General features: G+C 66.6%; 55 protein-coding genes (2 of these 55 only partly in view). 25 read left to right on the top strand and 30 right to left on the bottom strand.

The features are described from left to right. From pcaH to GGC47_RS23715, 8 genes are all read right to left on the bottom strand, one after another. Nucleotides 1–535: the 5' portion of a protocatechuate 3,4-dioxygenase subunit beta gene (gene pcaH, locus GGC47_RS23750; RefSeq protein WP_038365669.1), read on the bottom strand. It extends 209 nt beyond the left edge of the window; only the first 535 of its 744 coding nucleotides appear in the window; its start codon is at nt 533–535; the stop codon falls past the left edge of the window. Between the two features lie 150 nt (nt 536–685). Beyond that, nucleotides 686–1,081, bottom strand: coding sequence for a 4-carboxymuconolactone decarboxylase (gene pcaC, locus GGC47_RS23745; RefSeq protein WP_133563694.1), 396 nt, complete (start codon nt 1,079–1,081; stop codon nt 686–688). Continuing rightward, the gene (gene pcaD / locus GGC47_RS23740; protein ID WP_429069175.1) at nt 1,074–1,868 is read right to left on the bottom strand and encodes a 3-oxoadipate enol-lactonase; all 795 of its coding nucleotides are present in this window, start codon (nt 1,866–1,868) and stop codon (nt 1,074–1,076) included. The genes pcaC and pcaD overlap by 8 nt, the downstream gene beginning before the upstream one ends. Before the next feature lie 96 nt (nt 1,869–1,964). Beyond that, the gene (locus GGC47_RS23735; protein WP_429069173.1) at nt 1,965–2,774 is read right to left on the bottom strand and encodes an SDR family NAD(P)-dependent oxidoreductase; all 810 of its coding nucleotides are present in this window, start codon (nt 2,772–2,774) and stop codon (nt 1,965–1,967) included. A gap of 11 nt (nt 2,775–2,785) precedes the next feature. Continuing rightward, complete coding sequence (locus GGC47_RS23730; RefSeq protein ID WP_429069170.1) at nt 2,786–3,877, bottom strand: ABC transporter permease; 1,092 nt, start codon at nt 3,875–3,877, stop codon at nt 2,786–2,788. Further along, complete coding sequence (locus GGC47_RS23725; protein ID WP_429069167.1) at nt 3,874–4,683, bottom strand: ABC transporter ATP-binding protein; 810 nt, start codon at nt 4,681–4,683, stop codon at nt 3,874–3,876. Before GGC47_RS23725 ends, GGC47_RS23730 begins: the two co-directional genes overlap by 4 nt. An 88-nt stretch (nt 4,684–4,771) precedes the next feature. After that, on the bottom strand, nt 4,772–5,821 hold the full coding sequence (locus GGC47_RS23720; protein ID WP_038365661.1) for an ABC transporter substrate-binding protein: 1,050 nt from the start codon (nt 5,819–5,821) through the stop codon (nt 4,772–4,774). Between the two features lie 120 nt (nt 5,822–5,941). Continuing rightward, on the bottom strand, nt 5,942–7,366 hold the full coding sequence (locus GGC47_RS23715; RefSeq protein WP_429069163.1) for an FAD-dependent oxidoreductase: 1,425 nt from the start codon (nt 7,364–7,366) through the stop codon (nt 5,942–5,944). Between the two features lie 164 nt (nt 7,367–7,530). Between GGC47_RS23715 and GGC47_RS23710 the strand changes: the two genes are divergently transcribed. Continuing rightward, nucleotides 7,531–8,499, top strand: coding sequence for a LysR family transcriptional regulator (locus tag GGC47_RS23710; RefSeq protein ID WP_142022701.1), 969 nt, complete (start codon nt 7,531–7,533; stop codon nt 8,497–8,499). On the opposite strand, the gene GGC47_RS23705 is transcribed toward GGC47_RS23710, so the two are convergent. The 3 genes from GGC47_RS23705 to GGC47_RS23695 all read right to left on the bottom strand — a co-directional run bounded on the left by GGC47_RS23705 (nt 8,439) and on the right by GGC47_RS23695 (nt 10,729). Beyond that, entirely contained in the window at nt 8,439–9,137 is a 699-nt protein-coding gene (locus GGC47_RS23705; RefSeq protein WP_142022700.1) for a hypothetical protein, read from the bottom strand. The two genes, GGC47_RS23710 and GGC47_RS23705, sit on opposite strands and share 61 nt — an antisense overlap. 40 nt (nt 9,138–9,177) lie before the next feature. Next, on the bottom strand, nt 9,178–10,047 hold the full coding sequence (locus GGC47_RS23700) for an intradiol ring-cleavage dioxygenase (RefSeq protein WP_429069159.1): 870 nt from the start codon (nt 10,045–10,047) through the stop codon (nt 9,178–9,180). Nucleotides 10,048–10,108: 61 nt separating this feature from the next. Continuing rightward, nucleotides 10,109–10,729 (bottom strand): nuclear transport factor 2 family protein, encoded by a 621-nt coding sequence (locus GGC47_RS23695; RefSeq protein ID WP_113254097.1) that lies wholly within the window; start codon nt 10,727–10,729, stop codon nt 10,109–10,111. Between the two features lie 184 nt (nt 10,730–10,913). Between GGC47_RS23695 and GGC47_RS23690 the strand changes: the two genes are divergently transcribed. Continuing rightward, a complete protein-coding gene (locus tag GGC47_RS23690) occupies nt 10,914–11,684 on the top strand; it encodes an IclR family transcriptional regulator (protein ID WP_370955849.1) in 771 nt (256 codons plus the stop codon). Between the two features lie 27 nt (nt 11,685–11,711). Here GGC47_RS23690 and GGC47_RS23685 read toward each other — a convergent pair whose 3' ends face one another. Continuing rightward, complete coding sequence (locus GGC47_RS23685) at nt 11,712–12,536, bottom strand: shikimate dehydrogenase family protein (protein ID WP_370955847.1); 825 nt, start codon at nt 12,534–12,536, stop codon at nt 11,712–11,714. 108 nt (nt 12,537–12,644) lie between these two features. On the opposite strand from GGC47_RS23685, the gene GGC47_RS23680 reads away from it, so the two are divergent. Beyond that, the gene (locus GGC47_RS23680; protein ID WP_370955845.1) at nt 12,645–13,445 is read left to right on the top strand and encodes a sugar phosphate isomerase/epimerase family protein; all 801 of its coding nucleotides are present in this window, start codon (nt 12,645–12,647) and stop codon (nt 13,443–13,445) included. Nucleotides 13,446–13,456: 11 nt separating this feature from the next. On the opposite strand, the gene GGC47_RS23675 is transcribed toward GGC47_RS23680, so the two are convergent. Genes GGC47_RS23675 through GGC47_RS23655 form a run of 5 tightly spaced genes read right to left on the bottom strand, consistent with a single transcriptional unit; the run spans nt 13,457 to nt 18,455 of the window. Continuing rightward, entirely contained in the window at nt 13,457–14,329 is an 873-nt protein-coding gene (locus GGC47_RS23675; RefSeq protein WP_429069154.1) for a sugar phosphate isomerase/epimerase family protein, read from the bottom strand. Continuing rightward, nucleotides 14,326–16,053 carry an FAD-dependent oxidoreductase gene (locus GGC47_RS23670; protein WP_370955840.1) on the bottom strand — a complete coding sequence of 576 codons (1,728 nt, stop codon included), beginning with the start codon at nt 16,051–16,053 and terminating at the stop codon, nt 14,326–14,328. Before GGC47_RS23670 ends, GGC47_RS23675 begins: the two co-directional genes overlap by 4 nt. 41 nt (nt 16,054–16,094) lie before the next feature. Then, nucleotides 16,095–16,925, bottom strand: coding sequence for a sugar phosphate isomerase/epimerase family protein (locus GGC47_RS23665; protein WP_142022694.1), 831 nt, complete (start codon nt 16,923–16,925; stop codon nt 16,095–16,097). Next, entirely contained in the window at nt 16,922–17,827 is a 906-nt protein-coding gene (locus tag GGC47_RS23660; RefSeq protein WP_142022693.1) for an NAD-dependent epimerase/dehydratase family protein, read from the bottom strand. The genes GGC47_RS23665 and GGC47_RS23660 overlap by 4 nt, the downstream gene beginning before the upstream one ends. A 13-nt stretch (nt 17,828–17,840) precedes the next feature. Then, the gene (locus tag GGC47_RS23655; RefSeq protein WP_142022692.1) at nt 17,841–18,455 is read right to left on the bottom strand and encodes an NIPSNAP family protein; all 615 of its coding nucleotides are present in this window, start codon (nt 18,453–18,455) and stop codon (nt 17,841–17,843) included. A gap of 204 nt (nt 18,456–18,659) precedes the next feature. On the opposite strand from GGC47_RS23655, the gene GGC47_RS23650 reads away from it, so the two are divergent. Further along, nucleotides 18,660–20,375, top strand: coding sequence for an FAD-dependent oxidoreductase (locus tag GGC47_RS23650; RefSeq protein WP_142022691.1), 1,716 nt, complete (start codon nt 18,660–18,662; stop codon nt 20,373–20,375). A gap of 36 nt (nt 20,376–20,411) precedes the next feature. Then, a complete protein-coding gene (locus GGC47_RS23645; protein ID WP_142022690.1) occupies nt 20,412–21,212 on the top strand; it encodes a shikimate dehydrogenase family protein in 801 nt (266 codons plus the stop codon). A gap of 43 nt (nt 21,213–21,255) precedes the next feature. Here GGC47_RS23645 and GGC47_RS23640 read toward each other — a convergent pair whose 3' ends face one another. Beyond that, entirely contained in the window at nt 21,256–22,098 is an 843-nt protein-coding gene (locus GGC47_RS23640) for an IclR family transcriptional regulator (RefSeq protein WP_112763267.1), read from the bottom strand. Nucleotides 22,099–22,350: 252 nt separating this feature from the next. On the opposite strand from GGC47_RS23640, the gene GGC47_RS23635 reads away from it, so the two are divergent. From GGC47_RS23635 to GGC47_RS23615, 5 genes are all read left to right on the top strand, one after another. Further along, nucleotides 22,351–23,625 (top strand): ABC transporter substrate-binding protein, encoded by a 1,275-nt coding sequence (locus GGC47_RS23635; RefSeq protein ID WP_038365635.1) that lies wholly within the window; start codon nt 22,351–22,353, stop codon nt 23,623–23,625. A 217-nt stretch (nt 23,626–23,842) separates the two neighbouring features. Beyond that, nucleotides 23,843–24,712 (top strand): branched-chain amino acid ABC transporter permease, encoded by an 870-nt coding sequence (locus GGC47_RS23630; protein WP_038365633.1) that lies wholly within the window; start codon nt 23,843–23,845, stop codon nt 24,710–24,712. Further along, nucleotides 24,709–27,228 carry a branched-chain amino acid ABC transporter ATP-binding protein/permease gene (locus tag GGC47_RS23625; protein ID WP_142022689.1) on the top strand — a complete coding sequence of 840 codons (2,520 nt, stop codon included), beginning with the start codon at nt 24,709–24,711 and terminating at the stop codon, nt 27,226–27,228. The genes GGC47_RS23630 and GGC47_RS23625 overlap by 4 nt, the downstream gene beginning before the upstream one ends. 50 nt (nt 27,229–27,278) lie before the next feature. Further along, a complete protein-coding gene (locus GGC47_RS23620) occupies nt 27,279–27,893 on the top strand; it encodes an EthD domain-containing protein (protein WP_142022688.1) in 615 nt (204 codons plus the stop codon). Between the two features lie 99 nt (nt 27,894–27,992). Next, nucleotides 27,993–29,060 carry a Gfo/Idh/MocA family protein gene (locus tag GGC47_RS23615; RefSeq protein ID WP_142022687.1) on the top strand — a complete coding sequence of 356 codons (1,068 nt, stop codon included), beginning with the start codon at nt 27,993–27,995 and terminating at the stop codon, nt 29,058–29,060. 60 nt (nt 29,061–29,120) lie between these two features. Here GGC47_RS23615 and GGC47_RS23610 read toward each other — a convergent pair whose 3' ends face one another. From GGC47_RS23610 to GGC47_RS23580, 7 genes are read right to left on the bottom strand one after another with little or no spacing between them, the layout of a single operon-like run. Continuing rightward, nucleotides 29,121–29,951 (bottom strand): shikimate dehydrogenase family protein, encoded by an 831-nt coding sequence (locus GGC47_RS23610; protein WP_142022686.1) that lies wholly within the window; start codon nt 29,949–29,951, stop codon nt 29,121–29,123. Further along, nucleotides 29,948–31,003: a Gfo/Idh/MocA family protein gene (locus GGC47_RS23605; protein ID WP_142022685.1), complete on the bottom strand. Its 1,056-nt coding sequence runs from the start codon at nt 31,001–31,003 to the stop codon at nt 29,948–29,950. Before GGC47_RS23605 ends, GGC47_RS23610 begins: the two co-directional genes overlap by 4 nt. A gap of 34 nt (nt 31,004–31,037) precedes the next feature. Further along, complete coding sequence (gene aroQ / locus GGC47_RS23600; RefSeq protein WP_038365623.1) at nt 31,038–31,487, bottom strand: type II 3-dehydroquinate dehydratase; 450 nt, start codon at nt 31,485–31,487, stop codon at nt 31,038–31,040. A gap of 31 nt (nt 31,488–31,518) precedes the next feature. Beyond that, complete coding sequence (locus GGC47_RS23595) at nt 31,519–32,292, bottom strand: amino acid ABC transporter ATP-binding protein (protein ID WP_370955836.1); 774 nt, start codon at nt 32,290–32,292, stop codon at nt 31,519–31,521. Nucleotides 32,293–32,317: 25 nt separating this feature from the next. Further along, nucleotides 32,318–33,145 (bottom strand): transporter substrate-binding domain-containing protein, encoded by an 828-nt coding sequence (locus GGC47_RS23590; protein WP_038365619.1) that lies wholly within the window; start codon nt 33,143–33,145, stop codon nt 32,318–32,320. Nucleotides 33,146–33,201: 56 nt separating this feature from the next. Then, entirely contained in the window at nt 33,202–33,843 is a 642-nt protein-coding gene (locus GGC47_RS23585; RefSeq protein ID WP_038365618.1) for an amino acid ABC transporter permease, read from the bottom strand. Nucleotides 33,844–33,850: 7 nt separating this feature from the next. Next, the gene (locus GGC47_RS23580) at nt 33,851–34,519 is read right to left on the bottom strand and encodes an amino acid ABC transporter permease (protein ID WP_142022684.1); all 669 of its coding nucleotides are present in this window, start codon (nt 34,517–34,519) and stop codon (nt 33,851–33,853) included. 213 nt (nt 34,520–34,732) lie between these two features. On the opposite strand from GGC47_RS23580, the gene GGC47_RS23575 reads away from it, so the two are divergent. Next, entirely contained in the window at nt 34,733–35,395 is a 663-nt protein-coding gene (locus tag GGC47_RS23575) for a TetR/AcrR family transcriptional regulator (RefSeq protein WP_051988291.1), read from the top strand. A gap of 31 nt (nt 35,396–35,426) precedes the next feature. Here the strand turns inward: GGC47_RS23575 and GGC47_RS23570 are convergent, their stop codons facing one another. After that, nucleotides 35,427–35,870, bottom strand: a complete 444-nt coding sequence (locus GGC47_RS23570) for a type II 3-dehydroquinate dehydratase (RefSeq protein ID WP_142022683.1) — start codon at nt 35,868–35,870, stop codon at nt 35,427–35,429. 191 nt (nt 35,871–36,061) lie between these two features. Here GGC47_RS23570 and GGC47_RS23565 point away from each other — a divergent pair, with 191 nt between their 5' ends. From GGC47_RS23565 to GGC47_RS23500, 14 genes are all read left to right on the top strand, one after another. Further along, complete coding sequence (locus tag GGC47_RS23565) at nt 36,062–37,216, top strand: ABC transporter substrate-binding protein (protein ID WP_038365612.1); 1,155 nt, start codon at nt 36,062–36,064, stop codon at nt 37,214–37,216. A 174-nt stretch (nt 37,217–37,390) separates the two neighbouring features. Continuing rightward, nucleotides 37,391–38,266 carry a branched-chain amino acid ABC transporter permease gene (locus GGC47_RS23560; protein ID WP_038365609.1) on the top strand — a complete coding sequence of 292 codons (876 nt, stop codon included), beginning with the start codon at nt 37,391–37,393 and terminating at the stop codon, nt 38,264–38,266. After that, nucleotides 38,263–40,044, top strand: a complete 1,782-nt coding sequence (locus GGC47_RS23555; RefSeq protein WP_142022682.1) for a branched-chain amino acid ABC transporter ATP-binding protein/permease — start codon at nt 38,263–38,265, stop codon at nt 40,042–40,044. The genes GGC47_RS23560 and GGC47_RS23555 overlap by 4 nt, the downstream gene beginning before the upstream one ends. Beyond that, nucleotides 40,031–40,762 (top strand): ABC transporter ATP-binding protein, encoded by a 732-nt coding sequence (locus GGC47_RS23550; protein WP_038365605.1) that lies wholly within the window; start codon nt 40,031–40,033, stop codon nt 40,760–40,762. Before GGC47_RS23555 ends, GGC47_RS23550 begins: the two co-directional genes overlap by 14 nt. Nucleotides 40,763–41,324: 562 nt before the next feature. Then, nucleotides 41,325–42,251, top strand: coding sequence for a dihydrodipicolinate synthase family protein (locus GGC47_RS23545; RefSeq protein ID WP_142022681.1), 927 nt, complete (start codon nt 41,325–41,327; stop codon nt 42,249–42,251). A gap of 4 nt (nt 42,252–42,255) precedes the next feature. After that, nucleotides 42,256–43,425: a mandelate racemase/muconate lactonizing enzyme family protein gene (locus GGC47_RS23540; protein ID WP_038365603.1), complete on the top strand. Its 1,170-nt coding sequence runs from the start codon at nt 42,256–42,258 to the stop codon at nt 43,423–43,425. A gap of 53 nt (nt 43,426–43,478) precedes the next feature. Continuing rightward, entirely contained in the window at nt 43,479–44,747 is a 1,269-nt protein-coding gene (locus tag GGC47_RS23535; RefSeq protein ID WP_142022722.1) for an ABC transporter substrate-binding protein, read from the top strand. A 198-nt stretch (nt 44,748–44,945) separates the two neighbouring features. Further along, on the top strand, nt 44,946–45,851 hold the full coding sequence (locus tag GGC47_RS23530; protein ID WP_142022679.1) for a carbohydrate ABC transporter permease: 906 nt from the start codon (nt 44,946–44,948) through the stop codon (nt 45,849–45,851). Between the two features lie 10 nt (nt 45,852–45,861). After that, on the top strand, nt 45,862–46,692 hold the full coding sequence (locus GGC47_RS23525) for a carbohydrate ABC transporter permease (RefSeq protein ID WP_142022678.1): 831 nt from the start codon (nt 45,862–45,864) through the stop codon (nt 46,690–46,692). Between the two features lie 8 nt (nt 46,693–46,700). After that, nucleotides 46,701–47,810: an ABC transporter ATP-binding protein gene (locus tag GGC47_RS23520; RefSeq protein WP_142022677.1), complete on the top strand. Its 1,110-nt coding sequence runs from the start codon at nt 46,701–46,703 to the stop codon at nt 47,808–47,810. A gap of 13 nt (nt 47,811–47,823) precedes the next feature. Next, nucleotides 47,824–48,810: an NAD-dependent epimerase/dehydratase family protein gene (locus GGC47_RS23515; protein ID WP_038365593.1), complete on the top strand. Its 987-nt coding sequence runs from the start codon at nt 47,824–47,826 to the stop codon at nt 48,808–48,810. A 2-nt stretch (nt 48,811–48,812) separates the two neighbouring features. Next, nucleotides 48,813–50,525, top strand: a complete 1,713-nt coding sequence (locus GGC47_RS23510; RefSeq protein ID WP_142022676.1) for an SMP-30/gluconolactonase/LRE family protein — start codon at nt 48,813–48,815, stop codon at nt 50,523–50,525. Next, entirely contained in the window at nt 50,522–51,286 is a 765-nt protein-coding gene (locus GGC47_RS23505) for an SDR family NAD(P)-dependent oxidoreductase (protein ID WP_370955831.1), read from the top strand. Before GGC47_RS23510 ends, GGC47_RS23505 begins: the two co-directional genes overlap by 4 nt. Before the next feature lie 158 nt (nt 51,287–51,444). Beyond that, the gene (locus GGC47_RS23500) at nt 51,445–52,824 is read left to right on the top strand and encodes a M20/M25/M40 family metallo-hydrolase (protein ID WP_142022674.1); all 1,380 of its coding nucleotides are present in this window, start codon (nt 51,445–51,447) and stop codon (nt 52,822–52,824) included. A 149-nt stretch (nt 52,825–52,973) separates the two neighbouring features. On the opposite strand, the gene GGC47_RS23495 is transcribed toward GGC47_RS23500, so the two are convergent. The 4 genes in view from GGC47_RS23495 to cyoB are tightly spaced (at most 10 nt apart) and all read right to left on the bottom strand, a layout consistent with a single transcriptional unit that may run on beyond the window. Next, nucleotides 52,974–53,726, bottom strand: a complete 753-nt coding sequence (locus GGC47_RS23495; RefSeq protein ID WP_142022673.1) for an SURF1 family protein — start codon at nt 53,724–53,726, stop codon at nt 52,974–52,976. 10 nt (nt 53,727–53,736) lie between these two features. After that, entirely contained in the window at nt 53,737–54,132 is a 396-nt protein-coding gene (gene cyoD, locus GGC47_RS23490; protein WP_038365587.1) for a cytochrome o ubiquinol oxidase subunit IV, read from the bottom strand. Further along, nucleotides 54,129–54,764 carry a cytochrome o ubiquinol oxidase subunit III gene (gene cyoC / locus GGC47_RS23485; protein ID WP_142022672.1) on the bottom strand — a complete coding sequence of 212 codons (636 nt, stop codon included), beginning with the start codon at nt 54,762–54,764 and terminating at the stop codon, nt 54,129–54,131. Before cyoC ends, cyoD begins: the two co-directional genes overlap by 4 nt. A 9-nt stretch (nt 54,765–54,773) precedes the next feature. Then, nucleotides 54,774–54,854, bottom strand: the end of a protein-coding gene (gene cyoB, locus GGC47_RS23480; protein ID WP_142022671.1) for a cytochrome o ubiquinol oxidase subunit I. Its footprint extends 1,920 nt past the window's final position; 81 of the gene's 2,001 nt are visible here — the last part of the coding sequence; its start codon lies off the right edge, out of view; its stop codon occupies nt 54,774–54,776.

Genomic DNA, 54,854 nt, shown 5'->3' with positions numbered 1-54,854 from the left:
GCCGCTGCGCGAAGGCATGGCCGAAAACCGAGAAATGGATGTGCGCCGGGCGCCAGTCATTGACCCCGTTCGGCCAGGGATAGGGGCCGGGCTTGATGGTGCGGAACCAATAGCGGCCCTCGTCATCGGTGATGGTGCGCCCGCAGCCGCCGAAATTCGGGTCGATGGCGGCGAGATAGCTTTCCTTCTTGTGGCGGTAGCGGCCGCCGGCATTGGCCTGCCAGAACTCGACCAGCGCGCCGCGCACCGGCCTCGCATCCTCATCCAGCACCTGGCCGTGCACGATGATGCGCGGGCCGATCGGCTCACCGGTCTGGACGTAGTTGAGGATCAGGTCGTTATCGAGCGGCCCGAGCATGTTGTGGCCGAAGACCGGCCCGGTCATCTCGGAGAGCGTATTGCCGAGCGACAGCAGCGCGTTCTTCGGCGAGCGCAGCACGGAGGTCTTGTAATCGGGCGTAAAGGCCGGCGGATGCCAGCTTCGATCACGCTGGTAGAACGAACCGCCCTGATGGCTCGAATTCTCGTTGCGCATTTGCGGCGCCTCCCTCCGTCGGAGCCTGTCTCGTCAAGCTGAAAGCCAGATTGCGACGAGATCGGCCCACTGTTCTTGATCTTGCTCAATTCAAGGCTTTGCCACGCCCAAGCTGCTGCTCACCGAACGGCCGGCTCGCGACAGGTGGGCTCAGCCCGCCTTCTCGTTCTCCATCTCCGCATAGACCGCCTTGGCGATCTTGAAAGCGTGATTGGCCGCCGGCACGCCGGCATAGATCGCCACATGCAGCAGCGCTTCCTTGATGTCGTCCATGCTGGCGCCGGTATTGCGCGTGGCCCGGACATGCATCGCGACCTCGTCATGGTGGCCGAGCGCGGCGAGCAGAGCGATGGTTAGCATCGAGCGCTCGCGCTTGCTGATCCTGTCGCCCGACCAGACCGTACCCCAGGCGCTTTCCGTGATCAGCGTCTGGAAGTCTTCGGTGAAGGCATCGGTATTGGCGACGGCGGCGTCGACATAGCGCTCGCCGAGCACTTTGCGGCGGGTCGCCATGCCCTGTTTGAAACGATCCGATACGTCAGCCACGTCCGTGCTTCTCCAGATGTCCGGCCACCAGCGCGAGCAGCCGGGCGGGCTGCTCCACCGGGGGAATGTGTCCGCAGCCCTCGATCAGCGCGAAGCCCGCGCCCGGAATGCGCTGCGCCATCGCCCGAACCAGATCGGGCGGCGTCGAGAGGTCGCCATCGCCGGCCACGGCCAGCGTCGGCACCGTGATAGCGCCTATGGCGGCGGTCAGATCGGCCTGGCTCAGCGCCTGGCAGGTCGCGATATAGCCATCGGCAGGCTGGCGGAGCAGCGCATTGCGCCAGCCGGCGAGATCATCCGGCCGCTCGGCATGGAAGGCAGGAGTGAACCAGCGCTCCATGACGGGATCGGCGATGGCGGCAAGCCCGCCCTTGCGGACGGCATCGATACGCGCATTCCAGCTTTCGGCCGTGCCGACCTTCGGGGCGGTATCGGCGAGCACCAGTGCCGAAAGGCGCTCCGGCGCCCGCACCGCCAGATCCTGCCCGATCAGCCCGCCGATCGAGAGACCGGCCAGAGCGAAGCGCTCAAGCCCGATATGATCGGCAAGCCCGATCAGGTCATCGGTGAAGTCGGCAATCGCATAGGGGCCTGCCGGCACCTCGGAGAGGCCATGGCCGCGCTTGTCATAGACGATGACGCGCCAGTCGCGAGACAACGCCGCGACGACCTCGTCCCAGATGCGGAAATCCGTGCCGAGCGAATTGACCAGCACAACGGCCGGCGCCGCGCGCGAGCCGCTGTCGCGCCAGTGCACGAGCTTGCCGTCGATGCGAGTGAAAGCCATGGAAGACGTCTTACCCCGAATACGAGGCCATCATGAGCGATTTGGATGCTCATGTTAAATGGCATTATCGCCAGTCAACATAACCCTGCGGTTATTTTAACTGGCGATCAAATGCTCCTCCGACTCCGTCTGGTTATGACTGGCGTCGTCGGCGCCCGCCGAGGCAGGCTGCGGCGCGAGCTGCGTGCCGCCGCAGACATGGATGACGTCGCCCGTGATGAAATTCGCGCGCGGCGAGGCCAGAAAGGCGATCGCGCCGGCGACATCCTCGGCAGTCCCGAGCCGGCCAAGCGGCGACATCTTGCGGAAGGAAGCGGCCAGCCCCGTGTTCTCCTTCACGATCTTGTCGTTGAAGGGGGTGTTGAGGAAGCTCGGCGCCACCGCGTTGACGCGGATATTGTCGGGGCCGAGCTGCACGGCGAGCACGCGGGTGAGACCGATCAGCCCCGATTTGCTGGAGGTATAGGCGACGCCGGTGCCGGCGAGATAGACCCGCGAGGCGACATTGACGATGCTGCCGCCGCCGCTCCCCTTCATCAAGGGCTGCGCCGCCTGGGCGAGCAGCATCGGCACGGTCAGGTTGAGCGCGAGCACCGCGTTCCAGACCGACAGCTCGACGCTGCCGATGCGCGGAGCGCCGGTCATGCCGGCATTGTTGACGAGGCAGTCGAGCCGCCCGAAGCGCTCCGCCACGCTGTCGATCAGGCGTTGCGAAGCCCCCTCCTCCAGCAGATCCACAGGCTCGGCGACGGCTTCGCCGCCATTGCGGCAGATCTCGTCGCAGATCGCTTGCGTCCGTTCGAGGGCGCGATCCGCCAGCACGACGCGAAAACCGTCCTCGGCCAGCATCCGCGCGGCGGCGGCCCCGACGGCGCCAGCACCGCCGGTGACAAGAGCAACCTTCATCGCCGTACCTCTTATTTCTGCTGCCAGGGCATGAGCCGGCGCTGCAGCCATTGCAGCGCGTAGGTCAGCAGCACGCCGAGGATCATGACGACGACGAGGCCGGCATACATCTTCTCGGGGTTGAGGACCTCCCAGTAATAGAAGGTCATGTAGCCGACACCCTGCTTGGCGCGCACGAACTCGACCGAGATGATCACGATCATCGCCGTGCCCAGCGCGATGCGCAGGCCGGAGAAGATCACCGGCATGGCGCCGGGCAGGATGACGTGGCGCAGCATCGACCAGCCCTTGGCGCCATAGTTCTTGCCCGCCATCAGGTAGACCTTGTCGATGCCGCGCACCGCCGCCATCGTGTTGATCGCCATCAGGATGAAGACGGACAGCGCCACCACCAGGATCTTCGGCGCCTCGCCGAAGGGGTCGGCGAACATCAGCATCACGATCGGGAAGATCGCGATCTTGGGCAGCACATAGATCGCCGATAGCGTCGTATCGAGCATCAGCCTGACCGTCTGGTTCAGGCCCATGACCACACCGAGCAAAACGCCCGGAATGGCGCCGAGCACGAAGCCGACGAGGACGCGCGCCACCGTCGCGAAGACATGGCTCTCGGCCACCAGCTTCCAGACGCCGGCCCAGCCCTCGCTATTGAAGGCTTCCGGCATCAGCCAGGGCCGGCCGAGCAGGGTCGTGCCGGAGAAGCGATCGTAGCGGGTGCTCAGGTCCCAGAGCGCCGAACCGATCCGGCTCGGCGGCGGAAACCAGGTCGGGTTGATGAAGCCGCTATCGGCAGCGAGCTCCCAGAGCACGAGGACGAGGAGCGGAAAGCCCAGCGCCAGCGTGCGCTCATAGGCACCCCTGCCCTTCACCGGCACCAATCGGCCGATGCGCTCACAGGCCAGCACCAGCAGGACGAAGCTCGCCCCGATCGCCGGCCAGGCGAAATCGCTCCACAGCCCGGCGATCGCGAGCGCGGCATTGAGCGCCACGCCTGCGGCGAGCAGGAGAAGGATGGCGCGCGCATCGTTGTTGGCCGCCGGAGACCCCTTCACAGGCGTCCGGTCGTCACTCGCCGTGATGCCTTCGGTGGATGCGATCGTCATGGCCGTGCCTCCATGGCGCGCGTCACCTCGGCGCTGAGCTTCTCCCAGATCTCGGCCCGGTATTCGGCAAAGCGCGGCGCGTTCTGCATCGCGATGGTGCGCGGGCGCGGCAGGTCGATCTTGAAGGTGGCGAGGTGCCGGCCGGGCTGGGCACTCATCAGGATGACGCGGTCGCCGAGCAGCACGGCCTCGTCGAGGCTATGGGTGATGTAGAGCACGGTCTTCCGGGTCTCTTCCCAGATCCGCAGCAGCTCCTCCTGGATGACGACGCGAGTCTGGGCGTCGAGCGCGCCGAGCGGCTCGTCCATCAGCAGCACCTCGGGATCGTTGGCAAGCGCCCGGATGATGCTGACCCGCTGCTTCATGCCGCCCGAGATCTGGTGCGGGTAATAGTCGGAGAACTTGCCCAGGCCCACCCGGTCGAGCCAGTAGCGCGCGGTGTCGAGCCGTTCCTTGCGACCGATACCGCGCATCTGCAGGCCGAAGGCGACATTCTCGATCAAGGTCTTCCAGGGAAAGATCGCGTATTCCTGGAAGACGACGCTGTTGAGCGGCTTAGCCCTCTCACGGCCGGGACGGATGTCGATCGAGCCCAGCGAAATCGATTCCAGCCCCGCCACCATGCGCAGGAAGGTCGACTTGCCGCAGCCGGAGGGGCCGACGATGCAGACGAATTCGCCGTCGGCGACATCGAGGGAGAAATCCTCCAGCGCGACCATGGTGCCGTCGGCCGTGGGATAGTGCTTGCTGACATTGCGCGCGCCGATCTTCGGCGCGGCGATGGCCTGCATGGCGGCGGCATTCATCGGCCGACCCTCCGGGCTCGTTGTTGTTGCATCGATCCTGTCCGAGAACCGCGGTTCAAACGGGCCGGCACGAGCCGGCCCGGCCGCCTCACTTGGCCGGAGCGGCCTTGCCGAGAATCTCGACGGCCTTGGCGACGAAACGGCCATCGATCACCTTCGCCATGTCGAGCGGCTTGTCGTATTCGGTGCGACCGTTCTCACGGTGCACGCGCTCGATATCGGCGAGGCCGTCGGTGGGGATCGCCATGTTGGGATCGAAGATCACCGAGCCGCCGTTCTTGATCGCCTCGGGCGTCGAGGCGGTATATTTCAGATAGCCGTCCATATTGGGCTGGGCGAGGAAGTCGGCGCCCTGCATCAGCCGCGCGGCTTCCGTCATCGCCAGCACGAAGCGCTCGGCCACCTCCGGCCGGTCCTTGATGAACTTGCCCGAGGCGACGAAGGCGACCGTCATCAGGCCGGGCGTGATGTCCTGCATCAGGAGCTTGCCGGTACCGGCCTTGAGGATCTGGTCGGAATAGGGCGAGGAGGTCAGCACCGCATCGACGGACTTCGCTTCCATCGCCGCCGGCATGTCGGCATTGCCGACGTTCAGGAGCTGCGCGTCGCGCAAGGTCAGCTTGGCGCTCTCCAGCGCCTTGCTGACGAAATACTCGCCGCCGCTGCCCGGCCCGCCGGCCGCCGCGATGCGCTTGCCCTTGAGGTCGGCGACCGACTTCACCGCGCCGGAATCGAGCAGGTCCTTGCGGACGATCAGCTTGGTCGGGCCGTCGGTCATCGGATCGAGCCCGCCCGGCGCGATCACGCGGATATCGAGGCCGCGATTCCAGGCCGACCAGAGCGAGGCGACGATCGAGATGCCGCCGACATCGACGGAGCCCTTGTCCAGGAAGGCGATCGCCTCGGTGCCGGATTTGACGCTGTCGAGCTGGACGTTGAGCCCGTATTTCTTGAAGAGCCCGCGCGACTCCGCAACATAGGCGGTGGCGAACTTCATGATCGGGACATAGGCGACACGTACGGATTGGGGCGGGTCGAGCGGCTTCGGCGCGGGTGCCTGGGCCAAGGCCGGCGAGCCGGCGAAACCAAAGACCATGGCGACGCAGGCGCTACGCCAGCGAGCAAAACCTTCGAACATCCGTTCCTCCCTTTGGGGACGGCTGCCTGCCGCCTTCCCGTTCGTGTCACGTCTGCGGGCTTCTTCGGCCCGCTCATCCGCTTTCGTCAACCATCCTGAGCGGCGGAAGGCTGTCGTCTGCTAGCTTACAAGCTCCGGCACCGCGCTGAGATAGGCTCCCTGAGCTGTAAGGCCCGCCTGCAATTCCGCGATCGGCACCTGCGCCGGCGTCACGCCCCGGTCGGCGGCGATGGCGGCGGCGACGCCCGCAGCATGGCCGGTCAGCCAGCATTGCGGGATCTCGCGCATGAAAGAATGGCTGGTGGCATCGCAGGAGAGATGCCGGCCAGGCGCCAGCAGACCGTCGATCTCGCGCGGCACGATGGAACCGTAGGGAACCGAGATGTTCGCGAATTTCGGTGCGAGCGAGGGCGAGACGCCGATCTCGTCCGGCGCCGTGCTGCCATCCCAGTTCTCGCGGGTGAGCTTGCCCAGCCCCTTGAGGCGCCGCCCGTGCCGGACGCCGAGCTGCGGCGCCGAGAGCATGATGAAGGCGTCCGAAAAGCCCGGGGCATGAGCGCGGTAGAAGGCGAGATGCTCCAGCATCAGCTGGTGGCTCCTGATCTCGACCTCGGAAAGATCCTCGACCTTCAGCGCCGAATAGCCGGCGAGACGCGGCCCCATGAAGACGGCGATGTCGTCCCGCCACGACACCGAGGGCTTGTCGAAGAAGCGCATCGCCTCGCGACCGCGCGCCATGAATTGCGAGAACTGCTCCGGCGTCGACGCCCGGAAGCGCAGGAAGGCCTTCATGTCGACGCCCGCAAACAGCCAGGAGGTGTTCATGCAGCCATGGATGTCGCGGATATCGACCTCGGTGTCGAAGCCGGAGCCGGCGCCGGCATAGAGATCGCCATCGCCCGTCGCGTCGATCGTCACCCGGGCGAGGATCGCGCGCCGGCCCTCCTTGCTCTCGAAGGTGCAGCCGGCGACGCGCCGCCCTTCCATCAGCGGACTCGCACCCCAGGCGTGGAAGATCGGATGCACGCCGGCCTCCAGCACCATGGCCAGCGATTCCGCCTTGAGCCATTCCGGATCCAGCGTCGGCGCATGAGTGACGGTGTTGTTGAACGCCGCGTTGCGCTGCCCCCAATAGGCGACGCGCTCCGGGTCATGCGAGCCCCATTCCTGCGGCTCCGGCCCGGCGATCTTGTCGCGGGTCAGGCGTGACAGCAATTCCTCGGCGAAACCGCGAATGACATGCCGGCCCTGCCAGTCGCTCATCCGGTCGATCCAGATGACGAGGCCGCCGGTCGAAAGGCCGCCAAGATGGTTGTAGCGCTCCAGCAGCACCACATCGGCACCGCGCCGGGCGGCGGCAACGGCAGCCGCCGTGCCGGCAGGCCCGCCGCCGACGACCAGCACGTCGCATTCGGTATGAACAGGCAGTTCGCGCGCCGGCTCTGTGATCGTCTTGTTCGAGAGCCTGCGGCGCTCGAACTTCTCCGTATCGAAGGTCTCGGAGCGGAAGAACAGCCGTCCTCCCTCGCCTTCCATCGAACCCATGATGCGTTTCCTCGGGCTTCGAGGCCGGGCCTTTCCGCACCCGCTTGGGGCGTGAGGGAGGCTCGGCGGCAGTTTCTTGCAAGGAGGATAGTCAAGCCGAACAACGCTGTTCAAATGAATTTGGAAGGCCTATTCATGAGCAATATTGCTCAATCGGGAGCCACATGATGGACGTCGCCGGGCTCGAGGCTTTCATCCAGATTGCCGAATTCGGCAGCTTCCGGCGCGCCGCCGAAGCGATGCGCCTGTCGCAGACGGCACTCAGCCACCGCATCCGCAAGCTCGAGGAGGATGTCGGCGTCACGCTGTTCCAGCGCACGACGCGCAGCCTCGCCTTGACGCGAGCGGGACAGGCGTTCTTCCCGGAGGCGCGCGACGCGCTGCTGCGGCTCAGCAATCTCTACGACAATCTCAAGCGCGAGGGCCGGCAGTCGCAGGAGAAGGTCTCGGTCGGCTGCCTCGGCTCGCTCGGCGAGCATTTCCTGCCGGACGTCCTGCGCGAATTCCGCCAGCGTTACCCGCAGGTCTCGGTGACGGTCTTCGACGAGCCGGCGGCGGCTTTGCGCGAGCGCGTCTCCTCGGGCGAGGCCCAGTTCGCCCTGACCATCCTCGGCGCGCAGCTCTGGACCCAGAAGTCCCGCGCGTTGTTCGAGGAAGATTTCGTCGCGGCGGTGCCCGCCAGCCATCCGCTGGCGGAACGCGAGGCGCTGACCTGGGCCGATCTCGTCGGCTATCCGCTGGCCCGCGTCGCCACGACGACGAGCCACGGCTTCATGCTGAGCGAAAGCCTCGGCACCTTCGGCGAGAGGCTCGACTGGGCCTATGAGGTCCAGCGCGTCAACATGGCGGTCTGCTTCGTCGCCAACGGCATTGCCGTCACCGTGCTGCCGCGCCTGGCGATCCCGCCGAGCCCGAACCTGCGCATCCTGCCGATCACCGCGCCATCGATCCGGCGCACGGTCGGCATCATCGCGCGCGACGGCGTACCGCTGCCCCGCCCGGCGCAGCATCTGCAACGCATGCTGCTGCACGCGATCGCCCGCCATCCCAAGGGAATTCCCTCCGGTGAGGCTCAGGCCTCCGGTCGGGACAAGGCGACCACGCCGGGCAGTTCCTCCCTGTCGAGCAGATAGGCAAGGTCGTAGGCGGTCCAGCCCGCCCGCCCCGGCGCCAGCCCCTGCGCGTCGAGCACAGGCTCGAGCACGCCGGCGATATCCGCGAGCCGGTTCCGGTCGTAGCATTCGATCATGATCGCCCCGCCATCGGCATAAGCGGCAACGCCGGCCGCCGGCACCGTGAACGGCACGGGCGCGACCGCCGGGTCCTTCTGCAGGACATGGACCGCGCTCGCCGCCGTCTCGCGCAGGACATGGTCCGCGACCACGTCCCAAGCGCCCTCAGTGGCTGAGACATCCGCGAAGGTCGTCGCCATCAGCGCGCTGCCGACGCCGCCGCCGCGGCTCAGTACCGCAAGATGGCCCACACGGAAGAAACCGCGGAAGGACGGGCGCATGCTGCGCGACCACGGCGTCGGGGTCTCCAGCAGCTTCCGATAGGGCGCGCTCGCCAGCACCGCGTTGTCTTCGAGCTCGTAGAGCGTCAGGAATTCCGGCAACGGCCCCTCGCCGCGATGATAGCGGCGGGCGCGCAGCATGCCGGGGATCGCGAGCCGCTCGGGAACATGCTCGCGCGTATGCCAGAGATCGTATTCCGCGCGCCGGTCCGGATCGACCCCGTTCCAGAGCGAAAGCAGCCCGCGCCCTTTCAGCATCGTCCCGCCCCGCCTTTGTCAGCCCCGTCCGCGCCGATTCTCACGCCGGCTTCCTCTTCAGGCGGAAATCGTAGTGCAGGCTGTCATAGGGCCTGTCCATCATCCGACCGTCCGGAGCCGTGCCCGGCGAATGGGACGGGAATTCGCGGATCAGCGAATCCTTCACGCCGAACACCACGTCGGAATCGAGATAGCGATCTCCGGCGACGAAGACATGGGTGACGAGCGTGTCATGCCCGTCCGCATGGATCATGAAATGCACATGGGCCGGACGGTAGGGATGACGCGCCTGTGCCGCCAGCATCTCGCCGACCGGACCGTCATGGGGAATGGGATAGGCCGCGGGCCTGATCGTCCAGAAATGGAACCGCCCTTGCGCGTCGGCCAGCAGGCGAGCCCGCATCGCCAGCCCGCCCAGCTCGTCCATCTGCTGCACGTCGTAATAGCCGTCCGCATCGGAATGCCAGACATCGACCGCAGCGCCCGCCAACGGCGTCCCGTCGGCGGAAGCCACCGTGCCCGAGACGAAAAGCGGCTCACCCTTGATCCCGTCCGAGATGTTCGAGCCCAGCGGAAACACGGCCGGGTCCTGCACATAGAAGGGGCCTAGCACCGTGGTGTCGGTCACGCCGTCCGCGTCGCGGTGATTGATGGCATCGACCAGCATCGAGACGCCGAGCGTATCCGAGAGCAGGATGAATTCCTGGCGCGTGTCGTCGCACATCTGTCCGCTGCGGGTCAGGAAGCCGATCGCCGCCTCCCACTCCGCCATGCTCGGCTCGACCTCCTTCACCAGGGCATGGAGATGGCGCACCAGCGCCAGCCCGATCTGGCGCGTGCGCGGATCGGGCGCCTGCGCGACGCGGTCGAGCACCGCCTGGGTGATCGAGTTCTCGTCGAAATTGCGCATGGCTTCCTCCTGCCTGCGATGCCTGCCGGGGCTCGCCCCGCTTCGCCGGATGCGCTGCGCCTCAGGCCGCGCGCGGCGCCGATTCCAGCGGCTTGCCCGCGAGCCAGGCCCGGCCGCGCCGGTAGAGATCCTCGACGACCGGCCCGGTCAGTCCCGGCATGTCGGGCTTGACCTTGAAGCCCAATCCCGACTGCAGATAGGCGAGATGGCGATAACCGACGGGGAAACTCTCGAGCCTCGCCCGGTCCAGTTTGGGAGCCTGCGAAGGATCGACCGGATCGAGGCGATCCTTCTCGTAGATCGGCTGGCGCAGCACCAGCCCCCAGCTTCCGTCGCGCTTTTCCAGGAAATCGTAGAACCGGCCGGTGCAGACCACGTCGCAAATGACGCCGTCCACGCTGGCGCGCTGGTTGATCGTCATCTTGGTCTGGGCGATGGCGCGCTCGCCGGCAAGGTCGATCGCCGTCCCGCCGAGGAAATGCAGGATGCTGACGCCCTTCTCGAAGCCCTCGCGGCTGACCTTGATGAACTCGTCCGCCGTCCCCTGGAACCAGGTCGCCATCATCCGCCCGTCATCGTGCCAGACGCTGCGGAAGCGCTCCCAATCGCCGGCATCGCGCCAGACGGCCCAGTTCTCCACGAGATCGCGGATCAGCAGGCGCTCCCTCCATTCCTCGCTCATCCGATGCCTCCCATTGCACATTCGTTGGAAGTTTTCATATGAGAACGAGTTCATTATGTAAAGAAGTCATCGCGGCTCGCCGGGTCCGAACCGGGAAACAGGTTGAAACCACCCGGACGAAGCTCCACTATCGCACGGCGCTTCCACGGGCTGACCGAAGCATTTGAAGAAACCGGATAAATTCATGCAGCCGGCCGAGTCGGGCTCCGTCAAATCAGCCATGCGCGTGCTCGACCTGCTCGAGTATCTGCGTCGCTGGAACGCCGCCCAGACCCATACCCAGATCGCCGCGCAGCTCGCGATCCCCAAGAGCAGCCTGACGCAACTGCTCAAGACCTTGGTCAGTCGCGGCTATCTCGACTACGACCCGGCCAGCAAAGGCTATTTTCTCGGGCCGGCCATCGCGGCTTTGGGGCAGCGCAGCGCCGAGACGCGGGACCTCGCCAGCGTCGCGGAAACCGTGCTCGCCGAAACCGCGCGGGCGACCAGCGAGACCTGCGCGCTCAACGTGCTGAAGGGCGACGTCTCCGAGGTCATGGCGACGGCCAGCGGCACCCACCGGCTGCACTACCTCATGCGCGTCGGCGATACGGCGCCGCTCTATGCGACCTCGGGCGGCAAGGCGCTCCTCGCCCATCTGCCGACGGAGATGCGCCAGGACTACCTTTCCCGCATCCGCCTCGAGGCGATCACGCCGCGCACGATCGGCAGCGTCGCCGCGCTCGAAGCGGAGATCGCGGAGATCCAGCGCAGCGGCATCGCCTTCGTGGTGGAAGAGTTCACGCCCGGCATCGCGGGCATGGCCCGACCGATCCTGAATCGCTCCGGCTTTCCGCTCGCGGCGGTCAATATCGCGCTGCCGGTGGCGCGCTATGACGAGGCCCTGAAGCAGCGCTGCCTCAAGGCCTTGGACGCAGCCGTTGCGATGATACGCGAACGGATCGGCATCGCCTGAAACAGGCCGATTGAGATCGGGCCCTTCTCAGATCGGCTTGCCTTCGAGGAAGTCGAGCATCAGCTCGCGCTGCGCCAGAAACATGCCGACGCCGGTCTGCGTGCGGCAACCGATGCGCCGAGCCGCATCGAGCAAGGGCGAGACTTCCGGCACCGTGATGACATCGCCGACGAATGTCTCCGGCTTCAACCTGCTGACCTCGACCGGAAGCGGATCGCCCTGCTTCATCCCCATCGGGGTCGCGTTGGCGACGATGCCGAAACCGGTGGGATCGGCCGAACCGGGCACCACCTTGCGGGGATGCATGCCGGACAATTTCGCGATCAGCGCATCGCGCTTGGCCACATCCATGTCGTGCACGGCAAGCTCGGCGACGCCGGAATCGAGCAGTTGCAGGCCGATGGCGCTGCCAGCCCCGCCGGCACCCACGAGCAGCGCGCGTTGCCCCAGCGGCTCGCAGCCCGTCTGCATCATGGCGCTGACGAAGCCCTGCCCGTCGGTCATGTCGCCGTCCCAGGAGCCGTCGGCGTTACGCCGCACAACATTCGCCGAATCGAGCAGCCGCGCCCGCGCCGAGACCGAGCTGCAATGACGCCGCGCTGCGAATTTATGCGGCACGGTGGCGATGATGCCATCGACATTCCGGATCGGCCCCAGCGCCTCGATAAAGGCGTCGACATTCTCCGGCAGTACATGGATCGGCACGACGATGGCGTTGCGGCCACGCTCGACGAAACCCTTCGTCATGCCCGCCGGCGCCTTCACCTGCGCGATGGGGTGACCGATGATCACGAAAATCCGCGTCTCGCCGCTCAGCATCTCCAGCATCGCTTCCTCCGTCGCAGCGGCCATGGTGCCGCCTTTCGATTGATCTAATATATGAACTTATTTATAGATGAAAACAATCAGCGGGCCAGCGGCGCTTGAAACGGCTGCCGCCTTTTCTCCGGAAGCCATGCCATGCTGTCGCTCGCGCACCTCACCTTCATGCAGGCCGGGCCGCTCGAGCTGATCTCGCTCGCCAAGCAGGGAGGGTTCGACGCGGTGGGGCTGCGCCTGATCGACCCCGCGCCCGAAGCCGCCTTCTTCCCGGTCGTCACCGATGCCGGGCTGCGCCGGCGGACCAAGGCGGCGCTGGAGGCGACGGGTCTCACGCTCCTCGATATCGAGGCGGTCTGGCTGTGGCCGCAGACGCAAGTCCCGAAACTTCGTCCCGCGCTCGAGGCCGGAGCCGAACTCGGCGCCCGCAACCTGCTGGTCGCCGGCAACGACACCGACCGGAACCGCATGACGGACCGCCTCGCCGAGCTCTGCGGCATGGCCCGCGAATACGGCATGGGTGTCGGCTTCGAGTTCATTCCCTATACCGCCCTGGATTCGCTCGCCTTTGCGCAGGAGATCCTGAAGGCGGCCGATCAGCCCCATGCCGGCCTGCTGATCGACGCCTTGCACCTCGCCCGCTCCGGCGGTTCCCCGGCCGACATCGCCGCGATCGATCCTGCACTGATCGCCTACGGCCATCTCTGCGATGCGCCCGAATCCTCTCCCGGCCTGGAGGGGCTACGGGCCGAAGCGCGCGGCGCAAGGCTCTATCCGGGCGATGGCGGCCTGCCTTTGGCGGACTTCCTGAAAGCGTTGCCGGCGGACAAGCCGATCGCCCTCGAAGCGCCCAGCGTCGCCTATGGCCATGACGACGGCGAAAGGGCACGCCGCGCCGGCGCCGCCTGTCGCGCTTTGCTGGCGAGCATCGGCCGCGGCTGACCGAGGCGCCATCAGCAGGCCTGCCGCTTCTCGCTCGACCGCGCGGCGCGCCTGGCTGCAAAGCGCCGCGTGTGCTCGGCGGCGCTGGCGACCTTCTCCCGGAGCGTCAGGGCAGCCTCGCTCGCGACGGGCGTTTCCACCACCATCTGCAAGCCATCCGGCAGGACGTCGAGGATGTCGTCGAGGGCGATGACACCCTCGCCGAGATGGAGACGCCCTCCCCGTGCCTCGGCCGGCAAGGCTTCGAGCGGCGGCGCAACCGGGCCGGCATCGCAAAGCTGGACATAGGCAATGCGTGCGGCGGGACAGGCGGCGAGCTGTTGCGGCGTGCCGCCGGTGCGGTGGAAATGCAGCACGTCCAGGATCACGCCGGCATTGGCCTTGCCCGCCGCCTCCAGCAGCGCGAGCGCGGCCGCCAGATTCGGGATGTCGCGATAGCGCATGAACTCGACACCGACATGCAGGCCGCAACGCGCGGCTTCCTCGCAAAGCCGGGAAAACAGATCGATCCGCTCAGCTTCCGACAGGAAGCTGTCATGGCCGATGATCTCGGTCCCGATCGCCGAGATATGGGTCGCGCCCAGCTCCGCACCGGTTTCGAGCGCGGGCACGAAGCTCGCCGCATCGATCCCGGGGCGCAGCACGAAGGCCTCGACATCGAAGACCCGGACACCGGTCGCCTTCGACGCAGCCTTGATCGCGCGGATGACCTCGGGTCGGCCGATGACCTCGCGGGCCAGCGGCTTGTTCATCGCCGAGCGCAGCACGAGCCCCGCAGCCCCGAAGCCGCTTTCACCCGCAGCCTCGATCAGGGCCACGGGATCGCCGCCGCCGACCGTCAGATTGGCGATGGAGAGGTCGTGCAGGTTCAGCGCGCGTGTCATGGCGGATGTCCTGTTGCGGAGGAGTGGAGGTGATGCGCGGCGTTCCTTCCGACGAGGTAGCCGAAGGTCATGGCCGGGCCGAGATTGATGCCACCCGCCGGATAGGTTCCGCCCATCACGCTCGCCATGTCGGCTCCGACCGCGAAAAGGCCGGCAATCGGACGCCCCTGCGTATCCAGAACGTTGGCTTGTGCGTCGGTCTTCAGCCCGGCGAAGGTGCCGAGGCTGCCCGGCACGATTTTGACGGCATAGAAGGGGCCATGCTCGATCGGCGCGACCGACGGATTGGGCCGGACCGCCGGATCGCCGCCCATCCGGTTATAGGGCGTTTCACCGCGGTGGAATTGCGGATCCCTGCCCTGAGCGGCTGCCGCATTGTAGCGCGCCACCGTCTCGACGAGCCCGTCCGGATCGATGCCGCAGATCCGCGCAAGCTCGGCCAGCGTCTTACCGCGCCTGAGATAGCCGCTGGCAAGATAAGGCGCGAGCGGCAGTGGCGCCGGCTTGGCGAAGCCGAGCCCATAGCGGCGCTGGAAGCGGTGGTCGCAGATCAGCCAGGAAACCGGCTCCGCCCCGGCCGGGATCGCCTTCAGCAGGGCCTCGACGTAGTCGTAATAGCTGTCGGCCTCGTTGACGAAGCGGCTCCCATCGACCGTCACCGCGATCAGCCCCGGCTTGGCGCGCTCGACGAGATGCGGGAAATGCCCGAAGGAACCGTCCCTGCGCGGCACCAGCGAGACCGGCGCCCAGGCGCAGGGCGCCGCGAGCCCGCCATCGACGAGGGCGCCGACACTCTCGCCCAGGCGCAGCCCGTCGCCGGTGTTGCTGCGCGGTGCCGCCGACCAATGCGCCCGCCCGGTCGGATTGCGCGGCACCAGCTCCTTCAGGCGCTCATAATCATGCGGAAAGCCGCCGCAAGCCAGCACGACGCCGGCGCGCGCGATGATCCGATGCTCCTGCCCGTCCCGGTCGACGACGGCCCCGATGACCGCCCCGTCATGGCTCAGCAAGCGACGGGCCGGCGCTTTCGCATGCAGATCGACGCCGAGATCGCTGGCGGATTTGAGCAGCCGCGCGACAAGCGCATTGCCGTTGACGAGCTGCATGCCGCGCCCGTGCCGCGCGAGGTCGAGAGCATGCCGACCGATGCGGCGCGCGACATGGCGGAAGGACGTCCAGGATCGTGTCGCGTTGAGGAAATGGGCGAAATCGGCACCCGAGGCGATCCCCATGCCCAGCAGCGAGATTTCGGGCAGCGGCGGCCGCAGCTTTGCGACCAGCGGTCCAAGCTCGCGCCCGTCGAACGGAGCCGCGCAGACCGAGCGCCCGCCCAGCCCGGCGCCGGGCGCGTTGCCATGCATGTCGGGGATCTTGTTGCCGTCGATGAACTGCACGGCGGTGTTCGCGCGAAAGAACGACACCATCTCGGGTGCCGCCGCCAGGAAAGCCTCGATCCGGGCCTCGTCGTAATGGTTGCCGAGTTCGTGCCGCAGATAGGTGCGAACCGCCTCCCCGTCCTCCTCGATCCCGGCCTCGCAGGCGAGCGGATTGCGCGGCACCCACATCCAGCCGCCGGACCAGGCGGTGGTGCCGCCGAAGACCGGCTCCTTCTCGACGACCACGACCTTCAGCCCGTGCCAGGCTGCGACGACGGCTGCCGAAAGACCACCCGCCCCCGAGCCGATCACCAGCAGGTCGCAATGCTCTTCAGGACGGTTGCTCATATCCATCAGGGATCGGCCTTCGCCGGTGGAGGCGTGAGGTATCAGACGCTGGCCGTGGCCTGGACCGCGCGCAGCATCGCCTCTGTCTTCTCCCGCAGCATCCGTGCGCGTGGCGCCGCCGGCATGGTCCTGGCGAGCTCGGCCATCGGAATCTCCACGCTGATCGGCAGGTCCTGAGGAACGGCGCGCAGCATGCCCGTGAGGTCGAGCCCGCCCTCGCCCGGCGGCAAACGTGCCTGCCGCGCCTGGTAGATCATCGTCTCGTGATCCTTCGGACGTTCGGCGGGCAGGTCGCAGATCTGGAAATAGCAATGCAGGTGCCTGGGCATCGCCGCCACGTCGGCGGCCGTTTCGCCGGAGCGGTCGACATGAATCGCATCGACGATGATGTGCCCGTTCGCCGGGTTGGTCGCCTCGACGATGCGCCGGGCGGCGGCGAGCGTCTTCACGCCGGTCCAGGGCATGTGCTCCAGCCCCATCCCGATGCCGAAGGGTGCGCCGAGTGCGCAGATCTCGGCGAATTTGTCGATCATGAAGGGCTCGTCCTCGACATCGCCGGCGACGAGCACGAACTTGCCGCCGAGCTTCGCGCCGGTCTCGATCACCGGCAGGAAATCGGTCAGGCGCGTGTCGCGGTTGATGCGCAGGATCTCGAAATCGAACAGCGCCACGCCGCTATCGGCGATACGCCGCTGCGTCTCACGGAACATCGGCGTATCGCCGATCATCGGGAACTGAGCCTCCTTGCCGGGCGCTGCCGGCGCAAGACGCAGGCTGGCATAGCTGTAGCCGGCCTCCGCAGCCGCGCTGAAGACGTCCGGCGGCGCGAGCTCCATGACAGTGAGATGGGCGAGCGAGATCAGGCGGTTCATGCCTTGCGGTCCTGATGGCGGTAATAGGCGATGGTGGCGGCGATGCCGTCCGAGAGGCTGGTCTCGGGCAGCCCCGGGAGGAGCGAGGCGATGTCGTCCTTCGCGAGCTCGGGTGCGATCGGCATCGGCGCGCCACGCGCGCTGAGCTTTGCGCCCGGCACCTGCCGTGTGATCTCGGCGATGACCTCGTCGATGGTCACGGTCCTGCCGGCAAGGGTGAAGGCGTGGGCGCCCGGCGCATCGCTGAACAGCGCCGCCTCGAAGGCCGCCGCGACATCGTCGACATAAACGAGCCCGGACGGGCCGACATAGTCGATCTCATAGGGCACGCCCTGCGCGGCGGCCCGGCAGGCCAGGGTCGGCCCGGCGCTGGCGCCCGCCTCGCCACGGCCCGGGCCGTAGACGATATAGGGGCGGAAGCCGACGCTCGGCATGGCGTGATCGGCCCAGTAAGCACGTGCGCTGCCCTCGCAGGCGAGCTTGAAGGCGCCGTAATGCGTCATCGGGAACGGGGTGCTGCCGCTGTCCGGGCCGAAGACGCCGGCCGAGCTGGCATAGACCACCCGCGCCATGCGCAGGCGCAGCGCCGCCTCGAAGACGTGGAGCGTGCCGATCAGGTTGATCTCCGCGCCCTTGACGGGATCGGCCCGGCAGGCCGGCGTCAGGATGCCGGCCATCGCGATGGCGCGGTCGCACCCCTCCGCCGCCTCATGGACGACTGCCCCGTCGCGGACATCGCCGCGCCGCCATTCCACCCGGCCGGCAAGCTCGCCGAGGATGTTGCGCACAGCGCCGCTGTCCGAGGCGATATCGAGGACGCGCACGGCAACGCCGCGGGCCAGAAGGCGGCGAATGATCCAGGCGGCGATGAAGCCCGTGCCGCCGGTCATGAGCACACGCATGGCGCCGCCCCTCCTAGCTCAGCGGCGAGAAGGCGGTCGGCAGATAGATCGCCGAGCTCAGGCTGGTCAGATGCGCCGGCCCGCCCTTCGGCGGCCAGATGCCGCGCTCGACGGCCTCGGCCCGCTTGGCCATGCGGTCATTGAGCGAGGCGAAGGGCCAGATATGGAGGAAGCGCGGCAGCGCCCCGTCGAGCGCATACATCGCGCCGAGCAGAGGCGAGACCTTCGCGCGCTCGGGCACGGCCGCGCGCCACAAATCCATGGTCGGCTTGAGGCCGCCCGCCTTCACGCCGTAGATGCGGATCTCGTAGACCGGGCCGTGCTTTCCGGGCGCGAGCGGCGCGACGAAGTCGAAAGGCGCATAGGTCGTCGTCTCGACCTCCAGGAAATGCTCAGCCGCGCCGAACAGACTGCCCTCGACGACCTGCCGCGCGCGATCCTCCGCCAGAGCGCGGTCATCCTCATAGCCCTGCAGAAACAGGACCTGGTTCAGCGCGCCGATCTCGGCCGTGAAGCAGCCGAGGAGCTTGCCCGCAAATCCATTGCCTGTGACGGCGGCCTCGATCCCGGCGAGAACCTTCGGCAGCCCTCCGACCTCGGGCCTGATCCTGGTGACGGCATAGCGCATCGGCGTTCCTCCTGCTCGTTAGCGACAGGACATAGCCGCATCGCGTCATCAATGAAAGTTCATTCTGGAATTTCATTTCAGTTTTGAATATACGGCTCACCAGAGAGCACCGACAAGAGCCGGGTAGCGGCGGCGTCGTGGTCGGCCGGTGGCGAAGGCCTCGCCGATGGCCGATCCGGCACCGCCAGGGAGAGGAAGCGAAGCGTGGCCGGATCACCCGAAGGAATCGCCTCGGCAGTGGCGAAGGATGCGAATGTCTACGACCTGGTCGTGATCGGCGGCGGCGGCGCCGGCCTCACGGCGGCCCTGTTCGGTACGCTGCGCGGGGCGCGCGTGCTGCTGCTGGAGAGCACCGAACATGTCGGCGGCACCACCGCCTTCTCGGGCGGGACCATCTGGATTCCGAACACGTTTCACACCGCCGAGGTCGGGACGCAGGACAGCGTCGAACAGGCCGAGACCTATCTCCATGCCGCGCTCGGCAACTACGCCGCCCCCGACATGATCCGCGCCTTTCTCGAGGCGGGCCCGCGCGCCGTCGAACTGCTCGACCGTGAGACGGATGTGAAGCTGCGGCCCTACCCGCTGCACCCGGACTACATCTCCGACCTGCCGGGGTCGACGATGAAGGGCCGCGCGCTGGAGCCCGTTCCCTTCGACGGCCGATTGCTCGGCGACAAGTTCGATCTGATCCGCCCGCCGATCCCGGAATTCACCATCCTCAACGGGCTGATGGTCGATCGCAACGACATCGCCCATCTGCTCAACCTGAAGAAATCCTGGGCTTCATTCCGCTATTCGCTGGCACTCGTCGCCCGCTATGCGCGCGACCGGCTCAGCCGCAGGCGCGGCGCCCGGCTGACCATGGGCAACGCCCTGATCGGCCGGCTGCTGCACTCCTTCCTCCAGCGCGGCGGCACGGTCTGGACTGAAGCCCAGGTCGACAGGCTGATCGAGGAGGACGGACGCATCGCCGGCGTCAGCCTCCTTCGCAATGGCGGGCGCCAGGACATCCATGCCGTGCACGGCGTCATCCTCGCCTCCGGTGGCTTCAACCGGAACCCCACCTTGCGCAAGGAACTGGTGCCGGATGCCGAGATCCACACGCCGGGCGCGCCGGGGCACAAGGGCGCGGCGCTCGAACTCGCGCTGAACGCTGGCGCGCGCATGGGCGACCGCAATGTCGAGAACGTGTTCTGGGCGCCGGTCTCGATCCGTCAGCGGGCGGACGGCACCAAGGCCGTCTTCCCGCATTTCGTCTTCGACCGGGCCAAGCCGGGCACGATCATCGTCAACAAGGCCGGCAGGCGCTTCTTCAACGAAAGCACCTCCTATCACCTCACCGGCAAGGCGATGATCGAGGCGCACCGCAACGAGCCCAGCATTCCGGCCTTCCTGATCGCCGATCATCAGGCCATCAAGACCTACGGCCTCGGCATGGTCCGTCCCGGCGGCAGCGGCATGCCCTTCCTGCTCAAGGACGGCTATCTGGTGAAAGGCGAAACGCTGGCCGAGCTGGCAAGCAAGCTTGGTGTCAATGCGCCGCAACTGCAAAAGACCATCGAGACCTTCAATGGGTATGCCGCGACCGGGATCGACCCGGATTTCGGCCGCGGGACCACCGCCTATCAGCGCAATCTCGGCGACCCGAAGCACGGCCCCAACCCAACCATGCGAGCGCTGGAGAACGGGCCATTCTACGCTGTGAAGCTCTATCCGGGCGATATCGGCGCCAGCGCCGGCCTGGTGACGGACGCCCACGCACGGGTGCTCGGCAAGGATGGGCCGATCGCCGGCCTCTACGCCATCGGCAACGACCAGAACTCGATCATGGCCGGCCTCTACCCGGCGCCGGGCATCACGCTCGGGCCGGCGATGACCTTCGCCTACATCGCGGTTCAGGACGCCCTCGCCGCCTGACCGGCTTCGCACCTCTGTCCCCGGATCGGAATTCACATGCTCGACAATTTCAGCGGCGCGACCCGCGTCTATTTCATCATCGGCCATCCGATTGCGCAGGTGAAATCGCCCTACGGCATGACCCGGCTGTTCGAGGAGAACGGCAAGGACGCCATCATGGTGCCGATCGACATCCTGCCCGAGGATGTCCCCGGCTTCGTCACGCTGGCCGGTCGCCTACCCAATTGCGACGGCATCTGCATCACGGTGCCGCATAAATTCGCGGTGGTCCCGCATTGCCGTACGATGTCGAAGACGACGCAGGTGCTCGGCTCCGCCAATGTCATGCGGCGCAACCCGGACGGTTCCTGGCATGGCGACATGTTCGACGGCCCCGGCCATGTCGGCGCGATGCGAAAGAACGGCGCCGAGCTCGACGGCAAGCGCGCCTTGCTGATCGGCGCAGGCGGGGCCGGCAGCGCCATCGGGCTTGCGCTGCTCGATGCCGGCGCGCGCGAACTCGCCATCCACGACACCGACGCCTCACGCCGCGACACGCTGATCGCAAAACTGAACGGGGCTCATCCCGGCAAGGTCACGATCGGCTCGCCCGACCCCACTGGCTATGACACCGTCTCCAACGCTTCGCCGGCCGGGATGAAACCGGACGACGCCCTGCCCTTCGACATGACGCGGCTGAGCCCCGCGACCTTCATCAGCGATGTCGTGACCAAGCCGGCGCTCACGCCGCTGATCGAGACGGCCCGCCGGATCGGCTGCAAGACCTCGACCGGCATCGAGATGTTCGAATCCGAGGCCGCGCTGATGCTCGACTTCTGGCTTGAAACCGCAAACTAGCGCGAGCCGCGGATTTCAGGGAAACGCCGCAGGCTCCGGCGCTTCAGACGAAGATGTTCGGGCGCGGCTCGCCCGGCTTCTCGACCGGCAGGCGCACCGTCGGGCCGAGCTGGCCGAGCTCCTGGGCGGCCGCCACCAGCAGAGGCGCGAGCTGCTGCATGCGCTCCTCGGTCAGCCGGATGAACGGCCCGGCGATGCTGATCGTGCCGGTGACGCGGCCGTCGAGCGAGGCACGGATCGGCGTGGCGATGGCGTTCATCCATTGCGAGAATGTCTGCTGGGTGACAGCGTAGCCGAGCAATCGCGCCTCGCGCAGCCGCCGGCGGACCGCCTGTGCCGTCTGCGGCGCGTTCGGCCCGTACTCCTCGCGCGAGCCGTAGCCTTGCTTCTCGATCAGCGCGATGGCCTCCTCGTCGGATTTGGTCGAAAGCCATGCCAGCCCCGAAGAAGAGCAGGAGAGCCTCGCTTCCTGTCCGGCGTCGGGATCGTAGCGCAGCCCGCCGCGCGCGCCTTGCGCCTTGGCGACGAAGATCAGCCGGTCCTCGTCCAGGATCGTGACCCGGACGAGCTCGCCGCAGTCCTGCGCCAGCCGGTCGAGCACCGGCTGCATCAGATCGGTGATGCCGTGCGCCTGCAAATAGCGCAATCCGAGAGAGGCGACCTTCGCCGTCAGAACGTAGGAACCGAAATCGCGCTCCTGCCGGACATAGCCCTCCTCGACCAGGCTCGCCAGAAGGCGATGGGTCGCGCTGCGCGGAATCTTGATGGCGTCGGCGACCTCGTAGAACGGCATGCCGCCCGGATGGTTGGAAAGGATTTCCAGGATCCGCAGGGTGCGTTTGAGAATGCCATCTGGCCCCGCCCCTTTTTCTTTTGTCCTGGGCATCATTGTCTCCGACAGCGTTGAAGGGTCACGATAGAGGAGGCCGGGCTCTCTTCACAAATGCCCGGCCGGGCCGTTCACCGCCACCCCATCGGCAAGAACGCCCTAACATCTTGTAAAAGATCGAATTTTTTATTGACCGGAGCACCACTTGAAGACCGGTATCACAAACTGGACTTTTATTCCAGTTTACGATACCGCTACCGCGAGCGACCCGAAAGACGGCGCCCCAAGAAGACACCCGGAGGAGACCTGATGACCCAACGCAACGGGAATGGCGGAAGGGGAGCCGGCACCTCGCGCCGTTCGCTCCTTCTCGGAGCCGGCGGCCTCGCCGCGACGCAATTGGCGAGCAGCAAGCTCGGCATGCCCTATATCGGCAATGCCGCCGCGGCCGAGCCGATCCGGATCGGGATGATCTGGGCCAAGACCGGCGCCATCGTCGACCAGTCGACCTTCCTCGCGCAGGGCGGTCTTTTCGCAGCCGAGCAGCGCAACAACCAACTCCTCGGCCGGCCTCTCGAGATCATCTGGCTCGACGAGCCGAACCCGCAAGGCGCCCAGCTCAACGCTCAGCGGCTGATCGACGAGCACAAGGTCTGCGCGCTCATCGGAGGCGCCCAGAGCTCCTTCGCGCTGGCCATCTCCGCGGTCGCCAAGAAGGCCAAGATTCCCTATGTCGCGGCCAACGCCGCCGCGCTCGATCTCACCGGCAAGCTCTGCAACAAATACACCTTCCGGCTGCAACCGCCCGTCGACGTCCACACCAAGGTCCTGGCCCCCTATTGCATGGGCCTCGGCAAGCGCTGGTACACGCTGACGGCGGCTTACGCCTTCGGCCAGGACATCAAGGCGAGCTTCACCGACTTCAACGCCAAGAACGGCGGTACCATCGTCGGCGCCGACGAGGTGCCGGTCGGCACGCCCGACTACTCGTCCTTCATCCTCAAGATCCGGGCCGCCAAACCCGACGTCGTCGTCGGCGGCCTTTCCGCCAGCGACCTGACCACCTTCCTGAAGCAGTGGAACGAGCTCGGCATGAAGGGCAAAATTCCCTTCGCCGAAATCTCGATCGGCAACACCGATATCTGGGGCGTCGGCCCGGACGCCGCGACCGGCATCTACACCATGGTCTGGTACTATAAGAACCCGGCCAACACCGAGGACGACAAGGCCTTCACCGACGCCTACATGAAGAAATTCAACCAGCCGCCGCCGGACAAGGCCTGGATGGGCTGGTTCGGCATGCGTTCCCTGCTGGAATCGATCGAGCTCGCGAAGTCGACCGAGCCGGCCGCGATCGTCAAGGCCCTGGAAACCTGGCACGTGAAGGACGGCGACCTCGACGTCAGCTATCGCGACTTCGACCATCAGATGAAGCGGCGCACCATCATCTGCAAGGTCAAGGACAAGATCACCGACAAGTGGGACTATGTCGACGTGCTCGAGAACGCGCCCAAGACAGTCGCCGAGATCGACGCGGCCTTCGGATCGGCGGCCGACAGCGCCTGCAAGATGGATAGCCTCTAGAGCCGGAACCTGAATCCGTCTCTCACCAAGGAGTCAGAGCAGGATGCGAAAAACCGGTTCCCGCTTTTTCGCATCCTGCTCCAAGGCGCCGTCGGCCAGCCGCGGCAACCCGGCGAAACCGCGGCTCTCGCGACCCTCTCATTCCGCGCCACGTCTTTGACGTGGCGCCTTCCCCGCCCGGCAGCCCGATCCGTGCCGGCGCGGGAGGGGCCATGCCATGCTCGACATGATCATCTCCCAGGCGGTGAACGGCCTCATCCTGGGCTTTCTCTACGTTCTCATCGCGATCGGCCTGTCGATCATCTTCGGCATGCTGGGTATCGTGAACTTCGCCCACGGCTCGTTCTTCGCCATCGGCGCCTATCTCGCTTTGGTGCTCGCCCGCGATTTCGGCTGGCCCGCCGCCCTGCTCTCGCCGCTCATCGTGGGCGCCATCGGCATGGTCGTCGAGATGACGTTGATCCGGCAGCTCTACGGCAAGGAGCCGCTGCTCGGCCTGATCCTGACCTTCGCGCTCGCCCTGCTGGCCGAAGCGATCCTGCGGCTCATCTTCGGCGGCGCCCCGGTTCCGTTCAGCCCGCCGGCCATCCTCTCCGGCTTCGTCGAATACGGACCGATCCTGATCACGAAATACCGCATGACGGTGTTGATCGTGACGGTGCTGGCGCTGATCAGCTTCTGGGCCTTCCTGCGCTTCACGCCCTTCGGGCGGATCATCCGCGCCGGCTCGCGCGATGCCGAAATGGTCGGCCTGCTCGGCATCAACCTGCCGATCGTGCTTTCCGGCGTCTTCGGCATCGGCTGCTTGCTGGCGGGGCTGGCCGGCATGCTGGCCGGGCCGCTCTGGACGGTCATCCCCAGCATGGCCTCAGGCGCCATCATGCCCGCCTTCGTCATCGTCACCATCGGCGGGCTCGGCTCCTATTCCGGCGCGATCATCGCCGGCCTTCTCGTCGGCATCACCACGGCCATGACCATCCAGTTCGCCCCGGTCTGGTCAGGCGCCGCGATGTACGTGCTGATGGCCGCCATCCTGCTCATCCGTCCGCGCGGCCTGTTCGGCGAGCGCTGGGAGAGGTTCGAATGAGACTCCGCTCCATCCTGACCAGCCCGATCCTCTGGATAGCGATCGTCTTCGCAGGGCTCACCCTGGCTTGGATGGCCCAGGGCGCCCCAGTCAACCTGATCACCCAGATCGCGATCTACACGCTCTATGGCGCCGGCGTGAACCTGCTCGTCGGCTATACCGGGCTGGTGCCCTTCGGAGCCTCCGTCTTCTTCGGCTGCGCCAGCTACTTCGCCGCCCTGCTGCTTCTCGGGCCGGTCAAGCAGGACATCGCGGCCCTGCTCCTCTCCGTGCTGCTTTCGATGGCGCTGGCAGCCGTGCTCGGCGCGCTGATCCTGCGCCGGCGCGGCCTCTATTTTTCGCTGCTGACGCTCGCCTGCTCGCAGATCGCCTTCGAGGTCGCCTATAAATGGACGGCCGTGACCGGCGGCGAGAACGGCCTTCAGGGCGTGCCTCGCACCAGCTTCCACACCGAGATGCAGTTCCATCTCTTCGCGCTCGCCACGGTGCTGCTCGCCATGTGGTTCCTCTGGCGGCTGGTCCATGCGCCGTTCGGCCGCGTCCTGCAGGCCGTCCGCGACAACGAGCAGAGGGCGAGCAGCCTCGGCTACAACACCTATCTGGTGAAGCTCCTCGCCTTCGTCATGATGGCCGGCCTCGTCGGTTATGCCGGCTCCCTGCTGACGTTGATGCTGCAAGGCGTCTACGCCAACAATCTCGGCTGGCAGCGCGCCGGCGACTCGCTGCTGATGACCGTGCTCGGCGGCGTGCATCATTTCCTCGGGCCGCTCTGGGGCGCGATCGCCTTCATCGTCCTGGAGAACCGGCTTTCCGCCATCACCGAGAATTGGTGGCTGATCTTCGCGCCGATCATCATCGTCTTCGCGCTCTTCTCCCCCGAGGGCATTCAGGGACTGGTGCAGCGCCTGCGCCGCAACCAGCGCTGGACGCTGACCCGCAACACCATCCCGCCGCGCCCCGCCGTGATCGAGCCCTATGAGAGCACGGCCCAGGCGATGGACCCTGACAAACCGGTGCTCGAAACGCGCAAGCTGAGCAAGAGCTTCGGCAGTCTGGTGACCGCCAAGGAGATCGACCTCGAGGTGCGCCCCTTCGTGCTGCACTCGATCATCGGCCCCAACGGCGCCGGCAAGACCACCTTCTACAACATGCTGACCGGCGTCCTGCCGCCGAGCGGAGGCACGATCCTGTTCGAGGGCAAGGACATCACGAAGCTGCCGATGTATGCCCGCGCCCGGCTCGGCATCAGCCGCTCCTTCCAGATCCTCTCGATCTTCCCGAACCTCTCGGTCTTCGAGAACGTCCGGGTCGCGGTGCAGGCGCAGCGGCACGGCGCGCTCGGCTTCTTCAGGGACGCCCACGACATCGCGCCGCTGAACGAGCGGACATGGTCGATCCTCGATGCGGTGGGGCTCGCGGACCGGGCGGCGGACCCGTGCATGAACCTGCCGCACGGCGCCAAGCGCCTGCTCGAGATCGCCGTCACGCTCGCGATCGATTCCAAGCTGCTCCTGCTCGACGAGCCGCTCGCCGGGCTGGCCGAGGCCGACCGGCAGATCGTCGCGGAGCTGATCCGCAACCTGTCGAAGAAGCACGCCGTGCTCCTGATTGAGCACGATATCGACCGGGTTCTGGCGATTTCGGACCGCATCTCCGTCCTGCACCAGGGCCGGATGATCGCCGACGGAAAGCCCGCCGAGGTCGCGCGCAATCCGGAGGTGATCGCCGCCTATCTCGGCACAGCCAAGGGCGAGTCCAAGGCGCCGCCCGCGGTCGAGCGCGTGGCGCATGCCGCAGGCAAGCCGTTGCTGGAGGCCAGGGCGCTGGCGGTCGGTTACGGCGGCAGCACCGTGCTGAACGGGGTCGACATCACGGTCCATGAAGGCGAGGCGATCGCCCTGCTCGGCCGCAACGGCGTCGGCAAGACCACGCTGCTGCGAGCGCTGACCGGCACGTTGCCGCTGGACGCAGGCTCACTCAGCTTCGCGAGCACGGATATCGGCGCGCGCAAGCCCTATGAGATCAACCGGCTCGGCATCTCGCTGGTGCCAGAGGGCCGCCGGCTCTTCCCCAACCTCACGGTGGTCGAGAACCTGCAGATCGCCCAGCGCGCCGGGGGCTTGAGCATCGAGCAGTGCTTCGAGCTCTTCCCGCGCCTGCGCGCCCGGCAGAAGGCCAAGGCCGAGAACCTCTCCGGCGGCGAACGCCAGATGGTGGCGATTGCGCGCGCCCTCGTCGTGCCGAGCAAGCTCGTCCTGCTCGACGAGCCTTTCGAGGGGCTCGCCCCCTCGGTCGTCGAGGAGGTGATGGCGGCGCTCGTCAAGCTGCGCGGCAAGGTCGCGATGGTCATTGTCGAGCATCATGCCGAGACCGTGCTGCCGATCGTCGACAGGGCGGTCGTGCTGGTCAACGGCCGCATCGCCTTCGCCGGCGACGCCGGCGATCTCGAGAAGGATCATGCCTTGCAGGCCAGGCTGCTCGGCGTGGTCCAGGCCGATGAATCCGTGGCGGCCTGAGGCGGCTACGCGGGAGAGGCCTCGACCTCTCCCGGCATGAGGACCATGCCATGTTCAAACGCATGTCCATTCTCGAAAAGAGGCCCGGCGACGATCCGGCCTTCTTCTCGCATCACTGGCAGGAGCGGCATGGGCCGCTGGTCGCCCGCCTCCCCGCCATCCGCAGCTATGTGCAGAACCATGTCGAGGTGGTGTACGAGCCTGTGCCCTTCCGCATCAGCGGCATCGTGGAGCTCGGGTTCGACGATGCCGACGCCATGGAGAAGGCCTTCACCGCCGAGACGGTGCGGGCCGTCAGGGCCGACGAGCCGCACTTTCTCGGGAACACCACCGGCTACGTGATCGGAGCTTCGAGCATCCGCATGGCCGAGGAGCAAGGCAAGCTCATCGTCCTTGCGGCGCATGGCGGCGACCGGGCCGGGCTGGAGCCTATCGAGACCGCGTTGCGGCGGTTGCCGGGCTTTGTCCAGTCCATCCGGGACGATGTCGCCTCGACAATCCCGCGCCCCGGCTCCGAAGGGGCGAGTCAGCGGGTCGACAGCTTCTTCCATCTTTATTTCAGCGACGTCGCCGGCGCGGACCGAGCCGCGCTGCAGATCGCCGCAATATCCGAGGGGACGGCAAAGCTCGGTATCGTCCGGGTGCGGACGGTCAGGATCGTCTAGCGGCCGCTTAGGCTCCCCGCCCGGGCCGCACATGCAAGGGCGCCGTGGGCTGCAATCATTTCCCAACCTTCAAGTTCACAGATCACATCGGAGGACATCATGGCGCGCGCGCGGATCGGGATCATCGGCCTCGGCACGATCGGAAAGACCCATCTTGCTGTGTTGCAGGAGACGGAGAATGCCGAGGTCGTCGCCATCTCCGATCCCACGCCGGCCGCACGCGACCATGCGGCCAGCCGCAACGTCAAAGCGTATGACGACCATCGCGCGATGATCGAGGCCGAGCGCCTTGACGGCGTCGTCATCGCCACGCCCAACGACCAGCACGTCCCCATGGCGCTCGACTGCATCGCCCGCGACATCGCGGTTCTCGTCGAGAAGCCGATCGCCGAAAGCGTCGAGGCGGCGCGTCGGCTCTGCGATGCCGCCGAGGCGAAAAATGTCCCGGTGTTGGTCGGCCATCACCGCCGGCACAATCCGGCGGTCCGGGCGGTGCGCCAGGCCATAGCGGACGGCCTCATCGGCAAGCCGGCCATCGCCACCGTGATCTACACGCAGCTCAAGCCGGAGAGCTATTTCAACCTCGGCTGGCGTCGCGACACCGCGAGCGGCGGCCCGATCCTGATCAACCTGATCCACGAGATCGACCTGATCCGCTATGTCTTCGGCGAAATCGACAGCCTGCAGGCGCTGAGCTCTTCGACGGTACGTGGCTTCCCGGTGGAGGACACCGCCGCCGTATTGCTGCGCTTCCGCAACGGCGCGCTCGGCACGATCAGCCTCTCCGACACGGCGGCCTCGCCCTTCAGCTGGGACCTAGCCTCCGGTGAATTCGACCAGATGTCGGACACGGCGGACAAGCTGAAACGCCAGAAGGTTTCCTCCCATGTCTTCGCCGGCTCGGAAGGCTCGCTGACCCTGCCGGATGTCCGCCATTTCAGCTATCGCGGCGCGGGCGAGCCGGGCTGGCTCAGCGAATTGAGCGAGGACAAGCTCGCCATCAGCGTCGAGAGCTCCTATCGCCGCCAGGCCCGGCATTTCGCCGCCGTCTCCCTGCGCCAGGAAGAACCCGTCATCAGCGGCCGCGACGGCTTGCGCACGTTGGAGGCGACGCTCGCGGTCAAGACGGCGTCCGAAAGCGGCAGCACCGTCCGGCTTCCAGCCTGACAGGCAGCCGCAGCCGCTACGGCGCCGTCAGAGTCAACATTGGAGATGGAAGGGACGCACTCAGCCGAGCCGGGCGACGCTGCGCAAATCCTCGGCCGTGGTCGAGGGGAAGCCGAAGAACTCCAGATAGGCGGGGATCTGCTCGAACAGCATGTCCTTGCCGACCTGGACCTCGCAGCCACGCGCACGCGCCGCCGCGAGGAACGGCGTGATCTCTTCGGCCATCACCACCTCGCCGACGAAGGTCGCGGCATCGAGCCGGGCGATGTCGAGCGGCAGCGGATCGCCCGGCTTCATCCCGAGCGGCGTGGCATTGACGACGATGTCGAAGCCGGCAGGATCATTGGATGCCAGGGACACGCCGAGCGCGGGATAGTAGCGCGCAAGCCGCGCGCCCAGCGCCTTGGCTGCGGCCGCGTTGATGTCGTAGAGGCCGAGCTCGCTGACGCCGGCCTTGGCGAGAGACGCAGCAATGGCGGAGCCGACGCCGCCGGCGCCCAGCACCAGCGCCCGCTTGCCGGGGATGGCGCGCCCCTTGCGCAGCACGCCGCGCACGAAGCCCTCGCCGTCGAACATCTCGCCGGTCAGGCGGCCATCGGCCTCGCGACGCACGGCGTTGCAGGCGCCGGCGATCGCCGCCGTCGGCAGCAGGACGTCGACGAGCCCGGTCGTGGTGACCTTGTGCGGCATCGTCACCAGCGCGCCATGGGCATTCGAAAGCCGGAAGACCAGCTTCAGGAAGTCCGGATAGTCCTCGGCCCGACAGCCCATCGGCACGACGACGGCGTCGATCCCCTCGCGCTCGAAATAGGGGTTGTAGATCATCGGCGCCTTGAAGCTCTCGGTCGGGTAGCCGAGATGGGCGATGAGCCGTGTGGTTCCGGTGATCATGCTGCGCTCGCCGCCGGCTCGGTGAGGACGACGGTTTCGCCCGAGCGGGCCGCCCGCTTGACGGCGTCGATCACGGTGAGCGTGGCAAGGCCTTCGCGGCCCGAGGCGATCGGTGCGACGCCGTTGCGGATGACATCGCAGAAATGGCGGATCTGGCGCGCCAGCGGGTCGTCCGGAACGAAGGGAATGCGCTCGCGCACAAGCGGCTCCCACCAGCTCCGCTTGTCGCGGTTCGACCAGATTTCGAGCTGCGGGATGGTGAGTGAACCATGCGTCCCGCCGATCTGGTAGCAGGACTGGTCCTGCTGCGGATAGGCCGGGTTCTCGCCGGTCGTCAGCTCCCAGCTCCAGGGCGCGACGATGGTGTCGGAGACCGTGACGGTCGCGAGCACGCCATTGGCAAAGCGCAGCAGGATCGCGGCCGTCTCCTCGACCGCGTGCCCCCTCACCGCATTCGAGCTCAGCGCCTGCACGGAGACGACCTCGCCGCAGAGATGGCGGAAGAGATCGACGTCGTGAATGAGGTTGAGCAGGATCGGCCCTGCCCCCTCTTCGCGGCGCCAGCCGACCTCGAAATAGTCGTCCGGCTTCATCAGCCAGAAATGGCCCTGGATCGCGAGCACCCGGCCGAGCCGGCCGCTCTCGACGATCTCCTTCGCCTTGGCGATCATCGGATTGTAGCGGCGGTGATGACCGGTCAGCAGCGGTAAGCCAGCCCGCTCCGCGGCTGCGACGAGACGGGCCGCGCCGGCAAGATCGTCGGCCAGCGGCTTCTCGACGATGGCGGGGATGCCGGCCTCGATCGCTTCCAGCCCGTTCTCGACATGGAGCCGGTTCGGCGTCGCGATGATCACGCCCTCCGGCCTGTCCACCGCGACCAGATCGGCAAGGCTGCGATGCCAGCGCGTGCCGAGGCGCTCGGCCAGATCGCGCCCGACCTCGGAGGGGTCGACGATGGCCGAGAGCAGCGCGCCCGGCTCCCGCGCGACATGCTCGGCATGACGTCGGCCGATCAGGCCGGCGCCCATGACTGCGAGTTTGACCGGTGCCATGCTCAATTCCGTTGGAATCCGTGCCTGCCCGCCATCACTTGGCTGCGTCGTCGATGAGCTTCGCGATGCGCCTCAAGCCCAGCTGGTAGCCCTGGGTGCCGAAGCCGGCGATCACGCCGTCGGAGCGCATCGAGACATAGGAATGGTGGCGGAAGGCCTCGCGCTTATGCACCTGCGAGATATGGCATTCGATCACCGGTCCCTCGAAGGTGTTGAGCGCATCGAGCAGCGCGACCGAAGTATGGGTGAAGGCGGCCGGGTTGATGACGATGCCGGCACCGTCCTCGCGCGCCTCATGGATCCAGTCGATCAGCTCGTATTCGCGATTGGACTGGTGGAAGCGCAGTTCGAGCTTCAGCTCCTCCGCCAGCTTGCGGCAGTCGCGCTCGACATCGGCCAGCGTCTCGTGGCCGTAGATATGCGGCTGGCGCTTGCCGAGCAGATTGAGGTTCGGTCCGTTGAGGACATAGACGAGACGGGACATCGATCGCGGTCCGTTGCTGGTTCTGAGACGTTCAGTGCTTGTGCAGGATTTCGCCGAGGAATTGGCGCGTCCGTTCATGGCGCGGATTGCTGAAGAATTCCTGCGGCGGCGCTTCCTCGACGATCGCGCCCGAGGCCATGAAGATGACCCGGTTCGCCACCTGCCGGGCAAAACCCATCTCATGGGTGACGCAGATCATGGTCATGCCCTCCTCGGCGAGGCTGATCATGGTGTCGAGCACCTCCTTGACCATTTCGGGGTCGAGCGCCGAGGTTGGCTCGTCGAACAGCATGACCTTCGGCTTCATGCACAAGGCGCGCGCGATCGCGACGCGCTGCTGCTGGCCGCCCGAGAGCTGCGCCGGGTATTTCTCCGCCTGTTCGAGAATCTTGACGCGGCCGAGCAGCTTGCGGGCGGTGGCCTCGGCCTCGGCCTTGCTCACGCCGAGCGATCGCATCGGCGCCAGCATGCAGTTCTGCAGCGCGGTCATATGCGGGAACAGGTTGAAGTGCTGGAAGACCATGCCGACCTCGCGGCGCACCGCGTCGATCGTCCTGGCATCGTCGCCCAACCTGGTACCGCCGACCCTGATCTCGCCCTTCTGGTAGCTCTCCAGATGGTTGATGCAGCGGATCAGCGTCGACTTGCCCGAGCCCGACGGCCCGCAAAGCACGATGCGCTCGCCTTTGCGGACCGCGAGGTTGATGTCGGTCAGGGCCTTGAAGTCGCCATACCATTTCTCGACATGCGCCATGGCGATCATGGCGTCCGTCGCGGCGGTGTTTTGCGCGGCAGGCTGGTTCATGGCCCTGTTCCCGATCAGTGCTGGTTCAGCTCGCGGTGAAGGTGATGCCTTCGAGGCTGTCCGGGAACTTGTGCACCGGCACCTTCATCCACTTGTCGTAGACCTTCTGCAGCTCGCCATTGGCCTTGATCTTGTCGATGAAGGTATTGATCGCCGCGTTGATCTCCTTCTCGCCGAGACGGGTGCAGGCGCCGTTGTAGAGGTTCTGGAATTCGAGCTTGTTCTCGAACTCGCCCGGCCGGCCCTGCTCGATGCGCTGCATGTAGAAGATGTTGCCGCCGAGCGCCTGGACCTGGCCGGAGACCAGCGCCTGGATCGAGGGCGCATCGCCGTCATAGCGGCGAATGGTGGTGCCGGAGGGGGCATTCTTGGTGACCTGCGTGTCCTGCGCCGCGCCCTTGGCGACGCCGATGGTGTACTTCGCCATATCCTCGTTGGTGGTGATCTTGTCCTTCTTGGGGCCGATCAGCACGATGGTATTGGCGACGTAAGGCTTCGAGAACTGCACCGCCTTGGCACGCTCCGGCAGCATCGCCATGGTGGCGAAGAGCACGTCGACGCGGCCCGTCGTCAGCGCCGGGATGCGGTTGTTGACCTCGAGCGGCACGAACTCGACCTGCACGCCGAGTTCCTTGGCGAAGAGCGTCGCGATGTCGGCGTCGAGGCCGTCCTGCTTGCCGGCGCTGGTGACGAAGCCCCAGGGCGGGTTGTCGCCCTGGATGCCCACGATGATCTTGCCGCGGGCCTTGATCTCGGCCGGGGTGATGGCCTGGGCCGGGCTGCCGAGCAGCGCGGGCAGCGCGAGCGCAGCGGCACCGGCGGCAAGAATGCTGCGGCGTGTGGTCTTGGTCATGTTTCTCTCCCTCTGTCGTTGGTGGTTGGGCTTCTGCGGTGAACGTGTTGTCGGCCTCAGCGCGATGCGACGGCCATGCGGCGCTCCAGATGCGATCCGTAGAGCGAGAGCGGCCAGCAGATCAGGAAATACAGGATGCCGACGATCCCGAAGACCAGCAGCGGCTTGAAGGTCTGGTTGGAGATGATGTTGCCGGCCCGGGTCAGCTCGGTGAAGCCGACGATGGCGGCCAGCGACGTGCCCTTGATGAGCTGGACCAGGAAACCGACCGTCGCCGGCAGCGAGATGCGGATCGCCTGCGGCAGGATGACGTCCTTCATGCGCGAGACGTAATGCAGGCTGAGCGCCTTGGCGGCCTCGGTCTGCCCCTTCGGCACGGCCTCGATCGAGCCTCGCCAGATCTCGCCGAGATAGGCGCTGGCATGGAGCGTGAAGCCGATCGCGACCGCGACCCAGGCATCGAGCTTCAAGCCGACCAGGGCAAGCCCGTAATAGACCACGAAGAGCTGCATCAGGAGCGGCGTGCCCTGGAAGAGCGAGATGTAGCTCCTCGAACCCCGTTCGAGCGGAGCGATGCCGGAGGTGCGCAGCAGCGCGACCGCGAGCCCGAACACGCCGCCGCCGACGAAGCCGACGAGCGAGAGCAGCACGGTCCATTTGAGACCGGTGAGCAGGAAGAGGAATTCGTTCGATCCCATCGCGCCCTCACTTCACCGGATAGCTGAAGTAACGGGTCGAGATCGCGTCGAAGAAGCGCATCATCACCCAGGAGATCACGAGGTAGAACAGCGTGATCGTGCCGTAGACCTCGAAGGAGCGGAAGCTGTCGGACTCGATCCGCTGCGCCACCGAGGTGAGCTCGTAAGCCGAGATCGCCGAGCAGATGCTGGTCGACAGGGTCAGCAGCACGAACTGGCTGGTCAGCGACGGGAAGATCGCGCGCAGCGCCGGCTTCAGCACGATCAGCCGGAAGACCTGGGCCTTGTGCAGGCCGAGCGCGAGCCCCGCCTCGATCTGGCCTTTGCCGATCGACTGCACGCCGCCGCGGATGATCTCGATGGCATAGGCGCCGCCATTGAGGCCGAGCGCGATGATCGCCGTCGGCGTCGGATCGAGCCGGACGCCCGCCAGCGGCAGCGCGAAATAGATGAAGAAGATCTGCACCAGGAACGGCGTGTTCCGGACCAGCTCGACGAAGCCCTTGATCAGCCAACGCACGGGAGCGAAGCGGGAATCGCGCAGGATCACGCCGCCGACGCCGATCACGATCGCCAGCGCCATGCCGCCCAGAGCGAGACCGAAGGTGCCGAGGCACGCCAGCAACAGCTCCGGCAGCCCCTCGATCACGGGCGTGAAGTCGAGCTTGTAGTTCATTCTCTCTCCCTGGGCGGCCGACCTTCTTTGGGTCGATCCGTGGCGTTTCCCTGACGGCGCCTCTTGTCGGGCACCGGACACCGCGCAGCTTGCACCATCGCAGCGAAGTGATAAATGTACCGGCTAGTTCAATTGGTCAAGCGCAATGTACCGCCCCGTTCATTTCATCGTGGCCGGCCCTCGCCGTCACGCTCGCTCGACAAGAGCGGCAGCGTGACGAGCCCGGTCATCACCACGCGCGAAAAGCGGCGCCAGGCCTCCTGGACCCAGGATCCCGAAGGGGTGCGCCGCAACATTCTCGAGGTCGCTCGCGCGGAATTCGTCGAGAACGGCCTGAGCGGCGCCAGGGTCGACGATATCGCGGCCAAGACCGCGACCAGCAAGCGGATGATCTACTATTACTTCGGCGACAAGGAGGGGCTCTACCGCGCCGTCCTCGAAACCATGTATGAAGGCATCCGCAGTTTCGAGCGCAGCCTCGATCTCGGCTCGCTGCCGCCGGTCGAGGCGATGGCGCGGCTGGCGGAAGCCACGTTCGACTACCATGTCGAAAACCCCGATTTCGTGCGCATGGTGATGGTCGAGAACGTGCATCATGCCCGGAATCTCAAGGCTTCGCGCACCATCGCCGGCCTGAACAGCTCCGTCGTCGAGGTGACCCGCAACATCTACGAGCGTGGTGTTGCGGCAGGGCTGTTCCAGCCCGGGCTCGAGCCGCTCGACATCTCCCTCACGATCAGCGCGCTCAGCATCTACAATGTCTCGCATCGGGCGACGGTCGGCCAGGTCTTCGGCTACGACATGTGCACGCCGGAGGCCCTTGCCCGGCGCCGCAGCATGACCGTGGCGGCCGTGCTGGGCATGCTGCGGCGCTGAAGCAACAGCGATCCCGCCGTCTTGCGGGCCCCTACTTCCGCTCGACGAGCCCCGCCATAGCCTGGATGGCGAGCGCGTAGCCGGCGACGCCCAGCCCGGCGATGACCGCCGTCGCGGTGCGGGAGACCAGCGAGTTGTGATAGATCGCTTCCCGCGCATGGATGTTCGAGATGTGCAGCTCGATCTTGGGGCCATCGAACATCTTGAGCGAATCAAGCAGTGCCACCGAGGTGAAACTGTAGCCGGCCGGGTTGATGATGATGCCGCAGGCTTCCTGCCGGGCCTGATGCACGCTCTCGACCAGTTCGCCCTCGAAATTGGTCTGGCGAAAATCGACCTCGTAGCCCAGCGTGCGCGCCTTCTCCTCGCAAAGCTGTTTCACCTCGGCCAGCATCGTCGTGCCGTAGATATGTGGCTCGCGCTGGCCGAGCAGATTCAGGTTCGGGCCGTTCAGGACGAAAATGGGCTTGCTCAACGCGGTCACTCCAAAGGTGCTATGGTCGCTATCCGCCCATACTGATCACGGCAGCGGGGGCGGAAGGAACAAGGTTCGGCATAGACTAAAGAATGAGGAGAGACGCGGTTTAGACCGGCGCGCAGATGATTCATCATGGTGGCAATCGGGCGGCTAGATCCGATCTAATCCATTAAATTGGGAGGATAGCGATGCACCTGACCCGTCGCGGGTTCACGACCGCTCTTGCCGGCACCATTGTGTCTCCGGCCGTCATACGCAGTGCCTACGCCCAGGGCGCCACCGTCAAGATCGGCATGGTCGTCCCGATGACGGGCGCGGCCGCCGAATCCGGCTCCTTCGCCCAGACCGGCGCCAAGATCGCGCTGGAGCAGGTCAACAAGGCCGGCGGCGTGCTCGGCAAGCCACTCGAGCTGATCTTCGAGGACGACCAGACCACCAACCCCGGTGCGGTGCTCGCCTTCTCCAAGCTCGCCAGCCAACCCGACATCGTCGCCTTCCTCGGCTCGATCCGCTCGACGCAGATGCACGCCATGGCGCCCGACATGCTGAAGATCGGCAAGCCGGTCGGCTTCGGCGGCACCGACCCGAACCTGACCAAGCTCGGCAATCCCTGGCTCTTCCGCTTCCGCCCGAACGATTCCTATTCGGGCAAGGTGATCGCGCAATACGGCAGCAAGGAACTCGGCAAGAAGAAATGGGCGATCGTCCATTCGACCGATGCCTTCGGCACGGCCGGCGCCAAGGCGCTGACCGAGGCCCTGCCCGACAATGGCGCCACGCTCGCTCTCGACCAGGGCTATGCCAACCAGAGCCAGGACTTCACGCCGGTCGTGCTGGCGGTGCGGCAGTCCGGCGCCGATATCCTCGGCACCTATTTTACCTTCGAGACCGACCTCGGCATCTTCGCCCGGCAATTGCGCCAGCTCGGCGTCAACATCCCCTGGGTCGGCTCGCCTTCCATCGTCAACGTCTCGGCGCTGAAGCTCGCGGGGCCGGCGCTCTACAACACCTATGGCGTGGCCGACTATGCCGAGGATTCGAGCGACGCCTCGAAGGCCTTCGGCAAGGCCTATCGCGAGGTGCGGAAGGTCGCGCCGGACAACCAGTCGTCCTGGACCTTCGACGCCGTCACCTGCCTGGCGATGGCGATGAACAAGGCCGGCTCCACCGAGCCCAACAAGGTTCGCGAGGCGATGCTTGCCATCCGCGGCCACAAGGGCGCCGAGGGCGAATACAACTTCGACAAGAACGGTGACGGCCTGCACGGCTACAACATCGTCAAGAACGACAAGGGCGAGATCAAGTTCGACAAGCGGATCGACTTCACGCCGAATCTCGGCTGATCCTCAGGCTGCTCGGCTTCCCTGCTCCTGCCGGGAAGCCGGCCGCCAAGCGCGGCTCGGATCGCGAGCCCCGCGCGGCAACGCCCGACGCATCGCATGTCACGCCTTTCGCGGCGAACGGCCAAACCGTTCACCGCGGAGAACCGATCGCTTCAACGCCAGCGCGGTAGACAGATGGATCTCGTTCTTCAGCTTCTTTTCACCGGGATCGGCATCGGCTCGGTCTATGCGCTGGTCGCGCTGGGCTTCGTCCTGATCTTCCGGGCCACCAACGTCGTGAACTTCGCCCAAGGCGAGTTCTCCATGGTGGCGGCCTTCCTGATGGTGGTCTTCTCGGTCAAGATCGGCCTGCCCTACTGGCTCGCCTTCATCGTCTCATTGTTCGGCATGGCGGCGCTCGGCGCGGTCTTCAATCGTGCGGTCTATTATCCGCTGCGCCACCGCACCTATCTGCCGGTCATCATCTCGACCATCGGCGCCTCGATCTTCATGGCCAACACGACGCTGGCGATCCATGGGCCGGAGCCCGAGGTGCTGTCGGGCTGGTTCGACACGCCCGGCTTCATGCTCGGCCCGGTCTATCTCGACAACCAGTATCTGCTCATCATCGTCGTGACGGCGCTGCTGGTGGCGCTGCAATACTGGTTCTTCGAGCATACGCTGCTCGGCAAGAAGCTGCAGGCGACCTCGCAGGACAAGGAGATGGCCTCGCTGCTCGGCATCCCCGTGGCGGTGATGATCATGATCACCTTCATCTATTCGGCGGTAATCGGCGGCATCGCCGGCATTCTCGTGGCGCCCGTCCTCTTCGTCTCGATCGGCATGGGCGCGACCATCGCGCTGAAAGCCTTCGCCGCCACCATCATCGGCGGCTTCGGCGACGTGACCGGGGCGATCATCGGCGGGCTCGCGCTCGGCGTCATCGAGACCTTCGGGGCGGCCTACATCTCGGTGCCCTACAAGGACGGCTTCGCCTTCCTGGTGCTGATCGCCTTCCTGATCTTCCGGCCGCAGGGCATCTTCGGCGAGCGCGTGGCGGAAAAAGCATGAGCACGACCGAAACCACCGCGACTGCCGGCGATATCCGCCCCCGCCTGCGCTGGGGCGTCCCGGCCTATGTCCTGCTCGTCCTGGTCGCGATGACGCTCGCCATCGTCGTCCCCAAGACCGGCTATATCCTCAACATCTCGATGCAGGCGACGACCTACGCGGTCGCCGTGCTCGGCCTGACGATCGTGCTCGGGCTCTGCGGCCAGATCAATCTGGCCCAGGCCGCCTTCTTCGGGCTCGGCGCCTATGCGGTCGGCCTCGGCCAGACCGATTACGGCCTGAACTTCTGGGTTTGCCTCCTGATCGGCACGGGCATCGCCGCCGGCTTCGGTGCCCTGCTCGGCGCCTCGACGCTCAGGCTCGGCGGCCATTACCTCGCCATGGTGACGATCTCGTTCCAGCAGATCGTCACCCTCGTCCTGATCAACTGGATCCCCGTCACCAAGGGGCCCGACGGTGTCCGCGCCATCCCGCGCCCGCCTCTCTTCAGCGACGGCTCGGCCTATCTCGCGCTGTGCATCGCGGTGCTGGGCATCCTCGGCTATCTGGTCTGGCGCCTGCGCGACACGCGGCTGGGCCGCGCCATGCGGGCGGTGCGCGACAACGAGCTCGCCGCGGGCGTCGCCGGCATCGACGTCTACCGGACCAAGGTCACGGCCTTCGCGTTGTCCGCCGTCCTCGGCGGCATCGGCGGCGGCCTCTTCGCCGGCGGCTTCTCCTATGTCAGCCCGGACCAGTTCTCCTTCGCCGAATCGGTGGTGTTCCTCACCATGGTGCTGCTCGGCGGCGTCGCCTCGCCGATCGGCGCCGTCATCGGCACGGGGCTGCTGATCCTGATCCCGGAATGGCTGCGCTTCCTCAAGAGCATTCCCGGGCTTTACCTCGCCATCTACGGCGCGGCGGTGATCCTGATCGTGCTGTTCATGCCGGATGGCATCTGGGGCTATCTGCGCGGCCGGCTCGACCGCTTCAAGCGCGCCGTCCTCCCAGTCAGCTCCGGCCTGGCGCTCCCGCTGTCGGGCGGCGGCGAAGGCTCCGAGACCGTCCTGGAGGTGCGCGGTCTTTCCAAGCATTTCGGCGGGCTGAAGGCGGTCGACGAGGTCGATCTGACGATCAGGCGCGGCGGGGTCCACGCGCTGATCGGCCCCAACGGCTCAGGCAAGACCACGACGCTGAACGTCCTCTCCGGCCTCTACCGCGCCACGGCCGGGACCGTCACCCTCAACGGGCAGGACATCACCAATCTGCCGCCGCACGCCCGCACCAAGGCCGGGCTCGGCCGCACCTTCCAGAACATCCGGCTCTGGCGCTCGATGACGGCGCTGGAAAACGTCATGGTCGGTGCCGAACGGCCCGGAAACCCGGTCGCGAACGATCCTGCAGCCGTGGTGGCGCAGGCCCGGGCGGCTCTCGCCTTCGTCGACCTGGAAGACCGCGCCAATGAGGTGGTGGCGAGCTTCTCCTACGGCCATCAGCGCGCGGTCGAGATCGCCCGGGCGCTGGCCGGCGACCCCGTCCTGCTCCTACTCGACGAGCCGGGCGCGGGCCTCAACTCTTCGGAGAAGGTGGAGCTGCGCAACCTGCTCAAACGCATCTCGGCGCGCGGCCTCACCATCATGATCATCGACCACGACATGACGCTGGTGAGCGAGGTCGCGCAGCACATCACCGTGCTGAACTTCGGCCGCCGCATCGCCGACGGCTATTCGGCCGACGTGCTGAAACACCCCGATGTGATCGCCGCCTATCTGGGGACGGGTCCCGATGTCGCTGCTTGAACTCAAATCGCTTGTCGTCCGCTACGGCGAAGTCGAAGCCGTCGACGGCGTCTCGCTCATCGTCGAGGCCGGCGAGGTCGTGACGCTGCTCGGGTCAAACGGAGCCGGCAAGTCGACCACCTTGCGCGCCATCTCGGGCCTCGCGAAGCCGGCCTCGGGCGACATCCTCTTCGAGGGCCAGTCGATCGTCGGGCTGAAGCCCGAGGAGATCGTCCGCCGCGGCATCGCCCATGTTCCTGAAGGCCGCCGCGTGTTTCCGGGCCTGAGCGTGCGCGAGAACATCATGCTCGGGGCTTCCAACCGGCGCGGCATGAAAACCGCCGAGATCAAGCGGGAGGCCGACGAGATGTTCGACCTCTTCCCCGACATCCGCCGCTTCTCCAATGCGCTGGGCTGGACGCTCTCGGGCGGTCAGCAGCAGATGGTGGCGGTCGCGCGCGGGCTGATGGCGAAGCCGCGCATCCTGCTGCTCGACGAGCCGTCGCTCGGCCTCGCCCCCGTCATCGTCCAGGCGGTCTTCGCGATCATCGCCGAGATCAGGCGGCGGGGCACGACCGTGCTGCTGGTCGAGCAGAACGCCCGGATGGGCCTCTCTGTCGCGGATCGCGGCTATGTGCTGGAAACCGGCAAGCTCGTGCTTTCGGGCACGCCGGACCAGCTCTGGTCGAACGAGGAAATCCGTGCCGCCTATCTCGGCGGACGAACGGCTGCGGCCTGAGTCCGGCCGCCACGTTCAGGGCCCTCAAGCCTCCAGATCACCGACTGATTCCGGTCAGTCAATGTGCCGTCATTCCGGGCGCAGCGTAGCGGAGACCCGGAATCCATCGTCGAGCGCTGCATTCCAGGATGGATTCCGGATCGGCGCCGCTGAAGCGGCTCGTCCCGAATGATGGGAGCTGCGCGACCAACGCTCCGTTATCTCCAAACAATCGCTCTCCCCGCCAGTCGACCGTCCGAACGCATAAGCGCTGCACGCAGCTCCTTCGCGCGCTCCCTCTCGTCGGAGCGCAGCTCATCCCGGCCGCTGCGATGCAGAGAGCCGAAATCCATCCTGAACCTTCCACCGTAGGCGCTCTGGCATGGATCCCGGGTCAAACCCGGGGATGACGACGTGGTTCTGCGCGCTCCTTCCAGCCAATAGCTCCACGCAGGGACAGCTGCCGGACAGCCGGCCGGCGCATCGGCTTGCTGCGCGGTGGCATTTCCGCGCTTGACGCTTCATGGCCTCGCTTCGTATGATCCAAATAAGAAAACAATTGATCCATATATTGGACCACCCGATGACAGCAGCTCTCGCAGGCATTCTTCCCGTCCTGCCGACCCCCTTTGCCGCCAATGGCGCGATCGACCCCGCGGCACTGGGGCGCGTGACCGCCTTCGCCCTCGGGGCCGGCGCGGCGGGCGTGGTGTTTCCGGGCTTCGCCAGCGAGGTCGACAATCTCTTGGCGGAAGAACGGGAGATCTTGCTCCGCGAAGTCGTCCGCGCCGTCGCGGGGCGCGTGCCGGTGGTCGCAGGCGCGAGCGCGCCGTCTGCGGCGGAAGCCATCGGCTATGCCAGGCAGGCACAGGCGCTCGGCATCGGCCATGTCATGATCCAGGCGCCGAAATCCGTCGGCATCGATGGGGCAGCCGTGGCGGCGTTCTACCGCGAGATCGCGAATGCGGTGCCGGGGATCGAGATCGTCCTGCAGAATGCGCCCGCCCCGCGCGGCTCCGACCTCAAGCCCGACGTGCTGCTGGAGATCGTCCGCGGCAACCCGGCCATCACCTATCTCAAGGAAGAGACGATTCCCGCCGGGCCGGCGATCACGGCGATCCTGAAAGGCAAGCCAGCCCATCTGAAGGGCGTGATCGGCGGCGGCGGCGCCCGCTACATCATCGACGAATATGTCCGCGGCGCCTGCGGCGCGATGCCGGCGGCCGAATTCACCGATATCCACGCGGCGCTCGACCGGGCTTTCCGCGGCGGGGCGGTCGAGACGGCTCGTGACCTCTATATGCGCACCCTGCCGCTGCTGCTGGTCCAGGCCAATCTGCGCATGGCCTTCACCAAATACGTGTTGACCCGCCGCGGCATCCTGTCGAACCAGATCTGCCGAGCGCCGCTCCCGGCCTTCGACGCGGTCGACCGGGCCGAGATCGACGCCTGGCTCGGACGGATCGCGGACCTGCTTGCTCCGGCGGCCTCGCTTCAGGCAGCGGAATAGCGCCATGGCTGAGCGTGTCGCCAAGGTCGATGTCTATACGCTGACCATCCCGCGCGAGACCGTCTATCTCGGCGATCCGCGCCCCGGCGAGAGCATCAACGAGAAGGGCTACATCGTCCGCAAGGGCAACCGCACGGTCTATCCGACCATGGACCGCACCGTCGTGGTCCGGCTGGAGACGAGCGGCGGCCTTGTCGGCTGGGGCGAGACCTACGGCATCGTCGCGCCGGGCGCCGCCATCGCGATCATCGACGATCTGCTCGGCCCTTACGTGATCGGCCGCTCGCCGCAGGACGTCGTCGTAATTCACGAAGACCTCTACGACCTGATGCGCGTGCGCGGCTATACCGGCGGCTTCTATCTCGACGCGCTCGCCGCCATCGACATCGCGCTCTGGGACCTGAATGCCCGCCTCGCCGACCGGCCGCTCGTCGCCATGCTCGGCGGAAGGCGGCATGAGCGGCTGCCGGCCTATATCTCGGGCCTGCCCAAGCGCACCCGGGCCGAGCGCGCCGATTTCGCCGCCGAATGGCAGGCGAAGGGCTTCGACAGCTTCAAATTCGCGGCGCCCGTCGCGGATGACGGCAATGTCGCGGAGATCGCGACTTTGCGCGAACGGCTCGGGCCCCAGGCCCGCATCGCCTGCGACATGCACTGGGTCCACACCGCCGAGGAGGCCGTCTCCGCCATCCGGGCGATGGAGCCGCATGGCCTCTGGTTCGCCGAGGCGCCGGTGAAGCCCGAGGATGTCGACGGCCTCGCCCATGTCGCGGCCCGCGTCTCGACGCCGGTCGCGGCCGGCGAGGAATGGCGCACGGTCTACGATCTCGTGCCACGGGTGGCGCGGCGGGCCTGCGCGATCGTCCAGCCGGAGATGGGCCACAAGGGCGTCACCGAGTTCATGCGCATCGGGCAATACGCCCAGGCGCACAATCTCGCAGTGATCCCGCACGCGACCATCGGCATGGGGTTGTTCATGGCGGCAAGCCTGCATGCCAGCGCGGCGCTCTCGGCGGTGAGCTGTCACGAATACCAGCACTCGATCTTCGAGCCGAACCGGCGCCTGCTGACCGGCGACATGGATTGCCGCGAAGGCTTCTACAGCCTGCCGACCGGGCCGGGGCTGGGCGTCGCGCCCTCCGAGGAGGCGTTGAATCTGCTTCGCAAGCACTGACCGTAACCGCCGGACAACACGGCAGAAAAACGAGAGGGAGAAACGTCATGAGGATGCTGGACTGGAAGCGGCTCGCCGCCGCCGGGCTCGTCACGCTCGGCACGATGACGGCCCTGCCCGCGCTCGCCCAGAACAAGGTGCTGAAATTCGTCTCCTGGCAGAAGGACGAGCGCGGCACCGGCGACTGGTGGGGCTCGGTCATCAAGGAATTCGAGGCGACCCATCCGGGCGTCAAGATCGAGTGGACCAAGGTCGAGCGCGGCGCCTTCGCCGACACGATGACGACGCTCTTTGCCGGCGGCCAGCCGCCGGACATCGTCCATCTCGCCTCTTTCGAGTTCCAGAAATTCGCCGACAATGGCTGGCTGGAGCCGCTCGACCCCTACATCAAGAACGCCAAGCTCGACCTGAAAGGCTGGGCCGGCCAGGACACCTGCACCTGGAACAAGCAGAATGTCTGCGTGATGATGCTCTATTTCGGGTACTTCATGGCCTATAACGAAGACCTCCTGAAGAAGGAGGGGCTCGAGGTTCCGAAGAACTACGCGGAATTCCTCACCGCTGCCCGCAAGCTCACCAAGGACATCAACGGAGACGGCATCGTCGACCAGTTCGGCACCGGCCACGAGACCCGTGGCGGCGGCGGCCAGTACATGTCCGAGATGATGAACTACACGCTCGACGCCGGCGCGCGCTGGACCGACGAGAACGGCAAGGTCACGATCAACACGCCGCAGATGATCGAAGGCCTCACCCGCTGGAAGACCATCGTCAAGGAGAACCTGACGCCGCGCGACCTCGCCGCCGGCGAAGTCCGCCAGCTCTTCGCCGATGGCAAGATCGCGCTGAAGATGGACGGCCCCTGGCTCTGGCCGATCATCCAGAAGGGCAAGGCCCGGGACCAGATCAAGCTGACCACGGTACCGTTCAACCCGCCGGTCGGCGGCTCCTCGAACGTGCTCGGCATCGCCTCCGAGATTTCGCCGGAGAACAAGAAGCTCGCCTGGGATTTCATCGCGATCGCGACCTCCGACAAGTTCCAGTCGAGCTATGCGACGCTCGGGGCCTCGCCGCCGCCGGACCCGCGTGCCGACACGACCGGTGCCAGCAAGGAGACGCCGCATTTCGACCTGCTGGTGAAGGCCACCAAGGCCGCCGCCGACGCCAAGGTCGACCGGATCCCCAAGGGGCTCGAGCTGCAGTTCAATGAGTTCGCCAAGATGGTCATGGAGGAGAGCCAGCGCATGATCATCCAGGATCTCGACCCCAAGATCGTGGCCGCGACCATGCAGAAGAAGGCGGAGACGCTGCAGCAGCAGTGACGACCGTTCCCTTCTCCCCCTGCGGGAGAAGGTGGCTCGGCAAAGCCGAGACGGATGAGGGGTCGCGCCGCCTTGCGTCGTTAGCGCTCGTGCGAGGCACTCACGCCGGCAACGTCGAGAGACCCCTCGCCTCAACCCTCTCCCGCAAGGGGAGAGGGGGTCTGTCGCGGAACATGCTCCCTACCTGAAAGCCGACCCATGTCCCGATCAGCCTTTCTCGATCTCGCCCGCCCGAGCCGGCGCCATTGGCTCGGCTACCTCCTGCTGTTGCCGGCGGTGCTGCTGATCGGGCTGATCATCGCCTATCCGCTCTTCGTCTCGGTTGATCTCTCCTTCCAGAATGTCGGCATCCCCCGGCTCGACCAGCCGCGGCGGCCCTTCACGACGATGAACTACGAGCGGCTCTTCACCTCGCCGGAATTCTGGAACGCGAGCTGGACCACGCTGAAGCTCGTCGTGATCGTTTCCTTCTTCTGCTTCCTGCTGGGCCTCGGCACGGCGCTGCTGGTCAACAACCGCTTCAAGGGCCAGTCGCTGGCGCGCCTGCTTGTCGCCCTGCCCTGGGCGGTGCCGGAAGTCGTGGCCGTCGTGGTCTTCGCCTGGATCTTCGATTCCTCCTTCGGCCTGATGAACTGGGTCTTCATCCGGCTCGGGCTCGTCGACACCACGATCAACTGGTTCTCCTCGCCGGAGGCCGCCTTCGCCGTGGTCTGCGTCACCATGATCTGGAAGGGCTACCCGTTCGTCTCGATCATGATGCTCGCCGGTTTGCAGTCGATCCCGGAGGATTTCTACAACGCGGCCCGCGTCGACGGCGCCAATGCCTGGCAGCGGCTGATCAACATCACCCTGCCCTCGCTGATGCCGGTGCTCGGCGTGACCCTGATCCTCGTCATGCTCTGGGTCTTCCGCGACTTCTCGATCATCTACGTCATGACCGGCGGCGGGCCGCTGAAGGCGACGCAGACGCTCTCGATCATGACCTACGAGCAGGCCTTCGGCTTCTTCAAGATGGGCTACGCCTCGGCGATCGGCGTGGTCACGCTGATCATCTGCGTCATCGCGAGCCGGCTGCTGATGGGCCGGGCGCCCGAGAACATCTGAGGAGGCGCCGATGAAACGCAAGCTCCCCGCAGCCGCCCTGCTCTATGTGACGGTGATCGTCACCTGCGCGCTCCTGGTCTTCCCGATCTATTGGCTGATCGTCACCGCGCTGGCGACGCCGGCCGAGCTCAGGGCGCTGCCGCCGACATTCTGGCCGACAGCCCCGCGCTGGGGCGTCTTCGAGGAGATCATCGAGCAGCGGCCGATCCTGCTCTGGCTCGGCAATTCCGTGCTGGCGGCGGCGGGCGCGGTGACCTTGTCGATGCTGGTCTCGGTGCTCGCCGGCTACAGCCTCTCGCGCTTCAAGGTGCGCGGCGGCCAGTCGCTCGGCCTCTTCATCCTCACTGCCAAGATGCTGCCGGCGACGCTGCTCGTCATCCCGCTCTTCGGCATTTTCCGGATGACGGGAATGATCGGCAGCCTGTGGTCGATCATCCTCGCCCACGCCACGTTGATCGTGCCCTTCACCACCTGGATGCTGAAGGGCTATTTCGACACGATCCCGCGCGAGCTGGAACAGGCGGCGATGGTCGATGGCTGCTCTCCGCTCGGCGCGATGGTCCGGGTCATCCTGCCGGTCTCGGCGCCGGGCCTGGCCGCAACGGCGCTCTACGGCTTCGTCCTGTCCTGGTCGGACTATGCCTATGCCCGCACCTTCCTGACCAACGCCCAGACCAACTGGACCGCCAATCTCGGCCTGACCACGATGAAGGGCGAGTATGTCTCGAACTGGGCCGATATCTCGGCAGCGGCGCTGATCGTCGCCCTGCCGGTCCTCCTGATCTACCTCTTCCTCGAACGCTACCTCGTCGGCGGGTTGACCGCCGGCGCGGAGAAGTGAGCTCACGCATGGCCGGCATCAGCATCGAACGCGTCACCAAATCCTACGGCCCGCTGCAGGTCCTGAAGGACTTTTCGCTTGAGATCACGGATGGCGAGTTCGTCGTCTTCGTCGGCCCCTCCGGCTGCGGCAAGTCGACCATGCTGAAGATCCTCGCGGGGCTGGAGGATGCGACCTCGGGCACCGTCCGGATCGGCGGGCGCGACGTCACCGACCTCGCGCCGGGCGACCGCGACATCGCCATGGTCTTCCAGAACTACGCGCTCTATCCGCATCTGACGGTCGCGCGGAACATGGGCTTCGGTCTGAAGATGCGCGGCATGCCGGCGGCCGAGATCGAGCGGCGGGTCAACGAGGCCGCGCAGATCCTCGGCGTCGCTCATCTGCTCGACCGCAAGCCGAAGGCGCTCTCCGGCGGGCAGCGCCAGCGCGTCGCGCTCGGCCGGGCCATCGTGCGCGAGCCGCAGGCCTTCCTGATGGACGAGCCGCTCTCCAATCTCGACGCGAAGCTGCGCGTCCACACCCGCGCCGAAATCTCGGCCCTTCACCAGCGCCTGAAGACCACGACGATCTACGTCACGCATGACCAGACCGAGGCGATGACCATGGCCGACCGCATCGTCATCATGCGCGACGGCGAAATCCAGCAGATCGCCGATCCCGACACGATGTTCCGCAAACCGGCCAATCTCTTCGTCGCCGGCTTCATCGGCTCGCCGGGCATGAACTTCTTCCGCGCTGAGTTGACGGGCGCGCGCACGGCCCGGCTGCTCGGGCGCGAGATCGAACTGCCTCTGGCGAAGGCGCCCGGCACCCGCGAGCTGCTCGTCGGCCTCAGGCCCGAATATCTCAGCGCAGGCGCAACCGGCCCCGTCACCTTCGAGGCGACGCCACGGCTCGTCGAAAGCCTCGGCAGCGAGAAATACCTTTATCTCGACCTGGTCGAGGAGAACCGCACCTCTCTCAAGGATGCCGGCAGCGACGACCGCCGAGCGGACCAGTTCATCGCCCGCGTGATGGACGCCGACCATGTGACACAGGGACAGCCGGTCTCGCTCTCCTTCGATCCGGCGCGCCTGCATCTCTTCGATCCCCAGACGCATCTCGCCCTGAACTGAGGACAGCGTAGCCATGGCCATTCTCGTCACGGGCAGCGCCGGGCGCATCGGTTCCCGCGTCATCGACCGCCTCCTCGCCGAAGGGCAGACCGTCACCGGCTTCGACCTGCGCAGCGCGGGGCGCTCCCAGACCGGCTATCGCGAAATCGTCGGCGCCTTCGACGATCCGGCCGCGGCGCGCGAGGCGGTGAAGGATGCCGAGGCGATCCTGCATCTCGGCGCCTTCATGTCCTGGCTTACAGCCGATGCCGACAAGGTCTTCCGCGCCAATGTCGACGGCACGCGCATCCTCATGGGGGAAGCAGCCGGGGTGAAGCCCGCCCGCATCGTCTTCGCCAGCTCCGGCGAGGTCTATCCGGAGAATGTCCCGGACTACCTGCCGGTCGACGAGAACCATCCGCTCAAGCCGCGCTCGGCCTATGGTCTCTCCAAGCAGCTCGGCGAGGAGATCATCCGCCTCACCGAGCGCAGCGCCGGCATTCCGGCGACGATCCTGCGCTTCTCGCACACGCAGGACGCGGCCGAGCTGCTCGACGAGACGAGCTTCTTTTCTGGCCCCCGCTTCTTCCTGCAGCCGAAGATCCGTCAGCAGGAAGCCTTCGGCAACGCGACGGCGGTCGCCGCGCTGAAGGCGGCTGATGACGGCACGCCCGCGCTGGTGCTCTCCCGCAACGAGAACGGCCGGCCCTTCCGCATGCACATCACCGATTCCCGCGACATGGTCGACGGCATCCTGCTCGCGCTGAAGAGCGAGAAGGCGGCGGGGCGCACTTACAATCTCGGTGCCACCGCGCCCGTCGATTTCGCCGACGCCTTGCCGCTGATGGCGCAGGCGACGGGGCTGCCTCTGAAAACGGTCGACCTGCCCGGTTCCGGCGTGTTCTACGAAACCTCGAATGCCCGGATTCGGGCCGAATTGGGTTTCGAGCCGCAATGGACGATCGAGCGGATGATCGCGGAGGCCGCCGCAGCGCGCGTGGTCCGCACGAAGGTGGGTTGAGGATGCAGGAAGAGCGCGTCCTGCCCCCGAAAGAGCGCGACGTCCCGGTCGGCGCCGCCGCGCTGGCCAAAGGCCTCTATCTGCTCGAGGTCATCGGCGAGCACCCGACGCCGCCGCGCTTCAAGGATCTGCAGGCGGCGACCGGGCTCGCCAAGGGCACGCTCGCCCGCCTGCTCAACACGCTGCTGCTCTTCCGTTTGATCCGGCACGAGGACAGCGACAACACCTACCGGCTCGGCCACAGGCTGTTCGAGCTCGCCCATCGCGTCTGGGAATCCTTCGATCTGCGCGGCGCTGCCGCGCCCATGCTGGAGCGGCTGGCGGAGGAAACCCGCGAGACGGTCGCGCTCTGCGCCATCGATGGCGGCGAGGTGCTCTATATCGACCAGCGCAGCCGCGGCGGCGCCTTCGGCTTCCGCATCGAGGCGGGACGCCGTGCGCCTCTGCATTGCACGGCCGGCGGCAAGGCGCTGCTCGCCTTCGCGGCCCCCCATGAACGCCGGGCGTTGCTCGATGCGATCACGCTCGAATCGTACACTCCTGCGACCATCACCACGGAGGACGCGCTCCTCGCTGATCTCGCTCTCGCACAGGTGCGCGGCTACTCCGTTTCGCAGGAAGAGCATCTGCCAGGAGTGTCCTCCGCGGCGGCGCCGATCTTCGACCATACCGGGCGAGCGGTGGCCGCCATCGGCGTGTTCGGCCCTTCGACGCGGCTGTCGAACGATCGCCTCCACACGACAGGCCGCGACTTGATGGCCGCCGCGCGCCAGATCTCCGGCAATGTCGGTGCGGTTCCGCCCAACAGCATCGCGCCGCCCTCACCCGCCCACCGGCAAAGCGAGAGCGACGCCGAATGCGTGCTGCCCTGGGGCGCGCATCTGGCGGAAGGCCCGCTCTGGTCGGCCGCCGAGCAGCGCCTCTACTGGGTCGATATCCTCGCCCCGGCGGTCCACCGCTTCGACCCGGCGACGCGGACCAATCAGGAGGTCAAGCTGCCGCGCCTCGTCTCCGCCGTTATCGAGAGGCGGCAGGGCGGGCTCGCGGCGCTGACGCAGGAAGGGCTGGAAAGCTTCGATTTCGCCAGCGGCGCCTTGTCGCCCCTCGTCGACCCGGAAAACGACCTGCCTGACAACCGCTTCAACGACGGCAAATGCGACCGGCAGGGCCGGCTCTGGGCGGGATCGATGAGCCTCGATGCGAGCAAGCCGACCGGCTCGCTTTATCGAATCAACGGCGATCTGAGCTGGGAGCGGGCCGATGGCGGCTTCCGCGTCGCCAACGGCCTCGACTGGAGCCCCGACGGCCGCATGTTCTACTTCACCGACAGCGCGCCCGGCCGCATCTACGCCTATGACTTCGACATGGCCTCGGGCGCCGTCTCCAGGCGCCGCATCTTTGCCGAGATCGACCCTGCTGAAGGCCGTCCGGACGGCCTCGCCGTGGACAGCGAAGGCTTCATCTGGTGCGCGCTCTGGGACGGCTGGTGCGTGCGCCGCTTCACCCCGGATGGCCGCCGCGACCGCGATATCCGCCTGCCGGTGCCGCGCCCGACCAGCCTCGCCTTCGGTGGCGCCGATCTTTCGACCCTCTTCATCACCACGGCCCGCATTCGCCTGCCCTCCCGCGTGCTGGCGGAAGCGCCCTTCTCCGGCGGCCTCTTCGCTGCGCCCGCGCCGGTCCCCGGCCTGCCCTCGACGAGCTTCGCAGGATGACGGTCGAAGCCACCTATCCGGACCTCAAGGGCCGCACCGCCCTCGTCACCGGCGGGGCCGACGGGATCGGCCGAGCCACCGTCATCGCACTGGCCCGCCAGGGAGTCCGCGTCGGCTTCATCGACATCGCGATCGATGCCGGCCGGGCGCTCGAAACCGAATTGCGAGCAACAGGCGCCGATGTGGCCTTCGCCTGCGCCGATCTGCGCGACATCGAGGCTGCCCTGGCCGCTGTCGATGTCCTCAAGACGAGGCTCGGTCCGGCCACGATCCTCGTCAACAATGCCGGCCATGACGAGCGGCACGCCTTCGCGAGCGTGACGCCGGAGTACTGGGACGACCGTTTCGCCGTGAACCTGCGGCCGATGATGTTCCTCGCCCAGAAGCTCGCGCCCGAGATGGCGGCGCTCGGCGGCGGCACGATCGTCAATCTGAGCTCGACCTCCTGGATGAAGCGCTCGGCCGATCTCATCGCCTACACCACCGCGAAATCGGCGGTCATAGGCTTCACCCGCTCATTGGCGCGCGAACTCGGCAAGGACCGCATCCGCGTCAACTGCGTCACGCCCGGCTGGGTGATGACGCCGCGCCAGCGCGCCGAGCGCCTGACGCCCGAGCGCTGGGCCGAGGCCCAGGAGCAGCAGGCGATCAAGGGCGCGATCGAGCCCGAGGATATTGCCGCGATGATCCTGTTCCTCGCCTCCAATGCCTCGCGCATGTGCACCGGCCAGAACTTCATCGTCGACGCAGGGAGCGTCTGACGACGACGCGCCGAAGCTGCATGCCGCCGCACCCCGGCCATGCCCCGACCGAGCTTGAGCGCCCTGCCGGCCCATCCTAGTCTGAGTGTGCCGGCTGTCGTCGGCTGCTCGCGCCTCGCCTTCCGGCCGGCGCTTCCCCGAGTTCCAGGCGCATTCTCATGGCTACCTCCGACGCATTGGCCGCAGTCTTCGATCATATCGAGGCGAACCGGGCCGCCTTCCTCGACCGCCTGATCGACTATCTGCGCCACCCCAGCATCAGCGCCGAGAACATCGGCATCACCGAGGTCGGCAATCTGCTGCTGGGCATGCTGACGAAGATCGGCCTCGAAACCAGCCTCGTGCCGACCGAAGGCCATCCGATGGTGGTCGCGCGCTGGGAGAAGGCGCCGGGCAAGCCGACCGTGCTGCTTTACGGCCATTACGATGTGCAGCCGGCCGACCCGCTCGACAAATGGCTTTCGCCGCCTTTCGAGCCGACGATCCGAGACGGGCGCCTCTATGCCCGCGGCGTCGGCGACAACAAGGGCCAGCACTTCGCCCAGATCCTCGCCATCGAATCGCATCTCAAGGTCCATGGCGAACTGCCCTGCAACGTCATCCTGCTGCTGGAGGGCGAGGAGGAGATCGGCAGTCCGAACATCGCCGGCTTCGCGCGCGCCAACCGGCATCTGCTGAAGGCCGACCTCTCCGTCACCGCCGACGGCCCGCGCCATGCCAGCGGCAAGCCGAGCATCAAGTTCGGCTCCCGTGGCGTCGTCTCCTTCGAGCTGCGCTGCCGCCATGCCAGCCGCGACGTCCATTCCGGCAATTTCGGCGGCGTCGTTCCGAACCCGATCTGGACGCTCGTCCATCTGCTGTCCACGATGAAGAACGCCGATGGCGAGATCACCATCGAGGGGCTGCATGACGACGTCGAGCCGCCGACTGCCGAGGATATCGAGGCGATCAAGCGCCTGCCGCTCGATATCGAAGGTTTCAAGCAGGGTTTGAGCCTCACCCGGCTCGACGCGCCGCTCGACCGCCCCTTCTACGACCGCCTCTGCTTCCAGCCGACGCTGACGATCAACGGCTTCCATGGCGGCTATGGCGGGCCGGGTACCAAGACCGTGCTGCCGAACGAGGCGCTGGTGAAGTGCGATATCCGCCTCGTCGAGGCACAGGATCCCGAAGACATCCTGCGCAAGGTCAAGGCGCATGTGGAGAAGCATGCGCCCGAGGTTGAGTTCATCGCCGAGGAGATGGGCATGCAGCCCTCGAAGACGCAGATCGCCTCGGCCTATACCGCGCCGCTGCGCCGTGCCTTCGTCGCCGCCCATGGCGAGGAACCGCTGCTGATCCCGGCCGGCTTCGGCAGCCTGCCGAACTACGTCTTCACCAAGATCCTCGGCATCCCGGCTTACGTCACGCCCTATGCGAACCATGACGAGGCCAATCACGCCCCGAACGAGAACATGACCTTGGACTGCTTCTACAGCGGCTTGCGGACGGGTGCTGCGCTGCTGCACGAGCTTGGGCAGATGCCAAGCCGGCACTAAGCGCCAGCCCAAATTTCCACGTCATTCTGGACAAGCCGCGAAGCGGCGCCGATCCGGAATCCATCATAGGCCTCCGCGCTCTGCGATGGATTCCGGGTCAAGCACGGAATGACGGCGTGTTTCCGAACCACCCTGGAAGCACCTCGAACCTATGAGGCAGACGGCTCCTCTTCCGCACGCCTGCGCAAGACGTAAAGCCCGGCCCAGGCGCCCATCCCCGCGAGGCAGAACCAGGTCAGCGCATAAATCAGATGCGTGTTGCGGAAGCTGACCACCGTCAGCCCGCCCAGTGGCAGAGGGCCGGGCTCGGAGGCAGCATCCGCATCGACGAAATAAGGCGCGACCTCGCCGAGTCCGCCTGCCTCGGCAATCGCTGCGACATCGCGTGAATACCAGCGCCCGCCGGCCGCGTCGTTGCTGCGCAGGAACCCGCCGCCCGGCTCGCTCAATCGCAGCAGCCCGACGAGATGCGTCTCGCCGCGCGCCGCCGCATCGCTGCGCTCTCCTGGCTCGCGCCGGTCTTCCGGCACGAAGCCGCGATTGACCAGAACCGTGAAGCCGCGCGCGGTGTGGAACGGCGCCAGAACCCAGAAGCCGGGTCCTTTCTCGGTCACGGCCTTCACCAGCGTCTCCGGCCCGGGAAGATAGCGCCCTTCCAGCGCGACCCTCCGGTACTCGTCCCCGGCGATGCCCGCCCAATCCTCCGGCCCCGGCGCAGGGGCCGGCGGTGCGTGGATGCGCGCATCGACGCGCGCGATCAGATCGAGCTTCCAGCTGCGCCGTTCGACCTGCCAGAGGCCGAGCCCGGCGAAGACGAGCGTGAGCAGGCCGGTGAGGCCGAGAAGGGCAACCCGGCGTGCCGGCGATGGCCGGCCGGCCTCGGCCTGTGCCGGGGCGGCCATGGCGACGCCCTCACATCGGGTGGTCGCCGGGCGCCATCGGCATCATGTTGCTGTTGAGGTGGTACATCACCCACAGCGAGCCCGAGAGCGCGATCACCACGATGACGATGGTGAAGATCAGCGCCATCATCGTCCAGCCGCCTTCCGAGCGCGAATTCATGTGCAGGAAGTAGACCATGTGGACGACGATCTGCACCGCCGCGAAGGCCATGACCACCAGCGCCGTCACGGTCGAGTTGCCGAGCACGTCGCCCATCACCAGCCAGAACGGAATCGCGGTCAGGATGGCCGCGAGGACGAAGCCGGTGAGATAGCCGCGCAGCGTCGCATGCGAGGCGCCGTGATCGTCATGGCCGGCGCCATGCGCTTCGGCGTGGGCTCCGGAGTGGTCCTGCGATCCGCTCATTTCAGCACGCCCATCAGATAGACGAAGGAGAAGACGCCGATCCAGACGACGTCGAGGAAGTGCCAGAACATGCTCAGGCACATCAGACGGCGGCGATTGGCCTCGATCAGGCCGCGCTGCTTGACCTGCACCATCAGCACGGTGAGCCAGATCAGGCCGAAGGTGACGTGCAGCCCGTGCGTGCCCACCAGCGTGAAGAAGGAGGAGAGGAAGGCGCTGCGCATCGGCGTCGCGCCCTCCAGGATCATGTGGTGGAACTCGTAGAGCTCGATGCCGATGAAGGCGAGGCCGAACAGGCCGGTCACCGCCAGCCAGCCCTGCACCGCGGCCTGCCGCCCCTTGTCCATCGCCAGCATGGCGAAGCCGTAGGTGATCGAGGAGAGCAGCAGCATGGTGGTGTTGACCGCCACCAGCTTGAGGTCGAACAGATCGGCGCCGGAAGGCCCCGCCGCATAGTTGCGCCCGAGCACGCCGAAGGTCGCGAAGAGGACTGCGAAAACCAGGCAGTCGCTCATCAGGTACATCCAGAAGCCGAGCATGGTCGAGCCGCCGGAGTGCTCGTGCTCGTCTTCCGTGACGTGGAAGACCGGGATGTCGGCCTTGTCGGTGTCCAGCGCTGTCGCCGTGGTCATCGTCATCCCTCAGGCCTGCCCGAGTTGCTCGGTGCGCGCATTCTCCTCGCGCAGGACCGTCTCGGCCGGGATGTGAAAGTCCCGGTTATA

Origin of the sequence: Allobosea sp. OAE752 (assembly GCF_050433265.1) — a bacterium.
In the GTDB taxonomy this organism is placed as follows: domain Bacteria; phylum Pseudomonadota; class Alphaproteobacteria; order Rhizobiales; family Beijerinckiaceae; genus Allobosea; species Allobosea spartocytisi.
This window is presented reverse-complemented; position numbering and strand designations above follow the sequence as displayed.

Excerpts from the sequence above, each read along its gene's own strand:
- pcaD (WP_429069175.1), bottom strand. The coding sequence starts at position 1,868 with ATGGCTTTCACTCGCATCGACGGCAAGCTCGTGCACTGGCGCGACAGC.
- GGC47_RS23735 (WP_429069173.1), bottom strand. The coding sequence starts at position 2,774 with ATGAAGGTTGCTCTTGTCACCGGCGGTGCTGGCGCCGTCGGGGCCGCC.
- GGC47_RS23730 (WP_429069170.1), bottom strand. The coding sequence starts at position 3,877 with ATGACGATCGCATCCACCGAAGGCATCACGGCGAGTGACGACCGGACG.
- GGC47_RS23725 (WP_429069167.1), bottom strand. The coding sequence starts at position 4,683 with ATGAATGCCGCCGCCATGCAGGCCATCGCCGCGCCGAAGATCGGCGCG.
- GGC47_RS23720 (WP_038365661.1), bottom strand. The coding sequence starts at position 5,821 with ATGTTCGAAGGTTTTGCTCGCTGGCGTAGCGCCTGCGTCGCCATGGTC.
- GGC47_RS23715 (WP_429069163.1), bottom strand. The coding sequence starts at position 7,366 with ATGGGTTCGATGGAAGGCGAGGGAGGACGGCTGTTCTTCCGCTCCGAG.
- GGC47_RS23710 (WP_142022701.1), top strand. The coding sequence starts at position 7,531 with ATGATGGACGTCGCCGGGCTCGAGGCTTTCATCCAGATTGCCGAATTC.
- GGC47_RS23705 (WP_142022700.1), bottom strand. The coding sequence starts at position 9,137 with ATGCTGAAAGGGCGCGGGCTGCTTTCGCTCTGGAACGGGGTCGATCCG.
- GGC47_RS23700 (WP_429069159.1), bottom strand. The coding sequence starts at position 10,047 with ATGCGCAATTTCGACGAGAACTCGATCACCCAGGCGGTGCTCGACCGC.
- GGC47_RS23695 (WP_113254097.1), bottom strand. The coding sequence starts at position 10,729 with ATGAGCGAGGAATGGAGGGAGCGCCTGCTGATCCGCGATCTCGTGGAG.
- GGC47_RS23690 (WP_370955849.1), top strand. The coding sequence starts at position 10,914 with ATGCAGCCGGCCGAGTCGGGCTCCGTCAAATCAGCCATGCGCGTGCTC.
- GGC47_RS23685 (WP_370955847.1), bottom strand. The coding sequence starts at position 12,536 with ATGGCCGCTGCGACGGAGGAAGCGATGCTGGAGATGCTGAGCGGCGAG.
- GGC47_RS23680 (WP_370955845.1), top strand. The coding sequence starts at position 12,645 with ATGCTGTCGCTCGCGCACCTCACCTTCATGCAGGCCGGGCCGCTCGAG.
- GGC47_RS23675 (WP_429069154.1), bottom strand. The coding sequence starts at position 14,329 with ATGACACGCGCGCTGAACCTGCACGACCTCTCCATCGCCAATCTGACG.
- GGC47_RS23670 (WP_370955840.1), bottom strand. The coding sequence starts at position 16,053 with ATGAGCAACCGTCCTGAAGAGCATTGCGACCTGCTGGTGATCGGCTCG.
- GGC47_RS23665 (WP_142022694.1), bottom strand. The coding sequence starts at position 16,925 with ATGAACCGCCTGATCTCGCTCGCCCATCTCACTGTCATGGAGCTCGCG.
- GGC47_RS23660 (WP_142022693.1), bottom strand. The coding sequence starts at position 17,827 with ATGCGTGTGCTCATGACCGGCGGCACGGGCTTCATCGCCGCCTGGATC.
- GGC47_RS23655 (WP_142022692.1), bottom strand. The coding sequence starts at position 18,455 with ATGCGCTATGCCGTCACCAGGATCAGGCCCGAGGTCGGAGGGCTGCCG.
- GGC47_RS23645 (WP_142022690.1), top strand. The coding sequence starts at position 20,412 with ATGCTCGACAATTTCAGCGGCGCGACCCGCGTCTATTTCATCATCGGC.
- GGC47_RS23640 (WP_112763267.1), bottom strand. The coding sequence starts at position 22,098 with ATGCCCAGGACAAAAGAAAAAGGGGCGGGGCCAGATGGCATTCTCAAA.
- GGC47_RS23635 (WP_038365635.1), top strand. The coding sequence starts at position 22,351 with ATGACCCAACGCAACGGGAATGGCGGAAGGGGAGCCGGCACCTCGCGC.
- GGC47_RS23630 (WP_038365633.1), top strand. The coding sequence starts at position 23,843 with ATGCTCGACATGATCATCTCCCAGGCGGTGAACGGCCTCATCCTGGGC.
- GGC47_RS23625 (WP_142022689.1), top strand. The coding sequence starts at position 24,709 with ATGAGACTCCGCTCCATCCTGACCAGCCCGATCCTCTGGATAGCGATC.
- GGC47_RS23620 (WP_142022688.1), top strand. The coding sequence starts at position 27,279 with ATGTTCAAACGCATGTCCATTCTCGAAAAGAGGCCCGGCGACGATCCG.
- GGC47_RS23615 (WP_142022687.1), top strand. The coding sequence starts at position 27,993 with ATGGCGCGCGCGCGGATCGGGATCATCGGCCTCGGCACGATCGGAAAG.
- GGC47_RS23610 (WP_142022686.1), bottom strand. The coding sequence starts at position 29,951 with ATGATCACCGGAACCACACGGCTCATCGCCCATCTCGGCTACCCGACC.
- GGC47_RS23605 (WP_142022685.1), bottom strand. The coding sequence starts at position 31,003 with ATGGCACCGGTCAAACTCGCAGTCATGGGCGCCGGCCTGATCGGCCGA.
- aroQ (WP_038365623.1), bottom strand. The coding sequence starts at position 31,487 with ATGTCCCGTCTCGTCTATGTCCTCAACGGACCGAACCTCAATCTGCTC.
- GGC47_RS23595 (WP_370955836.1), bottom strand. The coding sequence starts at position 32,292 with ATGAACCAGCCTGCCGCGCAAAACACCGCCGCGACGGACGCCATGATC.
- GGC47_RS23590 (WP_038365619.1), bottom strand. The coding sequence starts at position 33,145 with ATGACCAAGACCACACGCCGCAGCATTCTTGCCGCCGGTGCCGCTGCG.
- GGC47_RS23585 (WP_038365618.1), bottom strand. The coding sequence starts at position 33,843 with ATGGGATCGAACGAATTCCTCTTCCTGCTCACCGGTCTCAAATGGACC.
- GGC47_RS23580 (WP_142022684.1), bottom strand. The coding sequence starts at position 34,519 with ATGAACTACAAGCTCGACTTCACGCCCGTGATCGAGGGGCTGCCGGAG.
- GGC47_RS23565 (WP_038365612.1), top strand. The coding sequence starts at position 36,062 with ATGCACCTGACCCGTCGCGGGTTCACGACCGCTCTTGCCGGCACCATT.
- GGC47_RS23560 (WP_038365609.1), top strand. The coding sequence starts at position 37,391 with ATGGATCTCGTTCTTCAGCTTCTTTTCACCGGGATCGGCATCGGCTCG.
- GGC47_RS23555 (WP_142022682.1), top strand. The coding sequence starts at position 38,263 with ATGAGCACGACCGAAACCACCGCGACTGCCGGCGATATCCGCCCCCGC.
- GGC47_RS23550 (WP_038365605.1), top strand. The coding sequence starts at position 40,031 with ATGTCGCTGCTTGAACTCAAATCGCTTGTCGTCCGCTACGGCGAAGTC.
- GGC47_RS23545 (WP_142022681.1), top strand. The coding sequence starts at position 41,325 with ATGACAGCAGCTCTCGCAGGCATTCTTCCCGTCCTGCCGACCCCCTTT.
- GGC47_RS23540 (WP_038365603.1), top strand. The coding sequence starts at position 42,256 with ATGGCTGAGCGTGTCGCCAAGGTCGATGTCTATACGCTGACCATCCCG.
- GGC47_RS23535 (WP_142022722.1), top strand. The coding sequence starts at position 43,479 with ATGCTGGACTGGAAGCGGCTCGCCGCCGCCGGGCTCGTCACGCTCGGC.
- GGC47_RS23530 (WP_142022679.1), top strand. The coding sequence starts at position 44,946 with ATGTCCCGATCAGCCTTTCTCGATCTCGCCCGCCCGAGCCGGCGCCAT.
- GGC47_RS23525 (WP_142022678.1), top strand. The coding sequence starts at position 45,862 with ATGAAACGCAAGCTCCCCGCAGCCGCCCTGCTCTATGTGACGGTGATC.
- GGC47_RS23520 (WP_142022677.1), top strand. The coding sequence starts at position 46,701 with ATGGCCGGCATCAGCATCGAACGCGTCACCAAATCCTACGGCCCGCTG.
- GGC47_RS23515 (WP_038365593.1), top strand. The coding sequence starts at position 47,824 with ATGGCCATTCTCGTCACGGGCAGCGCCGGGCGCATCGGTTCCCGCGTC.
- GGC47_RS23510 (WP_142022676.1), top strand. The coding sequence starts at position 48,813 with ATGCAGGAAGAGCGCGTCCTGCCCCCGAAAGAGCGCGACGTCCCGGTC.
- GGC47_RS23505 (WP_370955831.1), top strand. The coding sequence starts at position 50,522 with ATGACGGTCGAAGCCACCTATCCGGACCTCAAGGGCCGCACCGCCCTC.
- GGC47_RS23500 (WP_142022674.1), top strand. The coding sequence starts at position 51,445 with ATGGCTACCTCCGACGCATTGGCCGCAGTCTTCGATCATATCGAGGCG.
- GGC47_RS23495 (WP_142022673.1), bottom strand. The coding sequence starts at position 53,726 with ATGGCCGCCCCGGCACAGGCCGAGGCCGGCCGGCCATCGCCGGCACGC.
- cyoD (WP_038365587.1), bottom strand. The coding sequence starts at position 54,132 with ATGAGCGGATCGCAGGACCACTCCGGAGCCCACGCCGAAGCGCATGGC.
- cyoC (WP_142022672.1), bottom strand. The coding sequence starts at position 54,764 with ATGACCACGGCGACAGCGCTGGACACCGACAAGGCCGACATCCCGGTC.